General features: G+C 54.0%; 52 protein-coding genes and 3 pseudogenes. 24 read left to right on the forward strand and 31 right to left on the reverse strand.

Features of this window, described 5'->3' with window-relative positions; genetic code table 11:
* Positions 1-130 precede the first annotated feature (130 nt).
* A complete protein-coding gene (mobB, locus tag OGY07_RS01265; protein ID WP_286598212.1) occupies positions 131-670 on the reverse strand; it encodes a molybdopterin-guanine dinucleotide biosynthesis protein MobB in 540 nt (179 codons plus the stop codon).
* Positions 652-1,236 carry a molybdenum cofactor guanylyltransferase MobA gene (mobA, locus tag OGY07_RS01270; protein ID WP_181822245.1) on the reverse strand — a complete coding sequence of 195 codons (585 nt, stop codon included), beginning with the start codon at positions 1,234-1,236 and terminating at the stop codon, positions 652-654. The genes mobB and mobA overlap by 19 nt, the downstream gene beginning before the upstream one ends.
* A 69-nt stretch (positions 1,237-1,305) precedes the next feature.
* Here mobA and OGY07_RS01275 point away from each other — a divergent pair, with 69 nt between their 5' ends.
* The 3 genes from OGY07_RS01275 (at position 1,306) to dsbA (ending at position 3,276) form a co-directional block, all read left to right on the forward strand.
* Positions 1,306-1,575: a YihD family protein gene (locus OGY07_RS01275; RefSeq protein ID WP_012133952.1), complete on the forward strand. Its 270-nt coding sequence runs from the start codon at positions 1,306-1,308 to the stop codon at positions 1,573-1,575.
* Positions 1,576-1,651: 76 nt separating this feature from the next.
* Positions 1,652-2,638, forward strand: coding sequence for a serine/threonine protein kinase (locus OGY07_RS01280; RefSeq protein ID WP_199957744.1), 987 nt, complete (start codon positions 1,652-1,654; stop codon positions 2,636-2,638).
* A 14-nt stretch (positions 2,639-2,652) separates the two neighbouring features.
* The gene (gene dsbA, locus OGY07_RS01285) at positions 2,653-3,276 is read left to right on the forward strand and encodes a thiol:disulfide interchange protein DsbA (protein WP_042292408.1); all 624 of its coding nucleotides are present in this window, start codon (positions 2,653-2,655) and stop codon (positions 3,274-3,276) included.
* A gap of 12 nt (positions 3,277-3,288) precedes the next feature.
* On the opposite strand, the gene yihG is transcribed toward dsbA, so the two are convergent.
* Positions 3,289-4,224: a 1-acylglycerol-3-phosphate O-acyltransferase, YihG family gene (yihG, locus tag OGY07_RS01290; RefSeq protein ID WP_205613100.1), complete on the reverse strand. Its 936-nt coding sequence runs from the start codon at positions 4,222-4,224 to the stop codon at positions 3,289-3,291.
* Between the two features lie 363 nt (positions 4,225-4,587).
* Here yihG and polA point away from each other — a divergent pair, with 363 nt between their 5' ends.
* Together polA and spfP are read left to right on the forward strand one after the other, a co-directional pair.
* On the forward strand, positions 4,588-7,374 hold the full coding sequence (polA, locus tag OGY07_RS01295; protein ID WP_286598223.1) for a DNA polymerase I: 2,787 nt from the start codon (positions 4,588-4,590) through the stop codon (positions 7,372-7,374).
* Positions 7,375-7,540: 166 nt separating this feature from the next.
* The gene (spfP, locus tag OGY07_RS23425) at positions 7,541-7,588 is read left to right on the forward strand and encodes a small protein SpfP (RefSeq protein ID WP_071892919.1); all 48 of its coding nucleotides are present in this window, start codon (positions 7,541-7,543) and stop codon (positions 7,586-7,588) included.
* 119 nt (positions 7,589-7,707) lie between these two features.
* Here spfP and yihA read toward each other — a convergent pair whose 3' ends face one another.
* The gene (yihA, locus tag OGY07_RS01300; RefSeq protein ID WP_042292415.1) at positions 7,708-8,340 is read right to left on the reverse strand and encodes a ribosome biogenesis GTP-binding protein YihA/YsxC; all 633 of its coding nucleotides are present in this window, start codon (positions 8,338-8,340) and stop codon (positions 7,708-7,710) included.
* Positions 8,341-8,552: 212 nt separating this feature from the next.
* Between yihA and OGY07_RS23325 the strand changes: the two are divergent.
* From OGY07_RS23325 to hemN, 3 genes and pseudogenes are all read left to right on the forward strand, one after another.
* Positions 8,553-8,805 (forward strand): annotated as a pseudogene (locus tag OGY07_RS23325) (hypothetical protein).
* 112 nt (positions 8,806-8,917) lie between these two features.
* Entirely contained in the window at positions 8,918-9,427 is a 510-nt protein-coding gene (gene yihI, locus OGY07_RS01305) for a Der GTPase-activating protein YihI (protein ID WP_042292418.1), read from the forward strand.
* Positions 9,428-9,614: 187 nt separating this feature from the next.
* Positions 9,615-10,988: an oxygen-independent coproporphyrinogen III oxidase gene (hemN, locus tag OGY07_RS01310; protein ID WP_200035892.1), complete on the forward strand. Its 1,374-nt coding sequence runs from the start codon at positions 9,615-9,617 to the stop codon at positions 10,986-10,988.
* A 52-nt stretch (positions 10,989-11,040) separates the two neighbouring features.
* Here the strand turns inward: hemN and OGY07_RS01315 are convergent, their stop codons facing one another.
* The 4 genes from OGY07_RS01315 to glnA form a co-directional block, all read right to left on the reverse strand.
* Positions 11,041-11,151 (reverse strand): YshB family small membrane protein, encoded by a 111-nt coding sequence (locus tag OGY07_RS01315; RefSeq protein ID WP_090050632.1) that lies wholly within the window; start codon positions 11,149-11,151, stop codon positions 11,041-11,043.
* A gap of 112 nt (positions 11,152-11,263) precedes the next feature.
* Complete coding sequence (gene glnG, locus OGY07_RS01320; RefSeq protein ID WP_042292676.1) at positions 11,264-12,673, reverse strand: nitrogen regulation protein NR(I); 1,410 nt, start codon at positions 12,671-12,673, stop codon at positions 11,264-11,266.
* A 10-nt stretch (positions 12,674-12,683) separates the two neighbouring features.
* Positions 12,684-13,733 (reverse strand): nitrogen regulation protein NR(II), encoded by a 1,050-nt coding sequence (gene glnL, locus OGY07_RS01325; RefSeq protein WP_042292424.1) that lies wholly within the window; start codon positions 13,731-13,733, stop codon positions 12,684-12,686.
* Between the two features lie 213 nt (positions 13,734-13,946).
* On the reverse strand, positions 13,947-15,356 hold the full coding sequence (gene glnA / locus OGY07_RS01330; protein WP_042292427.1) for a glutamate--ammonia ligase: 1,410 nt from the start codon (positions 15,354-15,356) through the stop codon (positions 13,947-13,949).
* Positions 15,357-15,733: 377 nt separating this feature from the next.
* Here glnA and typA point away from each other — a divergent pair, with 377 nt between their 5' ends.
* A complete protein-coding gene (gene typA / locus OGY07_RS01335) occupies positions 15,734-17,557 on the forward strand; it encodes a ribosome-dependent GTPase TypA (RefSeq protein WP_042292429.1) in 1,824 nt (607 codons plus the stop codon).
* Positions 17,558-17,673: 116 nt separating this feature from the next.
* Here typA and ompL read toward each other — a convergent pair whose 3' ends face one another.
* The 9 genes from ompL to yihU all read right to left on the reverse strand — a co-directional run bounded on the left by ompL (position 17,674) and on the right by yihU (position 28,434).
* Complete coding sequence (ompL, locus tag OGY07_RS01340) at positions 17,674-18,366, reverse strand: porin OmpL (protein ID WP_060570969.1); 693 nt, start codon at positions 18,364-18,366, stop codon at positions 17,674-17,676.
* A 66-nt stretch (positions 18,367-18,432) separates the two neighbouring features.
* Positions 18,433-19,851: an MFS transporter gene (locus tag OGY07_RS01345; protein ID WP_060570970.1), complete on the reverse strand. Its 1,419-nt coding sequence runs from the start codon at positions 19,849-19,851 to the stop codon at positions 18,433-18,435.
* Positions 19,852-19,893: 42 nt separating this feature from the next.
* On the reverse strand, positions 19,894-21,279 hold the full coding sequence (locus tag OGY07_RS01350) for an MFS transporter (protein WP_286598233.1): 1,386 nt from the start codon (positions 21,277-21,279) through the stop codon (positions 19,894-19,896).
* A gap of 46 nt (positions 21,280-21,325) precedes the next feature.
* Positions 21,326-23,362, reverse strand: coding sequence for an alpha-glucosidase (locus OGY07_RS01355; protein WP_286598235.1), 2,037 nt, complete (start codon positions 23,360-23,362; stop codon positions 21,326-21,328).
* A 95-nt stretch (positions 23,363-23,457) separates the two neighbouring features.
* Complete coding sequence (locus OGY07_RS01360; protein ID WP_060570973.1) at positions 23,458-24,333, reverse strand: sulfite exporter TauE/SafE family protein; 876 nt, start codon at positions 24,331-24,333, stop codon at positions 23,458-23,460.
* 82 nt (positions 24,334-24,415) lie between these two features.
* Positions 24,416-25,333, reverse strand: a complete 918-nt coding sequence (locus OGY07_RS01365) for an aldose-1-epimerase (protein WP_286598238.1) — start codon at positions 25,331-25,333, stop codon at positions 24,416-24,418.
* 57 nt (positions 25,334-25,390) lie between these two features.
* Positions 25,391-26,632: a sulfoquinovose isomerase gene (gene yihS / locus OGY07_RS01370; RefSeq protein WP_060570975.1), complete on the reverse strand. Its 1,242-nt coding sequence runs from the start codon at positions 26,630-26,632 to the stop codon at positions 25,391-25,393.
* A 13-nt stretch (positions 26,633-26,645) separates the two neighbouring features.
* Positions 26,646-27,524: a sulfofructosephosphate aldolase gene (gene yihT, locus OGY07_RS01375; RefSeq protein WP_060570976.1), complete on the reverse strand. Its 879-nt coding sequence runs from the start codon at positions 27,522-27,524 to the stop codon at positions 26,646-26,648.
* A gap of 28 nt (positions 27,525-27,552) precedes the next feature.
* Positions 27,553-28,434: a sulfolactaldehyde 3-reductase gene (gene yihU / locus OGY07_RS01380; RefSeq protein ID WP_286598242.1), complete on the reverse strand. Its 882-nt coding sequence runs from the start codon at positions 28,432-28,434 to the stop codon at positions 27,553-27,555.
* A 166-nt stretch (positions 28,435-28,600) separates the two neighbouring features.
* Here yihU and OGY07_RS01385 point away from each other — a divergent pair, with 166 nt between their 5' ends.
* The 7 genes from OGY07_RS01385 (at position 28,601) to fabY (ending at position 36,603) form a co-directional block, all read left to right on the forward strand.
* Positions 28,601-29,497, forward strand: coding sequence for a sugar kinase (locus OGY07_RS01385; RefSeq protein WP_286598244.1), 897 nt, complete (start codon positions 28,601-28,603; stop codon positions 29,495-29,497).
* A 33-nt stretch (positions 29,498-29,530) separates the two neighbouring features.
* Positions 29,531-30,334: a DeoR/GlpR family DNA-binding transcription regulator gene (locus OGY07_RS01390; protein WP_200035884.1), complete on the forward strand. Its 804-nt coding sequence runs from the start codon at positions 29,531-29,533 to the stop codon at positions 30,332-30,334.
* 454 nt (positions 30,335-30,788) lie between these two features.
* Entirely contained in the window at positions 30,789-33,533 is a 2,745-nt protein-coding gene (locus tag OGY07_RS01395; RefSeq protein ID WP_286598247.1) for an autotransporter outer membrane beta-barrel domain-containing protein, read from the forward strand.
* Positions 33,534-33,717: 184 nt separating this feature from the next.
* Entirely contained in the window at positions 33,718-34,317 is a 600-nt protein-coding gene (yihX, locus tag OGY07_RS01400) for a glucose-1-phosphatase (RefSeq protein WP_042292451.1), read from the forward strand.
* Positions 34,311-35,183, forward strand: a complete 873-nt coding sequence (locus OGY07_RS01405; protein WP_042292454.1) for a virulence factor BrkB family protein — start codon at positions 34,311-34,313, stop codon at positions 35,181-35,183. Before yihX ends, OGY07_RS01405 begins: the two co-directional genes overlap by 7 nt.
* On the forward strand, positions 35,180-35,617 hold the full coding sequence (dtd, locus tag OGY07_RS01410; protein WP_042292457.1) for a D-aminoacyl-tRNA deacylase: 438 nt from the start codon (positions 35,180-35,182) through the stop codon (positions 35,615-35,617). The genes OGY07_RS01405 and dtd overlap by 4 nt, the downstream gene beginning before the upstream one ends.
* Positions 35,618-35,661: 44 nt before the next feature.
* Entirely contained in the window at positions 35,662-36,603 is a 942-nt protein-coding gene (gene fabY / locus OGY07_RS01415; protein WP_042292459.1) for a fatty acid biosynthesis protein FabY, read from the forward strand.
* Here the strand turns inward: fabY and OGY07_RS01420 are convergent.
* A complete protein-coding gene (locus OGY07_RS01420) occupies positions 36,573-37,520 on the reverse strand; it encodes an alpha/beta hydrolase (protein WP_060570981.1) in 948 nt (315 codons plus the stop codon). The genes fabY and OGY07_RS01420 overlap by 31 nt on opposite strands.
* A gap of 199 nt (positions 37,521-37,719) precedes the next feature.
* Between OGY07_RS01420 and OGY07_RS01425 the strand changes: the two genes are divergently transcribed.
* Both OGY07_RS01425 and OGY07_RS01430 read left to right on the forward strand, forming a co-directional pair.
* Entirely contained in the window at positions 37,720-37,968 is a 249-nt protein-coding gene (locus tag OGY07_RS01425; protein WP_286598252.1) for a ribbon-helix-helix domain-containing protein, read from the forward strand.
* Positions 37,968-38,337: pseudogene (locus OGY07_RS01430) on the forward strand (type II toxin-antitoxin system VapC family toxin). Before OGY07_RS01425 ends, OGY07_RS01430 begins: the two are co-directional and overlap by 1 nt.
* A 35-nt stretch (positions 38,338-38,372) precedes the next feature.
* Here OGY07_RS01430 and fdhE read toward each other — a convergent pair.
* From fdhE to fdnG, 4 genes are all read right to left on the reverse strand, one after another.
* The gene (fdhE, locus tag OGY07_RS01435; RefSeq protein ID WP_286598254.1) at positions 38,373-39,302 is read right to left on the reverse strand and encodes a formate dehydrogenase accessory protein FdhE; all 930 of its coding nucleotides are present in this window, start codon (positions 39,300-39,302) and stop codon (positions 38,373-38,375) included.
* Between the two features lie 266 nt (positions 39,303-39,568).
* Complete coding sequence (gene fdoI, locus OGY07_RS01440; RefSeq protein WP_286598256.1) at positions 39,569-40,204, reverse strand: formate dehydrogenase cytochrome b556 subunit; 636 nt, start codon at positions 40,202-40,204, stop codon at positions 39,569-39,571.
* Positions 40,201-41,103: a formate dehydrogenase subunit beta gene (gene fdxH / locus OGY07_RS01445; protein ID WP_060570983.1), complete on the reverse strand. Its 903-nt coding sequence runs from the start codon at positions 41,101-41,103 to the stop codon at positions 40,201-40,203. The genes fdoI and fdxH overlap by 4 nt, the downstream gene beginning before the upstream one ends.
* A 12-nt stretch (positions 41,104-41,115) precedes the next feature.
* Entirely contained in the window at positions 41,116-44,166 is a 3,051-nt protein-coding gene (fdnG, locus tag OGY07_RS01450; protein ID WP_082636871.1) for a formate dehydrogenase-N subunit alpha, read from the reverse strand.
* Between the two features lie 191 nt (positions 44,167-44,357).
* On the opposite strand from fdnG, the gene fdhD reads away from it, so the two are divergent.
* Together fdhD and OGY07_RS01460 are read left to right on the forward strand one after the other, a co-directional pair.
* Positions 44,358-45,194 carry a formate dehydrogenase accessory sulfurtransferase FdhD gene (fdhD, locus tag OGY07_RS01455; protein WP_042292478.1) on the forward strand — a complete coding sequence of 279 codons (837 nt, stop codon included), beginning with the start codon at positions 44,358-44,360 and terminating at the stop codon, positions 45,192-45,194.
* Positions 45,195-45,320: 126 nt separating this feature from the next.
* A complete protein-coding gene (locus OGY07_RS01460) occupies positions 45,321-45,533 on the forward strand; it encodes a YdgH/BhsA/McbA family protein (protein ID WP_042292481.1) in 213 nt (70 codons plus the stop codon).
* Between the two features lie 40 nt (positions 45,534-45,573).
* On the opposite strand, the gene OGY07_RS01465 is transcribed toward OGY07_RS01460, so the two are convergent.
* Both OGY07_RS01465 and OGY07_RS01470 read right to left on the reverse strand, forming a co-directional pair.
* Positions 45,574-45,897: an AzlD domain-containing protein gene (locus OGY07_RS01465; RefSeq protein ID WP_042292504.1), complete on the reverse strand. Its 324-nt coding sequence runs from the start codon at positions 45,895-45,897 to the stop codon at positions 45,574-45,576.
* A complete protein-coding gene (locus OGY07_RS01470; protein WP_060570987.1) occupies positions 45,897-46,556 on the reverse strand; it encodes an AzlC family ABC transporter permease in 660 nt (219 codons plus the stop codon). The genes OGY07_RS01465 and OGY07_RS01470 overlap by 1 nt, the downstream gene beginning before the upstream one ends.
* Positions 46,557-46,656: 100 nt before the next feature.
* Here OGY07_RS01470 and OGY07_RS01475 point away from each other — a divergent pair, with 100 nt between their 5' ends.
* Both OGY07_RS01475 and OGY07_RS01480 read left to right on the forward strand, forming a co-directional pair.
* Positions 46,657-47,205: a helix-turn-helix domain-containing protein gene (locus tag OGY07_RS01475; RefSeq protein ID WP_042292509.1), complete on the forward strand. Its 549-nt coding sequence runs from the start codon at positions 46,657-46,659 to the stop codon at positions 47,203-47,205.
* A 346-nt stretch (positions 47,206-47,551) separates the two neighbouring features.
* Complete coding sequence (locus OGY07_RS01480) at positions 47,552-48,943, forward strand: carbohydrate porin (RefSeq protein WP_060570988.1); 1,392 nt, start codon at positions 47,552-47,554, stop codon at positions 48,941-48,943.
* 43 nt (positions 48,944-48,986) lie between these two features.
* Here the strand turns inward: OGY07_RS01480 and rhaM are convergent, their stop codons facing one another.
* The 6 genes and pseudogenes from rhaM to rhaB form a co-directional block, all read right to left on the reverse strand.
* Positions 48,987-49,301, reverse strand: coding sequence for an L-rhamnose mutarotase (rhaM, locus tag OGY07_RS01485; RefSeq protein ID WP_042292513.1), 315 nt, complete (start codon positions 49,299-49,301; stop codon positions 48,987-48,989).
* Entirely contained in the window at positions 49,298-50,446 is a 1,149-nt protein-coding gene (gene fucO / locus OGY07_RS01490) for a lactaldehyde reductase (protein WP_060570989.1), read from the reverse strand. Before fucO ends, rhaM begins: the two co-directional genes overlap by 4 nt.
* 55 nt (positions 50,447-50,501) lie before the next feature.
* A pseudogene (locus OGY07_RS01495) lies at positions 50,502-50,621 on the reverse strand (ABC transporter permease); the annotation flags it as partial.
* A gap of 51 nt (positions 50,622-50,672) precedes the next feature.
* Positions 50,673-51,500, reverse strand: coding sequence for a rhamnulose-1-phosphate aldolase (gene rhaD / locus OGY07_RS01500; protein WP_205613116.1), 828 nt, complete (start codon positions 51,498-51,500; stop codon positions 50,673-50,675).
* Positions 51,501-51,564: 64 nt separating this feature from the next.
* The gene (gene rhaA / locus OGY07_RS01505) at positions 51,565-52,824 is read right to left on the reverse strand and encodes an L-rhamnose isomerase (RefSeq protein WP_199957756.1); all 1,260 of its coding nucleotides are present in this window, start codon (positions 52,822-52,824) and stop codon (positions 51,565-51,567) included.
* Entirely contained in the window at positions 52,821-54,290 is a 1,470-nt protein-coding gene (gene rhaB, locus OGY07_RS01510; protein WP_042292526.1) for a rhamnulokinase, read from the reverse strand. Before rhaB ends, rhaA begins: the two co-directional genes overlap by 4 nt.
* A 302-nt stretch (positions 54,291-54,592) precedes the next feature.
* On the opposite strand from rhaB, the gene rhaS reads away from it, so the two are divergent.
* A complete protein-coding gene (gene rhaS / locus OGY07_RS01515) occupies positions 54,593-55,429 on the forward strand; it encodes an HTH-type transcriptional activator RhaS (protein WP_269677595.1) in 837 nt (278 codons plus the stop codon).
* A 155-nt stretch (positions 55,430-55,584) separates the two neighbouring features.
* On the forward strand, positions 55,585-56,433 hold the full coding sequence (gene rhaR / locus OGY07_RS01520; protein ID WP_286598268.1) for an HTH-type transcriptional activator RhaR: 849 nt from the start codon (positions 55,585-55,587) through the stop codon (positions 56,431-56,433).
* Here rhaR and rhaT read toward each other — a convergent pair.
* The gene (gene rhaT, locus OGY07_RS01525; protein WP_181822231.1) at positions 56,430-57,464 is read right to left on the reverse strand and encodes an L-rhamnose/proton symporter RhaT; all 1,035 of its coding nucleotides are present in this window, start codon (positions 57,462-57,464) and stop codon (positions 56,430-56,432) included. The two genes, rhaR and rhaT, sit on opposite strands and share 4 nt — an antisense overlap.
* Between the last annotated feature and the right edge of the window lie 207 nt (positions 57,465-57,671).

Raw genomic sequence — 57,671 nt, forward strand, 5'->3', positions numbered from 1 at the left:
CCCCATGCGAGAGTAGGGAACTGCCAGGCATCAAACAAGTGAAAAGCCCATCCTGACGGATGGGCTTTTTGCGTTTCTGGTACAGGCCATCTCAGCGCAGCGCCATCCGGCACGGGATGGCGGCTTTGCCTTATTCGGGCGACGGCGAGGAATACCCCTTCAGCCAGTCCAAAACAAAGGTGGCGATCTGCGGTATATCATTTATATCCAGAACGGGTACGCTCACGTCAAGCGGCACATCACTGGCAATCGCAATGACATGCTCGTCTACAGCCAGTTCATCCACCCCGTGACCGCATTCCTGGCGGAATAATAGGATCTTCGCCACTGTTTCATGCTTGAACCCTTCTACCAGCACCAGGTCCAGCTTAGAAGCATCCATCTGATTTGCCAGATACGCTAAATCCAACTCTGTTTCTTCTGGCGTTTCAGTCATCAGAGCCCAACGCTGCTGGCTGGCGACCAGGGTTTGCATGGCTCCTGCTTTACGCAGTTCATAACTGTCTTTGCCTGGCTTATCCACGTCCATATTATGATGGGTATGCTTGATCAAACCCGGACGGACGCCGCTGGCGCAAAGCGCTGGAATCAGCTTTTTTAACAGCGTGGTTTTTCCGGTTCCACTCCATGCAGCTATCGCCAGTAAAGGGATTATGGTTTGTCCTGCCATCTGGCAAGTTCCTCAAGTGTATTCACGTTTACGAAAGCTTCTTTGCAATCGCTGAAATCAACGGCATGTCCGCCTGCCTGGCGCATAAAAACCATTACCCGGCGCTCACCAGAGCACAAATACTGCTGCAAAAATGGCTGAACCGAGCGGTTTACCAGCGCGATGGTAGGATGATCCCGCTCGCCATCGTGAACCCATACCACTGGCGCATTGTGTCGCTGATGTCGCAAGCGAGCGACCAAATCATCAGGAATAAACGGCGTGTCGCACGGGCAAAACAGAAACCAGTCGCCTTCCGCCTGCTGAAAAACGGAAAGCATACCGGCGAGCGGACCAGGGTAATCCTCCAGTGAATCGGTGATAACCTTCAGCCCACCGGCGCGATAGCGATCAAGATGGCGGTTTGCGTTCACCATCACACTATCCAGTTGCGATAAGAGCGTATCGGCAACGTGTTTCCACAGCGGCTTCCCTTGCAGTTCAAGTAACCCCTTATCTATTCCGCCCATTCGCCTGGCTTTTCCGCCCGCCAGCACAACCCCTGTTATTGCACTATCCTCATTCACTGATATCGCCTCTTTTATTGTGGGATTGACCCTGCTAACGTGTCTGTCTCAAGAGTAAGGAGCACTACCATGAAATGTAAACGTCTGAATGAAGTTATTGAACTCCTCCAGCCTGCCTGGCAAAAGGAGCCAGACCTGAACCTGCTGCAATTTTTGCAGAAACTGGCCAAAGAGTCAGGTTTTGACGGCGAGCTGGCGGATTTAACTGACGACATTCTGATCTATCACCTGAAAATGCGCGACTCTGCCAAAGACGCCGTTATTCCCGGGATTCAGAAAGACTACGAGGAAGATTTCAAAACGGCGCTGCTGCGCGCACGCGGCGTAATTAAAGAGTAAAAGCTTGTAAGCGGCGCAACCGAAACCGTCATGAAATGATATCCTGAATCATTCAAAGCATTTTCCGGATGATGGGATGAACGATAACGCTTTTACTTTCCAGACATTACACCCGGATACCATCATGGATGCGCTGTTTGAACAGGGGATCCGGGTGGATTCCGGACTGACCCCGCTGAACAGCTACGAAAACCGCGTCTATCAGTTTCAGGATGAAGATCGCCAGCGTTTTGTTGTGAAATTCTATCGCCCTGAGCGCTGGTCCGTTGAACAGATCCTGGAAGAGCATCATTTTGCGCAGGAACTGGTGAATGATGATGTCCCGGTGGCCGCACCGCTGGCCTTTGATGGCCAGACGCTGTTGCATCATCAGGGATTCCACTTCGCCATCTTCCCGAGCGTAGGCGGCCGACAGTTTGAAGCGGATAATATCGATCAGATGGAGTCAGTTGGCCGCTATCTTGGGCGTATGCACCGTACCGGACGACGTCAGCCTTTTACGTTCCGCCCCACCATCGGTCTGGAAGAATACCTCACTGAACCGCGCAAACTGTTTGAGCATGCCGTACTTATTCCCTCCGGACAGAAAGCGGCCTTCCTGAAAGCGACCGATGCGCTGATCGCAGCGGTGACGGATCGCTGGCATACATCGTTTGACATGCTGCGACTGCATGGCGACTGTCATGCCGGGAACATTCTCTGGCGCGATGGGCCTCTGTTTGTGGATTTAGATGATTCCCGTAATGGTCCGGCTATACAGGATCTCTGGATGCTTCTGAATGGAGACAAAGCGGAACAGCGCATGCAGCTGGAAGCGATTATCGAAGCGTATGAAGAATTTAGTGAATTTAATCCGGCTGAAATCGGGCTAATAGAGCCTTTACGCGCGATGCGTTTAGTTTATTATCTGGCCTGGCTGATGCGTCGTTGGGACGATCCTGCCTTTCCTAAGAATTTCCCGTGGTTAACCGGGGAAGATTACTGGCAGCGTCAGACCGCGACGTTCATCGAGCAGACTAAAATCCTGCACGAACCCCCATTACAATTAACACCTATGTATTAATCGGAGACGCAATCATGAAAAAGATTTGGCTGGCGCTGGCTGGTATGGTTTTAGCTTTTAGCGCATCGGCAGCGCAATTCCAGGATGGCAAGCAGTACTCCACACTGGAAAAGCCCGTTGCCGGTGAACCGCAGGTGCTGGAATTCTTCTCTTTTTATTGCCCACACTGCTACCAGTTCGAAGAAGTGCTTCATGTTTCTGATAACGTGAAGAAAAAACTGCCGGAAGGCGTCAAAATGACCAAATACCACGTCGAATTCCTCGGCCCGTTGGGTAAAGATCTGACCCAGGCGTGGGCCGTAGCGATGGCGCTGGGTGTGGAAGATAAAGTAACCGTGCCGATGTTCGAAGCGGTACAGAAAAACCAGACAGTACAAAGCGTAGCGGATATTCGTAAAGTGTTCGTTGATGCTGGCGTTAAGGGTGAAGACTACGACGCGGCGTGGAACAGCTTTGTGGTGAAATCACTGGTCGCACAGCAGGAAAAAGCGGCGGCCGACCTGGAACTGAGTGGCGTTCCGGCGATGTTTGTTAACGGCAAATATCAGGTGAATCCGCAGGGGATGGACACCAGCAGCATGGATATCTTTGTACAGCAGTACGCAGATACCGTGAAATATCTGGTCAGCAAAAAATAATAATAAAGCCGGTCACTGACCGGCTTTATTATTTTCAGCTTTTATTGCCTCTATTTGGGCGTCTTTTTCACTCCACAGCGTATTCAGCCAGCGCTGGAAATGGCGCTTAAAGTCTTTATCGTTAACGTAGTCCCCGTGCAGTTGCCGGGTAACGGGCTGCATATCCACGCGAACCACAATGCGCGTCAGCTTACCTCTCAACATGTCGTAGAAGGGCGTCTGGTCATTCTCCGGGTAGCACAATGTGACATTAAGCAATTTGTCGAACTGGGCGCCCAGCACGTTTAGCGCCATTGCGATCCCCGCGGCTTTAGGCGCCAGCAGATTCTTATACGGTGAACGGGTTTGCTGGCGCTTTTCTTCAGTAAAGCGGGAACCTTCGACAAAATTTACGATGGTTGTCGGATGCGCACGAAATTTCTCGCACGAGCGGCGGGTCGTTTCCACGTCTTTACCGCGCCGCTCCGGGTGGCGCAGCAAATAAGCGCGCGAATAACGCTTCATAAACGGCATATCCAGCGCCCAGCAGGCGAGGCCAATAAAAGGTACCCATGCTAACTGCTGCTTGAGAAAGTACTTATTCATGGGAATGTGTTTACGAAAGAGTACGCAAAGTACCACGATATCTGCCCAGCTATGGTGATTACAAACCAGCAGATACCAGTTTTTCTTGCTCAGCCCTTCCAGACCTTCCACATCCCATTTCAGCCAGGGATTCAGATGTAGCAGCAGCGCCAGCCCTTCGCACCAGCAGTACATCATAAAATTACAAAACAGGGAGACCCTGCGCCAAACGCTGGGGACGGGGAGCAGAAGCTTTACGATTCCAGCAACGATGATCGGCACAGAGCAGATAATAGTGACTAAAATGGTCAGTACGATGCTCAGCAATAACGTCAGCGAAGCGAGCAATCTCGTCATCAATAATGTATTCAAAGGATTAGCCATAAACAGTGCGCTTAAATGCGCAAGGTGGCTGATTTTATCAGAAAACGATCCAAATGACGGTTCTTCGCTGATTCAAAAAAGACGGCTTATCTATCCACATTTCATATTTCACTGAAAAGGTGAGGAAAATTCCTGGATAAATTTATAACCTATTGAAAGTAATATGTAAAATGAGTTATCGCAAAAATATGCATTTGAAATTAAATCGAAGAAAACTAATTATGCACAAAGTTATCCACAGATAATGTTGCGAGCGATCCCGAAGATCGACAAAAGAATTCCTACAAATGCGGCGAAAAACTGATGTTTTCATCCCGTCTGTGGCATCCTTTACCCATAATCTGATAAACAGGCACGGACATTATGGTTCAGATCCCAGAAAACCCACTTATCCTTGTAGATGGCTCCTCTTATCTTTATCGCGCATACCATGCGTTCCCGCCGCTGACCAACAGCGCGGGGGAGCCGACAGGCGCGATGTATGGCGTCCTCAACATGCTGCGCAGCCTGATCCTGCAGTATCAGCCAACGCATGCCGCAGTGGTGTTTGATGCTAAAGGCAAAACCTTCCGTGACGAGTTATTCGAGCATTACAAATCGCATCGCCCACCGATGCCGGATGACCTGCGTGCGCAAATCGAGCCGCTGCACGCGATGGTGAAAGCGATGGGCCTGCCATTATTGGCTGTATCGGGCGTGGAAGCGGACGATGTGATCGGCACCCTCGCGCGCGAGGCCGAGAAGGTGGGCCGTCCGGTGCTGATCAGCACCGGTGATAAAGATATGGCGCAGCTGGTTACGCCCAATATTACGCTGATCAACACCATGACCAACACGATTCTGGGCCCGGAGGAAGTGGTCAATAAATATGGCGTACCGCCAGAGCTTATCATCGACTTTCTGGCGCTGATGGGCGATTCCTCGGACAACATACCGGGCGTACCGGGGGTCGGCGAGAAGACCGCCCAGGCGCTGCTCCAGGGGCTGGGAGGACTTGATACTCTCTATGCCGAGCCGGAGAAAATCGCCGGACTGACCTTTCGCGGGGCGAAAACGATGGCGGGTAAACTTGAGCAAAATAAAGAAGTTGCTTATCTCTCTTACCAGCTGGCAACCATTAAAACCGACGTCGAACTGGAACTGACCTGTGAACAACTGGCTGTACAGCAGCCGATTGCCGATGAGCTGCTGGGCCTGTTCCGCAAATACGAGTTCAAACGCTGGACCGCCGATGTCGAGGCTGGAAAATGGCTGCAAGCGAAGGGCGCGAAGCCTGCGGCTAAACCGCAAGAGACGATTGTGATTGATGAAGCCGCTGACGTGCCTGCCGCCGCGCTCTCTTATGACAACTACGTCACCATCCTTGATGAAGCGACGCTGAAAACGTGGATCGCGAAGTTGAAAAAAGCGCCTGTGTTCGCTTTTGATACTGAAACGGACAGCCTTGATAACCTCACCGCCAACCTGGTGGGACTGTCGTTTGCTATTGAACCCGGCGTGGCGGCGTATGTTCCGGTTGCGCATGATTATCTGGATGCGCCGGATCAGATCGCCCGTGACCGCGCGCTGGAACTGCTCAAGCCGCTGCTGGAAGACGAAAATGTCCGCAAGGTTGGGCAAAACCTGAAATACGATCGCGGCATTCTGGCGAACTATGGCATCGAACTGCGCGGCATTGCCTTTGATACCATGCTGGAGTCCTACATCCTGAACAGCGTGGCCGGACGTCACGATATGGACAGCCTCTCCGATCGCTGGCTGAAACACAAAACCATCACCTTCGAAGAGATTGCTGGCAAAGGCAAAAATCAGCTGACCTTTAACCAGATTGCCCTGGAAGAGGCGGGGCGCTACGCGGCAGAAGATGCGGACGTCACGTTACAACTGCATCTGAAAATGTGGCCAGAACTTCAGCAGCATAAAGGACCGCTGAACGTTTTTGAAAACATCGAAATGCCGCTGGTGCCGGTGCTTTCCCGCGTTGAGCGCAACGGTGTGATGATCGACCCGGCGGTTCTGCACAAGCATTCAGAAGAGATTACGCTGCGTCTGGCGGAGCTGGAGCAGAAAGCGCACGACATCGCAGGAGAAGCGTTTAATCTTTCTTCAACCAAACAACTGCAAACCATCCTGTTTGAAAAACAGGGGATCAAGCCGTTGAAGAAAACCCCAGGAGGCGCGCCGTCAACGTCGGAAGAAGTGCTGGAAGAGCTGGCGCTGGATTACCCACTGCCGAAGGTGATACTGGAGTATCGTGGCCTGGCGAAGCTGAAATCGACCTACACTGACAAACTGCCGTTAATGATTAACCCGAAAACCGGGCGCGTACATACGTCGTATCATCAGGCCGTCACCGCAACCGGGCGTTTATCGTCCACCGACCCGAACCTGCAAAATATTCCGGTACGTAACGAAGAAGGACGTCGTATCCGTCAGGCGTTCATCCCGCCGAAGGACTACGTTATTGTGTCTGCCGACTATTCGCAGATTGAACTGCGCATTATGGCGCATCTGTCGCGTGACAAAGGGCTGCTGACCGCGTTTGCGGAAGGCAAAGATATCCACCGCGCCACCGCGGCGGAAGTGTTTGGCCTGCCGCTGGACACCGTGACGAATGAACAGCGTCGCAGCGCGAAAGCGATCAACTTTGGCCTGATCTACGGCATGAGCGCCTTTGGTCTGGCGCGCCAGCTCAACATTCCGCGCAAGGAAGCGCAGAAGTATATGGATCTCTACTTCGAGCGTTATCCTGGCGTTCTGGAGTATATGGAGCGTACGCGTGCCCAGGCGAAAGAGCAGGGCTACGTTGAAACGCTGGAGGGCCGCCGTCTCTATCTGCCGGATATTAAGTCCAGCAACGGCGCGCGCCGCGCAGGTGCTGAGCGTGCGGCGATCAACGCCCCGATGCAGGGCACCGCCGCCGATATCATCAAGCGTGCGATGATTGCCGTTGATGCCTGGCTGGAAAGCGAGCAGCCGCGCGTTCGCATGATCATGCAGGTGCACGATGAACTGGTGTTCGAAGTGCATAAAGACGACCTGGATGCTGTGTCGAAGCAGATCCACCAATTGATGGAAAACTGTACGCGCATTGACGTACCGTTGCTGGTGGAAGTCGGTAGCGGTGAAAACTGGGATCAGGCGCACTAAGAGGACGCGGAATAACTCACCTTTTTCGTAAGTAAGCAACATAAGCGGAAGCATTTTGTGATGAGTATTGGAATTCCTTATGTAAAGAATGAAAAAAAATTACAAAAAGTGCTTTCTGAGCTGCTTAAAAAAGAGTAAAGTTATTCGCGTAGGGTACAGAGGTAAGATGTTCTATCTTTCAGACCTTTTACTTCACGTAATCGGATTTGGCTGAATATTTTAGCCGCCCCAGTCAGTTTCTGACTGGGGCGTTTTTTATTGCGTTCTTTCTGCTATAAAGATGAGTCCGTAGGCCGGATAAGGCATTCACGCCGCTATCCGGCATGACGAAACTTACGCTTCGTCCTGTACGTCTTCTACCGGCGCCAAATCGCTAAACCAACTGTCCAGTTTCTGCCGCAACTTATCCACGCCCTGTTTCTTCAGCGACGAAAACGCTTCAACCTGTACATCGCCATTAAAAGCCAGCACTGCTTCGCGTACTTTATTTAACTGCGCCTTACGCGCGCCGCTTGCCAGTTTGTCCGCTTTGGTCAGCAGAACCAGTACCTGGATATTGCTTTCAACCGCCCATTGAATCATTTGCTGATCGAGATCTTTCAGCGGATGGCGAATGTCCATTAGCACAACCAGACCCTGCAGGCTCTGACGTTTTTCAAGATACTCACCCAGCGCGCGCTGCCATTTACGCTTCATTTCCTCTGGTACTTCGGCGTAGCCATAGCCAGGCAGGTCAACGAGGCGTTTACCGTCGACCACTTCAAACAGGTTAATAAGCTGGGTACGGCCAGGCGTTTTTGATGTCCGCGCCAGGCTTTTTTGATTGGTCAGCGTATTCAGCGCACTGGATTTGCCTGCGTTAGAACGGCCAGCAAAAGCCACTTCAATTCCGGTGTCGGAAGGTAAATGGCGAATATCAGGCGCACTCATCACAAAATGCGTCTGTTGATAATTCAAGTTAATCAAAGCGGTCGTCTCCGTCAGTCAAAGCTTTGCGGCGATTATACCTGAACGGCAGCAAAAGACGGATTTTTCGGCGCGCGACGTCTGTAAGCAAAAACCCTGTGCTTTGTGAGACATTGCCGACAATTCTTATACGAAATTTAGGCATAATTGCAGGGCTGAAAATCAATTAAATTAGCTAAATCAATCTATTAACGTTGTGTAATAATCTGAAAATGTCTGTATTACACGCCCGATGGCTTGTCTGTTTTCGTCAAAAGAGTAGAGTATTACTTATAGCGAGGACGCTGGAAGGATAAACGACTCAGGATGAGGGTCAGGAGCGCCAGGAGGCGAAGACACAGGATTGTCAGGAAGACAGACGTCCGGAGACGTTGAGATTACGGAAATGGAAAAGACACGGAACGTTCCAGGCTGAAGGAAAAACAGGGTGCGTTGAGAGCCGACACGGAATGTAGAACCCGTTAAGGGTTGTGAGTCAGGTTAAAAGGCGACAGAGCAATCTGTCGCCTTTTTTCTTTATTTCTGCTAGATTCCGGCGCAAATGTATACTGAATAAAACAGCCAAAGACGAATCACTATGAAATCCACATCTACACCACGCGGCAAAGGGCCTGCAAAGGCGCGCCGTAAAACCCGCGAAGAGCTGAATCAGGAAGCTCGCGACCGCAAGCGCCAGAAAAAACACCGTGGTCACGCGGCGGGTAGTCGTGCGACGGGTGGCGACGCGGCGACGGGCGCAAAAAACCAGAAAAAAGCAAAAGATCCACGTATTGGCAGTAAAACCCCCATTCCATTGGGCGTGACGGAAAAAGTCACCAAACAGCACAAACCGAAGAGCGAGAAACCTATGCTTTCACCGCAGGCTGAGTTGGATTTACTGGAAACGGATGAGCGCCTGGATGCGCTGTTAGAACGTCTGGAAGCTGGCGAAACCCTGAGCGCCGAAGATCAGAGCTGGGTGGATGCCAAACTGGATCGCATCGACGAACTGATGCAGAAGCTGGGCCTCTCCTACGATGATGACGAAGAAGAGGAAGAAGACGAGCAGCAGGAAGATATGATGCGCCTGCTTCGCGGGGGTAACTGACGGTTTACACCGTGGGCCTTCCCGTCCTGCTTATAACCCTTCCGGTTATATGTTATCTGGTGTGGTTATTCGTTAAACTACAACGGTTGTCGCGGCGACAAAAGTGGCTGCGCAACCGGCTTATCACTCGCAATGGAGTGAGGCCGGTACGCCGTACCCGCCAGAGACGCCATCGGAAGGAGTGAGCATGTCTGAACAACAAATAGACTGGGATCTGGCCCTGATCCAGAAATATAACTATTCCGGGCCACGATATACCTCGTACCCGACCGCGCTCGAGTTTTCTGAAGCGTTTGATGAGCAGGCATTCTTGCAGGCCGTTGCGCGTTATCCTGAGCGTCCGCTCTCGCTGTACGTCCACATTCCGTTTTGCCACAAACTCTGTTACTTCTGCGGTTGCAATAAGATTGTCACCCGCCAGCAGCACAAAGCCGATCAGTATCTGGATGCCCTGGAACAGGAAATTCTGCACCGCGCGCCCTTGTTTGCTGGTCGGCAGGTTAGCCAACTGCACTGGGGCGGCGGTACGCCAACCTATCTGAATAAAGCGCAAATCAGCCGCTTAATGACTCTGCTGCGCGATAATTTCCATTTCAACGCCGATGCGGAAATCTCGATCGAAGTTGATCCGCGCGAAATTGAACTGGATGTGCTCGATCATTTACGTGCGGAAGGCTTTAACCGTCTGAGCATGGGGGTGCAGGACTTCAATAAAGAGGTGCAGCGTCTGGTCAACCGCGAACAGGACGAAGAGTTTATCTTTGCGCTGCTTCACCATGCCCGTGAAATCGGTTTTACCTCCACCAATATTGACCTGATTTATGGTTTGCCGAAACAAACGCCGGAAAGCTTCGCTTTTACTCTGAAGCGGGTGGCGGAACTGAATCCGGATCGGCTGAGCGTCTTTAACTACGCGCATCTGCCGACGCTGTTTGCCGCCCAGCGTAAGATTAAAGACGCGGATCTGCCGAGTGCTCAGCAGAAGCTGGATATTCTCCAGCAGACCATCGCCTCGCTGACAGAGAGCGGCTATCAGTTCATTGGCATGGATCACTTTGCCCGTCCGGACGATGAGCTGGCGATTGCCCAGCGTGAAGGCGTTTTGCATCGTAATTTCCAGGGCTACACCACCCAGGGCGATACTGACCTGTTGGGGATGGGCGTTTCCGCCATCAGTATGATTGGCGACTGCTATGCGCAGAACCAGAAAGAGCTTAAGCACTATTATCAGCACGTGGATGAACAGGGAAATGCGCTGTGGCGCGGCATAGCCCTGACGCGTGACGACTGTATTCGTCGTGATGTCATCAAGTCGCTGATTTGCAATTTCCGTCTCGACTATTCTGCCGTTGAACAGCAATGGGATCTCAATGTCGCCGACTACTTCGCGGAAGATCTGAAACTGCTGGCGCCGTTGGCGAAAGATGGGTTGGTGGATGTGAATGCGAAAGGGATTAAGGTGACGGCGAAAGGCCGTTTGCTGATTCGCAACATTTGCATGTGCTTCGATGCTTATCTACGTCAGAAAGCGCGGATGCAGCAATTCTCGCGGGTGATTTAAGCCGAACAGTAAAGAGTTAGCCGGATAAGCGTAAGCGTTATCCGGCACTCCGTTAGCTGAACAGCCCAACCAGCGCCGCGCACAGTACTGCGGCGACCGCAGTTTGTGGCGTATGGCTGTCGACCGCTCCGCTTGATAGCAGATTTATAATCGATTCCAGCATAATGTGTCCCCCGTTTGCCGGGCACGATCATACTCAACTCATCGGAACAGTAAAGCGCAAAATAACGGCAATTTGCGCTCAATTATTAATCTTTACACGCGCGCGCCGACGCTTACTCCATTCCCAGCTCTTTTAACTTCCGCGTCAGGGTATTTCGACCCCAGCCGAGCAGTCGCGCGGCTTCCTGCTTATGCCCCTGGGTGTGGCGTAACGCAGTTGTCAGCAGGGTGCGCTCCATTTCCGGCTGCGCTTCAGACAGCAGGTTTTGATGACCGGAACGCAGCGCCCGATCCGCCCACTGCGCCAGCAGGGTCGCCCAACTGTCTGGCTGCAAGTGGGAAGGGCTGTCTGGCACTGTCGCTTCAAACAGCTCGCCTGGCAGGTCCTGGATCAACACCTCCTGACCTGCCGCCATCACCGTTAACCAACGGCAGGTATTTTCCAGTTGTCGAACGTTGCCCGGCCACGCCAGACGCGTCAGCGCGGCTTCGGTTTCCGGGTGCAGCAGTTTAGCTTCAACGCCAAGTTCACGCGCCGCGACCTGAAGGAAGTGGCGGGCGAGTCGTGGAATGTCCTCCCGCCGTTCGCGCAGCGGCGGCAGATGAACGCGTATCACGTTCAAACGGTGGAACAGGTCTTCACGAAATTTACCTTCCTGTACCCGCTGTTCGAGGTTCTGGTGCGTGGCGGCGATGATTCGCACATCCACCTTCACCGGCGCATAGCCGCCTACGCGGTAAAACTGACCGTCAGCCAGCACGCGCAGCAAGCGTGTCTGCACATCCAGCGGCATATCGCCGATCTCATCAAGAAATAGCGTACCGCCATCGGCCTGCTCAAAGCGACCCTGACGAATGGTGTTCGCGCCGGTAAACGCCCCTTTTTCATGACCAAACAGCTCGGATTCAATCAGGTCCTTTGGGATCGCCGCCATGTTCAGCGCGATAAACGGCGCTTTCGCCCGTGGGCTATGGCGATGCAGCGCGTGGGCGACCAGTTCTTTACCGGTTCCGGACTCACCATTAATCAGCACGCTGATAGAAGAACGGGACAGCCGCCCGATAATGCGGAACACGTCCTGCATGGCGGGCGCTTCGCCGATGATATCGGTGGTGGGGCCGTTGATCTGAATATTGCGCGGCTGCTGCTGTTCCTGATAATGGCTGATGGCGCGCTCAACCAGCGCGACGGCCTCGTCGATATCAAACGGTTTTGGCAGGTAATCAAACGCGCCCTGCTGATAGGCGCTGACGGCGGCATCCAGATCAGAATGCGCAGTCATTATGATGACCGGAAGCATTGGATGGCGCTGCTTGATCTGCTTTAACAACGCCAGCCCGTCCATGCCAGGCATCCGAATGTCGGACAACAATACATCCGGCGTTTTACTCGCCAGTGCGTTCAGTACATCGTTACCGTTTTCAAATGTGGTGCAACTCAGACCCGCCCCAGCGAGAGCACGTTCAAGCACCCAACGGATGGAACTATCGTCATCGACTACCCAGACTATTCCTCGTTGCATAAACGTCACCTTATTTCCTGATAGGCAGATAAACCGAAAACTCGGTGTGCCCTGGCCAACTGGTAAATTCAATTTTGCCGGAATGTTGATCGATCAAATTGCGGGCGATGGATAAGCCCAGCCCGGTGCCGCCTTCGCGACCGCTGACCATCGGATAAAACAACGTGTCCTGTAAATGGGAAGGGATCCCCGGCCCGTTGTCTTCCACGTCAATACGCGCCGCAAGACGGTAGCGCTCGCCGTGCAGCGTAAGCTGGAAGGCGGTACGGGTGCGCAGCACGATCTCTCCGCCCTCCGGTCCCAGCGCCTGTAATGCGTTGCGAACAATATTCAACAGCACCTGTTCGATCTGCTCCGGGTCGTGCGGCAACTCCGGCAGGCTGGGGTCGTAATCGCGGATCAGCGTGACGTTATCCGGTAGCTCCATCGACACCAGCGCTACCACACGCTCCGCCACCTTATGAATACTCTCCGTGACATGGGTGCCTGGCATCTGCGGACCTAACAACCGGTCGACCAGGTTACGCAGCCTGTCGGCCTGCTCAATGATCACTTTGGTGTATTCCAGCAGCGCCGGGTCAGGCAGGGCTTTACTCAACAGTTGCGCCGCGCCGCGTAAGCCGCCGAGCGGGTTTTTTATCTCATGGGCCAGCCCACGTACCAGATCGCGTGCGGCGACCTGCTGAGCGTGCTGAAGCTGCTCCTGGCTCAGACGGCGCTGATTATCCATCGGCGCCATCTCCAGTAAAATCTGGCCGTCCGGCATACGCTGCGCGGTGACGGAAAGAATATGCGAACGCCCGTCAATCACCAGCGTCACTTCGTTATCCGTAAAACCTTGTCCCGCCTCTAAACTCTCGCGCATGAGTTCAAGATTTAAGGAGAAATAGCTCAGGAGTTCAGGAAGCGGCGTACCAAACAGTTTGCGTGAGCTTTGAGCGAGCAACTGTTGAGCAGCCGGGTTGGCGTAGTGTACCGCCAGCTCATCGTCGACCAGCAAGATGCTGTTGATAAGCGAATTGAGGATCTGCCCAGCATCGGGCGGCGTGCCTGTTGCCATACAGCAGTCTCCTGACAGTCTGCACCATTTTAGTGCATTATAGCTTTTACGCAGAAAAAGCGCGAAGGATCAGGTTGTTGGCGGAGAAAAAAGCCCATCAGATGATGGGCTACAGATTGCTGACAACCTTCACGCCGAATGGCGGCGATGAGGGTCGACATCAGTCTTAAACCTGCCGGAGCAGGCAAAAGTTTCCACGGCAACTTAAAACGATTAAACGCTGTAGTACAGCTCAAACTCTACCGGGTGCGGCGTCATGCGTACGCGGTCGTTTTCTTCGCGGCGCAGGGCGATGTAGGCATCGATAGCTTCATCGGTAAAGACGCCACCCGCTTTCAGGAACTCGCGGTCCAGATCCAGCTCGTTGAGGGCTTCTTCCAGAGAACCAGCAACCTGCGGGATCTCTTTCGCTTCTTCCGGCGGCAGGTCGTACAGGTTTTTGTCCATCGCTTCGCCTGGGTGGATCTTGTTCTTGATACCGTCAAGACCCGCCATCAGCAGGGCGGCAAAGCACAGGTACGGGTTCGCCGCCGGGTCCGGGAAACGCACTTCGATACGACGCGCTTTCGGAGAAGCCACTACCGGGATACGGATAGATGCGGAACGGTTACGCGCGGAGTAGGCCAGCATGACTGGCGCTTCGTAGCCCGGAACCAGACGCTTGTAGGAGTTGGTGGTCGGGTTCGCCAGGGCGTTGATCGCTTTCGCGTGTTTGATCACGCCGCCGATGTAGTACAGCGCCTGCTCGGACAGACCGGCATACTTGTCGCCAGAGAACAGGTTGGTGCCGTTTTTCGACAGCGACATGTGGCAGTGCATCCCGGAACCGTTATCACCGAACATCGGTTTTGGCATAAAGGTCGCGGTTTTACCGAAGCGGTGCGCAACGTTGTGAACCACATATTTGTAAATCTGAATTTCGTCCGCTTTTTTGGTCATGGTATTGAAGCGGGTTGCCACTTCGTTCTGGCCTGCGGTTGCCACTTCATGGTGGTGCGCTTCAACGACCAGACCCATCTGCTCCATCACCAGGCACATTTCAGAACGGATATCCTGAGCGGAGTCTACTGGCGGAACCGGGAAGTAACCGCCTTTCACTGCCGGACGGTGGCCTTTGTTGCCGCCTTCATACTGGGTGGCAGAGTTCCAGGCGCCTTCGATATCGTCAATAGCGACATGGGAACCGGAGATAGAGCTGCCGAAACGGATGTCGTCAAACAGGAAGAATTCCGGTTCTGGCCCGAACAGCACCGTGTCGGCGATGCCGGTAGAACGCAGGTAGTCTTCCGCGCGCTTGGCGATAGAACGCGGATCGCGGTCATAGCCCTGCAGCGTACCCGGTTCCAGGATGTCACAACGAATGATCAAGGTAGAGTCTGCGAAGAACGGGTCGATAACCGCAGTAGAGGCGTCCGGCATCAGCACCATGTCAGATTCGTTGATACCTTTCCAGCCACCAATCGAGGAGCCGTCAAACATTTTGCCTTCTTCAAAGAATTCGGCATTCACCTGATGAGCAGGGATTGTGACGTGCTGTTCTTTACCTTTGGTATCAGTGAAGCGCAGATCGACAAACTTCACTTCGTGCTCATTCAGCATCGTCAAAACGTGTTCAGCGGACATACTTAACTCTCCAGATTGGTCATGGTCGTCGTGGTAACGAGGTGTTCAATTCTTTCATCATTTGGCCGTGTCGCCGTAAAAATGATAAAGCGAAATCTGTGCCAACTTTTAAATTGCCCCTAAAAGGCGTTATCATGCGCACCATCGTGCAAAAGGGCTGCACCATACTGCGTATGTTGCACCAAAATAGTGCTTTAATGTGAACATTAAGCACCATGTTGGTGCAATGCACAATGAATAACCCTTTTAACGCTCCGTGAAAGCGATCACAAAGAAACTCTGCAATACTTGTTTGCGGAGGATGTTTGTGATCCTGTTTTGTAGTGCGATTAATCCGTGTACAATAACGCGCTATTTCTAATGCCTGAGGCAAAGTTGTGATCGAAAATTTGCGTAACATCGCCATCATCGCGCACGTTGACCATGGTAAAACTACCCTGGTTGATAAGCTGCTGCAGCAATCCGGTACGTTCGACTCTCGTGCCGAAACTCAAGAGCGTGTGATGGACTCCAACGATTTGGAGAAAGAGCGTGGGATTACTATCCTCGCGAAAAACACCGCTATTAAATGGAATGATTACCGTATCAACATCGTTGATACCCCTGGGCACGCAGACTTCGGTGGTGAAGTTGAGCGTGTCATGTCCATGGTCGACTCCGTGCTGCTGGTGGTTGACGCATTTGACGGCCCGATGCCGCAGACGCGCTTCGTGACCAAAAAAGCCTTTGCTCATGGCCTGAAGCCTATCGTGGTTATCAACAAAGTTGACCGTCCTGGCGCGCGTCCGGACTGGGTTGTCGATCAGGTATTCGACCTGTTTGTAAACCTTGACGCGACCGACGAACAGCTGGACTTCCCGATCATTTACGCATCCGCCCTGAACGGTATCGCTGGTCTGGATCACGAAGATATGGCGGAAGACATGACTCCGCTGTACCAGGCGATCGTTGACCACGTACCTGCGCCGGACGTTGACCTTGACGGTCCGTTCCAGATGCAGATCTCCCAGCTCGACTACAACAACTACGTTGGCGTTATCGGCATTGGCCGTATCAAACGCGGCAAAGTGAAGCCGAACCAGCAGATCACTATCATTGATAGCGAAGGTAAAACCCGTAACGGTAAAGTCGGTAAGGTACTGACTCACCTGGGTCTGGAGCGTATCGACAGCGATCTGGCGGAAGCAGGCGACATCATTGCCATCACCGGTCTGGGTGAGCTGAACATCTCTGACACCATTTGCGATCCGCAGAATGTGGAAGCGCTGCCTGCGCTGTCTGTTGACGAACCGACTGTCACCATGTTCTTCAACGTCAACACCTCGCCATTCTGTGGTAAAGAAGGTAAATACGTTACCTCTCGTCAGATCCTTGACCGTCTGAACAAAGAACTGGTACACAACGTTGCGCTGCGCGTTGAAGAAACCGAAGATGCGGACGCGTTCCGTGTATCCGGTCGCGGTGAACTTCACCTGTCTGTTCTTATCGAAAACATGCGTCGTGAAGGTTTCGAAATGGCGGTTTCCCGTCCGAAAGTTATCTTCCGTGAAATCGATGGCCGTAAACAAGAGCCGTTCGAGAACGTGACGCTGGACGTTGAAGAACAGCACCAGGGTTCCGTGATGCAGGCGCTGGGCGAGCGTAAAGGCGACCTGAAAAACATGAATCCGGATGGCAAAGGCCGCGTGCGTCTCGACTACGTGATCCCAAGCCGTGGCCTGATCGGCTTCCGTTCCGAATTCATGACCATGACGTCCGGTACCGGTCTGCTGTACTCCACCTTCAGCCACTACGACGACGTGCGTCCGGGTGAAGTGGGCCAGCGTAACAACGGCGTACTGATCTCCAACGGTCAGGGTAAGGCGGTGGCGTTTGCGCTGTTCGGTCTGCAGGATCGCGGTAAGCTGTTCCTGGGACACGGTGCGGAAGTTTATGAAGGCCAAATCATCGGTATTCACAGCCGTTCCAACGACCTGACGGTAAACTGCCTGACCGGTAAGAAACTGACCAACATGCGTGCGTCCGGTACGGACGAAGCAACGGTTCTGGTTCCGCCGGTTAAGATGACCCTGGAGCAGGCGCTGGAATTCATCGATGATGACGAACTGGTAGAAGTGACGCCACAGTCTATCCGTATTCGTAAGCGTCATCTGACGGAAAACGATCGCCGTCGCGCGATGCGCGGTCCGAAAGAAGAGTAATCCCGACTGAATCCCGATGGCGCTTCGCTAATCGGGTTATAACGGGTTGGCTGGATTAGGCGTTTACGTTACTCTCCAGCAAACAAAAAAGCCGCTGAATTTCAGCGGCTTTTTTATCAGAAGAAATACTTCGCGCCAATACGTATCTGGTTTTGTTCCCGGTGATAGGGCTCGACGTTACGGTCCAGCCAGCGTAACTCTAAGTACGGCAACCAGTGCGCGTTGATACGATAGCGGAAGGTATTGGTTATTTCCCAATGATGGTCTTTACCGTTGCTGCTGTTGAAATCATTCACCCGTATAAAATAGTGTGGCTCGAAGGTATAAGAGAATTTGTCGGTAATCATAAAATTCCAGTAATTACCGATCTCATAGGTATCATTATTATCCAGCTCGCCGTTTAAATCGGCGGAGCTGTAATTGTTGTGGTTATAGCGGTTGCGTACTGTCAGGTTAAACCAGGGGGTAAATTTATAATTCACATCCAAATAAACAGCACCGCTGGAACCAATACTTTTATCGGTAATCAATCCACCGGGCTGGATAGTGAGTTTATCCGTTGGCTTAAACAGCGGATACCAGCCTTCAATCTCGTTATAGCCATGCTTGAGTTCATCGGTGCGTTGCAGGGTATAAGTGTTGGTGAGCATAATACCTGCGCCCGTATCGGAGTTATAGCCCACGCGCAGCATGAACTCCATCTGATCGGAAGCTAGGTTGTACGCCTCACGATTTTCGACATAGGCGCCAGCAAAAACAGAGGTGGATATCACCGAAGACAACAGCATCATTGTGTTTAGTGTTTTCATCATAAATCCATTTTATAAGCGTAGGGAAGCCGCCATCCCTAAAATGGAAATAGCGGCGGGCTCTGATTAAATATCTACAGTAGCGATGTCTTTATTATTATGTGAAAGGCTTTCAGGATGTTTGGTTTTTTTCCGTTGATTAATTTCCTCAATAATAAAAGCGAAACGCGCTTCGTTCAGTTTATAGAAGAACCCCATGGTTAATGCGGCAATAATTGCCAGCCCGCAAGGCCAGAGAAATATCAACTGGCGTAAACCCAACAGCGTGGCATCGCTTTGCGCGATATTGGGGATATAGCCAATCTGAGTGAGCATGATCCCTGGTAAGAATCCTGCCAGCGCCGCGGAGATCTTGCGCGAAAAGGTATAACCGGTGTACACCGAACCTTCCGCGCGAATGCCTGTTTTCCACTCACCGTAGTCCACCGTATCCGGGACTAGCGCCCAGTTCAGGCTGTTTACAAAGGCAGTACCGAAAAAGGCGATGCAGGAGAAAATAATAAAGGTCAGCGAGGTACTGCCCCAGAAATAATTAAGGATATCACCTAGTGCCCACAGCACCATCCCGCCCAGATAGACTTGCTTTTTGCCAAAACATTTTACAGTCCAGGGGACGAGAATAACGCCCACTAAAACGCATCCCATGCTAAAGAATCCCATCCACGATAACAGATGGATATCGTTCAGTACGTATTGCGCGTAATAAACCTGAATCGCTAACTTAATGTTGAAGGCGGCCAGTGTGCATAGATTCGCCAGGCAGAGCACAAATAAAGGGGGATTGCGGAATATGGCGTAAAACGATTTAAAGATGCTGATTTTATGTTCTGTTGACGGCCGCTCGATGTAATGTTCTTTAACGCCTTTGAAGCACAGCAGCATAAATCCAAAACCGCAAACGGAAAAAATTAACGCCGCGCAGACGTAGCCCAACGAGGTCGACGAAAATAATGCCTGTAAAGGCATAAACGCCACGGTGCAGACGAGTAAACCCAGCGTTGCGCCTCCCTGACGAAAGGCAGCCAGTTGAGCCCGTTCATGTGAGTTTTTGGTTATCGCGGGAATCATCGCGCCATATGCACAATTCATCAGGCTGTAAAACAGGCCAAACAACATAAACAGACCGGTGGCAATCGCCGTTTTCACTGGCAAACTAAATGTCGTGGCAATGAACTGTACCGTCGTAATAATAGTGGTCGGAATCGCCGCATATAAGATAAATGGCCTGAATTTTCCCATTGGACCAATATTTTTCCGCGAATCTAACAGAATACCGGTTAGCATATCGGTGAAGGCGGTAAAGAATTTCGCCACCAGGAAAATAATCCCGCCGTACCATGCAGGCATTGCCAGTTCATCGGTGTAAAATTTCAACAGATATAGCGTGCCGATGCTTAACATCAGATTGGAACCAATATCGCCCAGTCCGTAGGCGATTTTTTCCCGTAGGCTTAGTTTACGTGTTAGCGGATCGTGATCAGACATAATAAATCCCCGTAGCGCCCCGCAGGGCGCCATTCATTATCATTATGCGGTTGCGCGTTTACGGGCTTCGATTTCATCAACGATGCGGATGTACATTTTTTCATTGAGGTTATAGAAACAGCCCATCGCGATGATAGTGACAACCGCCAGCGCGCACGGATAAATAAAGATCAGCTGGCGTAACCCTTCGACCGTCCCTGCAGACTGCACCACGTTCGGCACATAGCCGATTTGCGTCAGCATCCAGCCGGGGAAAAAGCCCGCCAGCGCCTGCGAAACTTTACGGAAGAAGGTGAATCCGGTGTACACCGTCCCTTCTGAACGCACGCCGGTGCGCCATTCGCCGTATTCCACCGTGTCGGACACCAGCGCCCAGTTCAGGCTGTTGACGAAAGCGGAGCCAAAGAATGCCAGGCACGAGAAGGCGACAAAACTGACCGAACCGCCGCCGAAGAAATAGTTCAGTAAATCTCCGGCGACCCAAATCAGCAGGCCGCCGATGTAGACCTTTTTCTTGCCAAAGCGGCGTACCATTCCCGGCATCAAAAACACACCAATGAAGATACAGCCCATGCTGAAGAAGCCCATCCACGAGAGCAGAATCGGATCGTTCAGCACGTACTGGGTGTAATAGACCTGGATCGCCAGCTTGACGTTGAACGCGCCCAAGGTGCACAGGTTGGCGATACAGAGAATAAACAGCGGACGGTTACCGGCGATGGCGCGGAAAGACTGCAACAGCCCCGGTTTTTGCGTCGCGTCAGCCGGTTTCACCTCGACATAACGCTCTTTGACGCCAGCATAGCACCACCACATAAAGAACAGACCAAACAGCGAAAACAGGGTGGCGGCAAAGATATAACTTAACTGCGCGTTGCCTTCGATCAGGTTCATCACTGGCACAAACCCGACCGTACAAAGCAGCAGGCCCAACGTAGCGCCGCCCTGGCGCCAGGCGGCAAGCGAGGCGCGTTCGTCCGGGTTTTTGGTAATCGCAGGCACCATTGCGCCGTAAGAGCAGTTCATCATGCTGAAGAACAGTCCATACAGCATAAACAGTACCGTCGCCATCACCGTTTTCCCGGTAATTTCAAAGGGCGTGCTGACAAAGTTGGCGATAGCCAGCAGCGTCACCGGAAACGCGGCATACAGCACGAAAGGACGGAATTTACCCTTTGGACCGATTTTACGCCGCGAATCGAGCATAATCCCGGTTCCCATATCGGTAAATGCGGTAAAAAATTTTGCGATAAGGAAAATGATCCCGCCGTACGTCCCCGGTAAACCTAAGACATCGGTATAAAACTTAAGTAAATAAAGCGTACCGATATCCAACAGGATATTAGACCCTAAATCACCTATTCCATAGGCGACTTTTTCTTTAAATGGCAAACGTAATGTTGCTGGGTTGGCTGTATTTTGACTCATGATTATCCCTCATTCGCCCGCGGGGTACTCCCACGGGCGAGCCTGATCAGATTTGGCGTAACGACGCGAACAGCGACGCCCACTCACTGCTGGCGCGATAAAAAACCGGTGGTTTGCCGACAGGCGCATCCACGGTAATCTCTCCGCCTTGATGAGCTTCACCGGTCCAGACGTTGATCCAATTGTCCTCTGGCAGATACAGCGTCCAGTCGCAGCGTCCCTGCTCATGAACGGGCGCAACCAGCAGGTCCTGGCCCAGCAGGTACTGGTATTTCAGGGTGTAGGTGGTCGCGTCGTCTTCGTAATGCAGGAACAGCGGACGCATCACCGGCAGGCCTGTCGCCGCGTTTTGCGCGACGGCGTCTTTGAGATACGGTTTCAGGGTTGTGAAGACGGTGGTCATACGGGCAAAGTGGGCAAGGGTTTCCGCATCGCCGTCAAACTGCCAGTTATCGCCCGGGCGGTTGCCTTCGTGGGTACGCATCATTGGCGTAAAGGCGCTAAAGTCGCACCAGCGCAGTAGCAACTCCTTCGTGCGTTTCATCTCAAACAGCGTGGTGTAACCGCCAATGTCGCTATGGTGCAAGCCGTGACCGGTCATCGCCAGAGAAAGCGCGGCAGGAACAACCGACGCCAGACCATCATCGAGACTCCAGTCAACGTTCTGATCGCCTGCCCACATCATGGTGGAGTATTTCTGGCTGCCGGTATAACCCGCGCGCATAAAGAACAGGATTTCGCCGAGCTTGCCGGTCTCTTCCAGCGCTTCGTAGTTACACTTCGCCCACAGCGCAGGCCAGGCGTTATGCATAATTTCGGCGCTGACGCCGTTATGCAGATACGTATCCGTCGGCAGATACTCGCCAAAGTCCGCCATCCAGCCGCCACAGCCGAGCGCGATCATGTTCTTTTTGATCACATCTTTGAACCAGTTGTAGGCTTCCGGATTGGTCAGATCGACCACGCCGCCATAGAACTCGCCAAATTCAACCAGATAGTCGCCACCTGTGGCATCTTTCGCCAGATAGCCGCGTTTTGCCGCTTCGGCACAAAGATCTTTGTCGCTGGCGACATACGGGTTGATGTAGGAGAGGAACTGCACCCCTTCGGCGTTCCATTGTTTTATCCGGCTGTCCAACCCGGGGTAGTTGTCGCTGTTCCACTTCCAGTTCCACATCACGCGCTTGCCGAAGGAGGTCATGCGGATCCCGGACCAGTCCTGTGCCCAGATACCGTTTACCTTCACCCCCGCGTTACGCATGGTGTCCAGCTTCTGCTGGCAGATCTCGGTACCGCCCTGAATACCGAGCGTAACGCCGTCATAGACCCAGTCCGGCAACTCGGGCTGGCGGCCCAGCAGCGCCGTCAGTTTTTCGAGCAGAGAAATGTAAGTGTCCGCGCATTCGAAGCGCAGAGTCGTGTTATCTTCCCAGAACGCCAGCTCGTGATAGTCCGGCGCGCTGAAGTCGAAATTCATATAGCAACTGTTATCGACGTGGCAGTAATACTTCTGGGTGCTGACGAAAGTGGGCTGCGGGAAGAAAGTCCAGTAATAGTCGCCGCCCGCGTTCTCTTTGCAGTCGGCCTGCCAGGTGACATAGCTCTGTTTGTTACGTCCCACGCCCTGTTCGCTGGTCCACAGCGGGAACGGTTTGCCGCGCAGATCGAAGTAAGAGAACTGCTCGCCGCAACCATAGATATGGTCTTCCGGCTTCGCGGCCAGCCGCAGCCAGATACGGTTATGGCTGCGTTCGCCGTTTTGCAGGTTCAGCGTCAGGCGGCCTTTGTCGTCGGCACAGACGTTCAGGGTGGCATTGACCGCGTCGCCGCGGCTGAACAGGATCCGCCAGCCGTCCGGGGACTCACTGACGGTCGCCTCGGTCAGGGCGATTTTTTCGTTCAACTTGTCTTTAATACTGAAGTTGCCGCGGAACATGTCGATATCGGCCACGCCTGCGCCAATCCACAGGCACGGGGATGCCGTGCTGTGGTGAAGGAGAGGGCGTTGTTGGTAGAATAAAGTAAAACCGTTCTCACTTTTCTCTAACCGGATATTCAGTAAAAACTCATCTTTCAGACTCATATCAATATCTCCATTCATTGAGGAGCGTGGGACGGGTAATGTATTTATGTTTTTTAGATTTTTAATAAGTGCTAAAACATAACGATCAGCATGTTTTATTTCGCCTCATCAGCTTTGCGAATCTCGGCGATTTTTTTACCAAACAACAGCTGTAACAGCGCCAGTAATAGAAATGGCGGTAACAGGGCAACAATCGCAGGAATTCCCATTGCGCCTTTGATTAACATCGCGCCAGAGGCAATCAGTAATAAAAAGACCAGCACACGAAATACCTTCACTGAGATACGTTTATGAACGTATTGACCTACCAGCGATCCCAGAATCATCGTCGGAATACAGAAAATCACCAGCTTGAAGGTCGAAATAGTCAATATTCCGCTGGTTGCCAGGCCGCCGACCACGGCAATATTATTTGCAGTAAAGAAGGCATTCAGCGTCCCACGAAAAGCCGCCGGTCCTAAATTACGTAACATGCCATACATCACCACCGGCGGACCATTGGTGGAGAACGCGGCACCCAGCGCACCGGCGACTGCGCCAAGCGGCGCGGCGATCCATCTGCGGTCATAAACGGGCAGGCGGGGAATGAACATGCTGTAAAACGAGTACAGGATCAGAAACGCGCCAAGCCCTATTTTCATCATATGATCGGGCAGAAACGTCAGCGCATATAAGCCGACCGGAATGCCGAGAAATGAAAAACCAATTAACACCGCAGCGGAGCGCCAGTCCGTTTCTTTTCGCGAAAGCCAGGTTGCATAGATAGCGGTTGCGGTGCCGACAATAACCGATAAGGGCGTAGCCATTTTTACCGGCAACATTAGGGTGATAAGCGGCATCGTCGTCAGCCCGCCGCCAAAGCCAGCGCAAATTCCCACAAAGGTATAAAGGAACATTAATGCAATGACGATTAATACCACGTTGGTATCTAACATGACGCCATCAGGCGTGAATAAATTAAAAAAATCCATGGTAATTCCTTATAGTTAATCCAGACCTAAACCTGGCGACGCAAATGACGCGCTGAAGCCTTTAATTGTTATTCGGTTACTTTTATTGAACTCCGGGCTCCTGGCGTTCGCCTTTAATAGATAAAAAGAGACGATGATGTTTCCCTGGTTGCAGGTAGATGAGATCGATTGCCGAATTAAAAGCATTCGGTGGACAACTCATAGGTTCAACCGCCAGTCCCTGACGATTTAACTTTTCACCGCTGTATATCTGTAACCACGGCTGATCGGCGTACAGAGTTACAGAAAGTCCTTGCGCTGGGTCGGTAATATTGACTTCCCACGTGCGGGAATCGGTTTTAAATGTGTGATCGATTTTCCGTGTGCCAATAGTCCGTGGAAGGGAAAAGTCCAGGTCCAGTTCTTGCGCCGGATGTAGCGATGTGGGATTTGAACGACTATCTACCGCAAAAACCTGTTTTGCCGGAATTTGCACCCGGTAGTTATCGACAGGCGAGAGGTTACAGGTGAGATAAGGGTGAATGCCCGCGCCATAGGGGGCCGGAAGTTGTCCGGCATTTTCACTGATTATCTCTACGGACAGGCCTTTTTCCCGATCCAGCGAATAAATCACCGTTGTAAATAAAGAGAAAGGATAACCATAGCTGGGAGGTAAAAATGCCGTCAGAGTGACGTTATCCGGTGCCGCATCAGCGACCTGCCAGTCGCGCCAGGCCAGAAAACCATGAATGGCGGCGCGTGAAGCGTGCTCATTCACCGGCAACTGAAATTCCTGCCCCTGATACCGATAACAGCCATTCGCAATACGGTTAGGCCAGGGAACAAGCACTTTCCCCAGATGTGCGGGCGGCATTTCTTCCGGGTTATGCGGTATCACCAGGTGGCAGCCCTGATATGTTAATTCCGCAAGTCCGGCGCCAACGGTCACAATTTTTGCGCGGTAATCGCCTGCTGTAAGGGAAAGGGTTTTCCCCCCGCTATGCAAACGTATTTGCTGCATACTTATCCCCTGACGGCATATCAACGCAGAATGTTGATATGCCGTATTACGTTGGTTTTACTTAGCGTTTATGTCCAGTAACCCGGCGGCGACGGCGGGCGCCAGGCCCGGCGCTAACGGGATGCGTGGAATCACCAGACAGTGAAGCAGGTGGTAAATATCCTGTTTACCGTCCCAGACTTTGGTGGTGACCTTGTTGTCAGGATCAAGCTCCTGCCACCAGGAACCATTTTCGTAGTCCATCAGGTATTTAATGCAGTAGTCCCACCATTTCTGATACCAGTTTTCATACTGGCGATCGCCTGTCACGGTATAGAGCGCATATGCCGTTCCCATCGCTTCCACGATCGGCCAGCGTACACGTTCCCGCACGATGGGTTTACCTTCCCAGTCTACGGTGTAAACGATGCCGTCAGCGCCATCCGGCGCCCAGGCGTCGCGGATAGTGGCGTGGAACAGCCCTTTGGCGTCTTCCAGCAGCCAGGCGGGAGGTTGCTCGCATCTGGCTTCAAACGCGGCGTGGATATGCAGCATCAAGCGGCCCCATTCAATCCAATGGCCGGGCGTGCCGCCGTAGGCGCGGAAGCGGTGAGCCGGATTGTCTTTGTTGTAATCGCGGATGGGATTCCAGTTGACGTCGAAGTGCTCATTGACGCGATACTCGCCTTTACGCGCGACGTCGTGAATAATCACCGACGCGATACGCACCGCACGGTCAAGCCATTTACGGTCATGTGTGACGTCATAGACGATCAGGAAGGCTTCGACGGCATGCATATTGGCGTTACCGCCGCGGTAATCTTCGGTTTTGCTGAAGGCTTCGTCCCAGGATTCAAGGCACATCTGCTCTTCTTCGCTCCAGAAGTATTTTTCAATGGTTTCAATGGCATCATCGAGTAACTTTCTGGCTTCCGGATGGCCAGTGGTGACCGCGCTGGCGGCACCGAGCAGGACAAAGAAATGCTGGTAACCCTGTTTGGAAGCATCCATCACTCCCTGATCATTAACGCAGGCGTACCAGCCGCCATATTTTTTATCCCGCAGTGCGCCATTGAGGGCTTTAATCCCATGCTCAACGAGATCGTAAGCCCCCGGTCTGCCCATCGCGGCGGCGACAGAATAAACGTGCAGCATACGAGCGGTGATCCACAAATGGGTCCCCATCTCTTCTTTTACCTGGCCTTTATTACCCAGCCAGCCGAAGCCGGTTGGCACCGCTGCATTTTTACCAAAATCAAAGATGCGATCCGTTTCTTGCTCCAGCCAGCGGTTGTGGCTTAAGGTGTTAAACCATTTCATGTGCATTCCTCGTTTAATTACGTTTAGCCATCATTTCGTCGACGATTTCGCCTAATCGCTGCAGTTTCGGTACAGAGATGTCGCGTAACATCATGGTGGTATCCGGCAGCCCAATCACTGACGACCAGACCGCGCGGCCAGCCAGGAAGCCGGATGCGCCAGCACGCATCGCCACACTGACCGCCCGCGGGAATAACTTTTCATCCACGCCGGAGGAGAGAATCACCCACGGCATCGCGATATGCTCATTCAACCGCTGGGAGGCCGACAGCAGTTCCTGCTGTGAACCTTTGCCGTACAGCGGCATTTCGACTTTGTAGAGGTCGGCGCCGCTGTCGCCCAGCTCTTTCGCGGCGTCGATGATGGCCTGCTCGCGATCGAATTTATCGCCGCGACGCGGTGGGCGAACCACGGGTTCGATAATGCTCAACAGGCCGTTGCTGTGGCATAGCGTGTTGAATTCTTTCACCATATCCAGACGTTGCTGTGCGTCTTCATCACTGCGCCACAGCACCAGCAGCTTCAGCGCTTTTGCGCCATCCTGCTTCACGGCCTGAGGGTTAATACTTTTGTCGATTGTCACGCTGTCGACGGGAATGCCGTTACCCGGAATAAACGCATCGGCGGCGACGATCATCGCGCAGCTTTTGGCGACCGCGTTTTGTTCCACCACCTGGCGGTAACAGAACTGCTCATCCAGCAGAATCGCCGAGGCATACGGCGACAGTATTTTTGCCGCGTTGACTTTGAAGTCGGTCAGATGCTGATCCGTCACCGGCGTCGGCGCGCCTGCGGCGGCAAACATCAGGCGCATTGCTTCGCGCTGATCAACCGCCAGCATGGCAAAACCGCCGGAAGGTCGGGTGATATCTTTCAGGGTGTACGTCGTCATTCTTCAGTCCTTTTGCGTATCAAAATGGTTATTTCAGTCCGGCAGAAGTGCGAACCTGTTCGAGAATCGCTGTCCAGTCTTCGCGGCCGCGGCCAGCCGCCCGCGCCTGGTTATAAACCTCACGGGAGGCGGCGCCGAGCGGCATCGGGACGTGCAGGTGGTTGGCGACATCCAGCGCGATGCCCAGATCCTTATGTGCCAGATCGATCATGAAGGCCGGGGAAAGATCCCCTTTCAGCACCTTGTTCGGCCAGGAGGTTGTGAAATGGCCTTTCCCGGCGGGGGTCCCGCTCATGACTTTCAGGGCCACCTCAAAAGAGAGACCGAGTGCTTCACAGAGCACAGCGGCTTCGGCGGACAGGGCGTTGAGCGCAATGCTCATGTAGTTGTTGATGAGCTTCACGCGGATACCCATGCCCGGCCCTCCGGCATTAATCAGCTCGTCACCCATTGCCATCAGCAACGGCATGGCCCGTTCTATCTGTTCCGCGGTGCCGCCCGCCAGCAGAAGCAGCGTGCCGGCCACGGCGTGATCGGAGGTACGGCCAACGGGCACGTCCATCATTTCGAACCCTCTGGCGCGCATGTCGGCAATCAGGCTATCGGTCTGTAAGGGATGAATGGTCGACATATCAATCACCAGCGCCTGCGGCGACAGGGCTTCGCAAACGCCCTGTGCGCCAAACAGCACGCTGCGCACCAGATCGCCATTCGGCAGCATGGTGATAACAAACTCAGCGCCTTCCACGGCCTGCGCCGGACTGCTGGCTGGCTGAGCGCCTTTTTCCACCAGGCGCTGTACGGCGTCCGGATTGACGTCGAAGACGCTGAGTTGGTGACCCTGCTTCAACAGGTTGCTCGCCATCGGCGAACCCATTTGCCCTAATCCGATAAATGCTACTGCTGCCATAACGTCCTCCTGAGACGTGGATGTCATTTTTTGTCATTCATTGCCGCTTGTTTTGTCTGTTTTTGATCGTATTTGTAATTTATGGTCAAAAAATTGACAGCCGTCACTTTTTAAACATTTTGTGAAATTAAAATAAATCCCATCCCGAACTGCTTAAGGAACGACCATGATTCGCATTGCTTGTGTAGGAATTACCGTGATGGATCGCATCTATTACGTAGAAGCGTTACCGACAGAAGGAGGTAAATATGTGGCAAATCGCTATACGGAAGTGGGCGGCGGGCCTGCTGCGACTGCCGCAGTGGCTGCGGCGAGGCTGGGCGCGCAGGTGGACTTTATTGGCCGTGTGGGCGATGACGCCACCGGAAACACCCTGCTGGCGGAACTGGAGTCCCTGGGGGTGAACACGCGCTATACCCGGCGCTACGCGGGGGCGAAGTCATCCCAGTCGGCGATTACCGTCGACGCCAAAGGGGAGCGGATTATTGTCAACTTTCCCAGTCCGGATTTACCGCCAGACGCCGACTGGCTCAGGGAAATCGACTTTTCGCAGTGGGACGTGGTACTGGCCGACGTTCGCTGGCATGAAGGCGCAAGACAGGCCTTCACGCTGGCGCGCGAGGCGGGCGTCATAACGGTACTGGATGGCGATGTCACGCCGCAAGACATTCGCGAGCTGGTGGCAATGTGCGATCACGCAGCGTTCTCTGAACCGGGACTGACGCGTTTAGCGGGGACAGAAAATGTCATTGATGCGCTAAGATACGCACAAACGATCACAAATGGTCATGTGTATGTGACTCGCGGTAGCGAGGGATGCAGTTGGCTCGACAAGGACCTACTACGGCATCAGCCCGGCTTCGCCGTTGAGGTTGTCGATACCACTGGCGCGGGCGACGTTTTTCACGGCGCGCTGGCGTTTAGCCTGGCTTGCGGTGAGGCGCAGCCAGAGGCGGTCAGATTCGCCAGTGGCGTGGCGGCGCTGAAGTGTACCCGACCCGGTGGACGCGCTGGGATCCCCGACTGTGATCAAACCCGCTCTTTTCTGTCACTTTTTGTATAAAATTGCAGGGCAATGGTTTTTCGAGGAAATTTCATGAGTCTTACTGAACTGACCGGCAATCCCCGTCACGATCAACTGCTCGCGCTCATTGGGGAGCGCGGGTATATGAACATTGATGAGCTGGCGGATTTGCTGGAGGTCTCAACCCAGACGGTGCGTCGCGATATCCGAAAATTAAGCGAGCAGGGGCTGATCACTCGTCATCACGGCGGTGCGGGGCGCGCATCCAGCGTCGTCAATACGGCATTCGAGCAGCGTGAGGTCTCGTGGACGCAGGAGAAAAAAGCCATTGCGGAAGCGGTCGCTGACTATATCCCGGACGGTTCCACCGTGTTTATCACCATTGGCACCACCGTCGAGCAGGTCGCACGGGCGTTGTTGAACCACAACCATCTGCGCATTATCACGAACAGTCTGCGCGTCGCCCATATTCTCTACAACAATCCGCGATTTGAAGTGATGGTGCCCGGCGGAACGCTGCGTCCGCACAACAGCGGGATTATCGGACCTTCCGCGACAGCCTTTGTCGCCGGATTTCGCGCCGACTATCTGGTCACCAGCGTCGGGGCGATAGAGGGTGATGGCGCGTTGCTGGAGTTTGATGTCAACGAGGCCAGCGTGGTGAAAACCATGATGGCGCACTCACGGCACATTCTCCTCGCCGCCGACCATACCAAATACCATGCTTCTGCCGCGGTAGAAATTGGTAATGTTTCGCAGGTAACAGCCTTGTTTACCGATGAACTGCCCGGACCCGCCCTGCATAATTTGCTTACCTCCCAGCAGATCGAAATCGTTCAAGTGAGCCCCGGTCAGGACGATGCCGTGAATGCCTGACAGCACTTTTCATATCAACCGCCGATGCTGGCGGTTTTTTTATCACAAAAATAAAAAATAGATAAACATCCTAATATTCAGCGCACTATTCTTAAAATCCTCTCCTTTAAGCAAAAAATGCTTTTTTTACCATTTGATTTTTTTATGAATTTGCGTTTTGGCACGCCGTTTTTTTTTCAGCAAAAAAAGTGCCCAGGAATAATGCAAATAATTATATAAAAATCTTCTTGGTTATATATTTCTGCGTTTTAGCACCCATTGACAGCCCGATTAATTAAAGATATTTATGCCGTAAAAGGTAAGGTACATAAATTTTTAAGTTCGGCGTCGCTTTAATTTAAAGAGCGCGGTCCTTTTACCTTTGGTTTTTTCAAGCAGTTATTTTCATTAGAAAACGGAGTCCTGATTCCTGACGAGTACGTGTAAAAACAAACGTTAAGGAAAAGGTGGAAATATGAAAACCATGAATAAAGATCTGAAAAAGAGCGCGCTTTTTAATAAGACGGCATTAAGCATTGCCGTTGCGCTTATTGCTGTAGGCGGCCATGTTCCGATAGCAGACGCGGAGCTGACGCTGGACCATAACAACGTACTTTATTATTACGCAGGTGCTACCCCCCTTGGTGATTACGATCTGATTAACGTCACAACCACCGGGACAGGCGCTACATCCCCGCTCGGGGGCTTTGGTGTTTATCTACAGACGAACGGCATGAATGCGCCAAGTCTGAAAGACATTACTATTAAAACGTCCGGTTCTGCTGCCGATGCGATTAGGGGCAACAGCGAAGCGGTCTTTTTTAAAGCCAGAAATTTAACCATTGAAACCACGGGGTCGTCGGCTGACGGCATTAATGCGGCGTCCGATTTTAATAATAACTACGACTCTCTGGTTTATGTCTCTGAATCTGCGAATATTGCGGTAAAAGATGGCGTTGCCGTCCGGGCGAATAACTTCCAGAACGCGGGAGCAAACAGCATTATTGTCCTGGCCGGAAAAAACGTGTTGAAAGTCACAGGCACGGGTACTGCGGCGAATGTGGCAGACAGTAAAGGCTACGCTGTTTACGCCGGTAACCGGGACAGAGATACCAACGGCATGGGGATTGTGGATATTCTGCAAGGGAAAAGCCATAACACCAAAGGTAATGCGTATGTCTTTATCGGCGATGACTCTGAAATTTCTACCACCACCAAAGCGGGGCATGCTGTTTACGCCAATAAGGGCGGCCTTATCCAGCTAGGTGACGGGGTGGATATTTCAACCACGGGAACCAACGCATTCGCTATTTACGCCTCTACGGAACAGCAAGGTACCTACACGGATAATATCCGTCCGGGTACGGTGTATCTGGCGGGAGGCGCGAAGCTGAGAGTGGCTGACAGCGCCGATGTGATTCAGGCCAACGGCGTTGATTCAATCATTGCCAGCCAGGCGCTGGCAGTGCCGGAGATTGCCGATACGTATCTCAGGACCGACCGGTTAAACATCGACAGAACGGCGCTGACCGACAGCGAAGGCGTGTTTGATATTGAAGGCAATATCAACGCCATCAATGGCGGTACCGTGGCGCTGAATATGGCAGATACTTCCCTGTTCGTCGGCTCGTCCAGCGTAGACGCCACGTCAAAAGTTAACCTGAACATGAAAGGCGGCGACAGCCTGTGGACGATGACCAAAGACTCCACGCTGACTAACCTGACGCTGGATCAGGCGACGCTGCGCTACAGCCCTGACGGCGTATCCCGCGACGATCAGTCCACCTTCAAGACCCTGACCGTGATGGGTAACTATATTGGTACTAACGCGTTGCTGGTACTGAACACGGTTCTGGAAGGCGACAGTTCATTTACCGATAAGCTGATTGTACAGGGCGATACCTCCGGCAATACCAACGTCGGCATTAACAACATTGGCGGCATGGGCGAGCTGACCGTTGACGGTATCAAAATCGTTGAGGTCGCAGGGAACTCTGACGGTACCTTCACCAAAGCCGGACGTATTGTCGCGGGCGCGTATGACTACGATGTGGTGAAGAAAGCCAGCGACTGGTATCTGACCAGCGAACTGACGCCTGTGGATCCGCCGGAAGAACCGGATCCCGATCCGGTCGATCCGCCAGAGCCTCCGACACCGCCAGACCCGGTCGATCCGGTTGACCCTCCTGAGCCGCCGGAACCTCCAACCCCACCGACGCCGCCTGCGCCTGAACCCACGCCGGTTGAGCACCAGTATCGTCCGGAATTTGGCAGCTATCTGGCGAACAATTACGCAGCCAACACGATGTTTATCACCCGTCTGCACGACCGTCTGGGTGAGACGCAGTACACCGACGTGCTGACCGGAGAAGAAAAAGTCACCAGTATGTGGATGCGCAACGAGGGCGGTCATACTCGCTTCGACGACGCCAGCGGGCAGTTGAAAACCACGGCAAACCGCTACGTCCTGCAAATTGGCGGCGACCTGGCGCAATGGAGCAGTGACGGCCTTGACCGCTGGCATCTCGGCGCGATGGCGGGCTATGCCAACCAGAAAAGCAAAACCCGTAATAGCCAGACAGGCTATGCCTCTCGCGGTTCCGTAGACGGTTATAGCGTTGGCCTGTACGCCACCTGGTATGCGAACGAAGCCGATAAAACCGGCACCTACCTGGACAGCTGGGTATTGTACAACTGGTTCGATAACACCGTTCGCGGTGACCATCTGGCCAGCGAAAGCTACAAATCCGACGGTATCACGGCGTCTGTGGAAGGCGGTTACAGCTTCCTGGTCGGTGAAAGTGAGAACGCAACTTACTGGATCCAGCCGAAAGCCCAGGTTATCTGGATGGATGTGCAGGCTGATACCCACCGTGAAAATAACGGAACGGTTGTCAAAGATAAAACTGACGGCAATCTGATGACCCGTCTTGGCGTTCGCGCTTACCTGAAAGGGCACGCGGAAAAAGACGCCGGTAAAGGTCGTGAGTTCCAGCCGTTCGTAGAGGCAAACTGGATCCACAATACCAATAACCAGGCCGTGCAGATGGGCTCCATCACGGATGAAATCAGCGGCACGCGCAATATTGGCGAACTAAAAGTGGGTGTGGAAGGGCAGGTGACGCCACGGCTGCAGGTCTGGGGTAACGTTGCGCAGCAGGTGGGCGACAACAGCTACAGCGATACCTCCGCGATGCTTGGCGTGAAGTACACTTTCTGATACGACAGGCTGCCATAAATCGTTGTAAAGATTGAAGCCACAGGCCCGATAATCGGGTGATGTCACCAGAGGCGATGCTGAAAATGCATCGCCTTTTTTTTCGCTGATCTTCCCGGTCAGACGGATAGTCAAACTTCGCCTTTCCCGCTACAGTTATTCATCCACGGCGAGTAAGGAGATGAACATGCTCTATATCTTTGATTTAGGTAATGTGATTGTCGATATCGACTTCAACCGCGTGTTAGGGGCATGGAGTGATTTGAGCCGTGTACCGCTGGCGTCATTAAAGCAAAGTTTTACGATGGGAGACGTCTTCCACCAGCATGAGCGCGGAGAAATCACTGACGAAGCGTTTGCCGAAGCGCTGTGTCAGGAGATGGAACTGTCGCTGAGCTATGAGCAATTTTCTCACGGCTGGCAAGCGGTGTTTGTCGCGCTGCGGCCTGAGGTGATCGACATCATGCATAAACTGCGTGAGCAGGGACATCGCGTGGTTGTTCTGTCGAACACTAACCGTCTGCATACCACGTTCTGGCCGGAAGAGTACCCTGAGATTCGCCAGGCGGCGGATCATATCTATCTTTCTCAGGATCTCGGTATGCGCAAGCCGGAAACGCGTATCTATCAGCACGTTCTCCAGCAGGAAGGATTTTCCGCGAGCGATGCGGTCTTTTTTGACGATAACGCCGATAATATAGAAGGGGCTAACCAGGTTGGGATGACCAGCATTCTGGTGACCGATAAATCCACCATTCCTGATTATTTCGCGACGCTGTTATGCTAAAAACCGCGCATCAAAAAGCCAGGCACCATACGCGTCCGATCCGGGCCTGGCTAAAGCTGCTCTGGCGGCGCATTGATGAAGACAATATGACGACGCTGGCAGGAAATCTCGCCTACGTCTCGTTGCTCTCTTTAGTGCCGTTGATCGCGGTTGTTTTTGCGCTGTTTGCCGCCTTTCCGATGTTTTCCGAAGTCAGCGTTCAGCTCCGGCACTTTGTTTTTGCTAACTTTATCCCCGCTACAGGCGATGTGATTCAGCGCTATATCGAACAGTTTGTGGCGAATTCCAACAAAATGACCGCCGTCGGGGCGTGTGGGCTGATCGTTACCGCGCTGCTGCTGATGTACGCCATCGACAGCGCCCTCAATACCATCTGGCGCAGCAAGCGTACGCGGCCAAAGGTCTATTCTTTTGCCGTGTACTGGATGATCCTGACGCTCGGGCCGCTACTGGCCGGGGCGAGTCTTGCCATCAGCTCATATTTACTTTCATTGCGCTGGGCAAGCGATCTCAATTCGGTGATTGATGATGTCCTGCGCATTTTCCCGCTGATCCTTTCCTGGCTCTCTTTCTGGTTGCTTTACAGTATTGTGCCGACTACGCGCGTACCCAATCGTGATGCCGTTGTCGGCGCATTTGTCGCTGCGGTGCTGTTCGAAGCAGGAAAGAAAGGTTTCGCGCTTTATATCACCATGTTTCCGTCTTATCAGCTCATTTATGGCGTGCTGGCGGTGATCCCGATTTTATTTGTCTGGGTATACTGGACCTGGTGTATCGTCTTGCTTGGCGCGGAAATAACTGTCACTCTCGGGGAATACCGCAAACTCAAACAAGCCGCAGAACAAGAAGAAGCAGACCAACCATGATTGCACTCATTCAGCGCGTAACCCGTGCCAGCGTCACCGTGGAGGGAGAGGTGACGGGTGAAATTGGCAACGGACTTTTAATCTTATTAGGTGTCGAAAAGGATGACGACGAGCAGAAAGCGAATCGCTTATGCGAGCGCGTACTGGGCTACCGTATTTTTAGCGATGCTGACGGCAAGATGAACTTAAACGTGCAGCAGGCGGGCGGAAGCGTGCTGGTGGTATCGCAGTTTACGCTGGCGGCCGATACGGAACGCGGCATGCGTCCCGGGTTCTCCAAAGGGGCAACGCCGGAACGTGCTGAGGCGCTGTACGATTATTTCGTCGGGCGCTGCCGCCAGCAGGAAATGAACACGCAAACCGGACGCTTCGCTGCGGATATGCAGGTTGCGCTGGTCAACGATGGTCCCGTGACGTTCTGGCTTCAGGTATGAATCAGCTTCCGGCGTGGCCGCGGGTAACAAGAGAGAGTACAGCTATGTATCACCTTCGTGTACCGCAAACAGAAGAAGAATTAGAGCGTTACTATCAGTTTCGCTGGGAAATGCTGCGTAAACCGCTGCATCAGCCAAAAGGTTCCGAACGTGACGCCTGGGACGCGATGGCGCATCACCAGATGGTCGTGGATGAAGACGGTAACCTGGTTGCCGTGGGACGGTTGTACATTAATGCCGATAACGAAGCCTCTATCCGCTTTATGGCCGTTGATCCCGCAGTACAGGAAAAAGGACTGGGGACGCTGATGGCGATGACGCTGGAGTCGGTGGCGCGTCAGGAGGGCGTTAAGCGAGTGACCTGTAGCGCTCGCGAGGACGCGGTCGACTTCTTCGCCAAGCTGGGCTTTGTGAATCAGGGCGAAATTACCACGCCGCAAACCACGCCGGTACGCCATTTTTTGATGATTAAGCCTGTCGCTTCGCTCGACGACATATTGCATCGCGGCGACTGGTGCGGACAGCTACAGCAGGCCTGGTATGAACATATCCCGCTAAGCGAGAAAATGGGCGTACGTATTCAGCAGTACACCGGGCAAAAATTCATTACTACCATGCCGGAGACGGGCAATCAAAACCCGCACCACACGCTGTTCGCCGGAAGTCTGTTTTCGCTGGCGACACTCACCGGTTGGGGGCTTATCTGGCTAATGCTGCGTGAGCGCCACCTCGGCGGCACCATTATTCTTGCCGACGCCCATATTCGCTACAGCAAGCCCATCAGCGGCAGACCCAGCGCGGTAGCCGATCTCGGCTCACTGAGCGGCGATCTTGACCGACTGGCGCGAGGTAAAAAAGCGCGCGTCCAGCTGCAGGTCGAACTGTTGGGCGATGAAACAACCGGCGCGATATTTGAAGGCATTTATATCGTCCTGCCCGCAAAGCCCTTCGGTCCCTATGAAGAAGGTGGGAACGAGGAGGAGTAGGCTGCCTTCTGCTGTCCAATGCGCCAGGCGATATCCTGCATTGCGCTGCGCGCGGCCTGGCTTACTCCGCCAAGCTGGAAGAATCCATGAATAACGCCGAGGTAACGCTGGCAGGTGCAATCTACGCCCTGTGCCGTAAGGCGGTCATACAGCGCTTCGTCTTCATCGCACAGTGGATCGTACTCTGCGCTAATAATGTGAGTGGGCGGCAGGCCATTGAAATCCTCTCTCCACAAAGGGCTGGCTTCGGGGTGCTGGCGGTCGGTGTGTGATAAATACATCTCATAGCCGGTAAGTAATGTGTCACGCGTGATGAGGTAATCCAGCCCATTGCGGGTATAGCTTTCAAAATGCGCCGTGGCGTCGAGCATAGGGTAAATGAGTAACAACTGCGCAGGCAGCCAGCGTTTCGCCGCTTTCAGGCGCATCGCGGTTACCAGCGCCAACTGCCCACCCGCGCTGTCTCCGGCAAGCGTAATGCGCTGTCGGTCGATGCCAAATCGCTCGTGGTAGGTCCAGACAAGATTTGCCCCTTTTTCGGCATCGTCATGCGCCGCCGGGAAAGTATGCTCTGGCGCGAGACGGTACTGGACGGCGATTACCCGGCAGTTGCTGCGGTAAGCCAACTGGCGTAGTTGCTTATCGTGGGTGGCAAATCCTCCGCTGACAAAACAGCCGCCGTGATAATAGATCACACAGGGCAGCGCGCCTGATGCGTGACGGGGAGAAACCACCCGAAACGTTATTTCTTCGAGTACACACACTTCCACTTCGACACGACTTTCCGTGTCGCCAGCGAGCACCGTACTGGCGACATAGCCCGCCCTCCTGTCATCAATACGCTGACCGCGAACAGAGGGGCGTCCCGCGGCGATAAAGTCTCCAACCAACTTTGCAATGCCCTTTTCCAGCGCCATATTTCTCACCCTTTATCTGTATGAATACACAGTGTTATAGCCTGGATAGCGGCGAAATAAAATGACGAATTTTACCGTGATAGCGATTCTGGAAAGCGCCTCGCAAAAGTGAAAGTCACGTCTGAAAGCGCTTTTTTCCCTGCCGCCACGGCTGTATGTTGTGCGAAAAATAGCTGCAAACGATATGCCGGAGAGATATATGAGTATGATGGTTGGAATGGTTATGGGCAGGGTTTTACTCGACCTGCCAGACGATGTGATCAAGCGTCTTGATGATCTCAAAAAGCAGCGCAACCTACCGCGTGCTGAGCTATTACGCGAAGCAGTAGAACAAAACCTTGAAAGACAAGGTCTGGCAGAAAATACCCTTTCTAACGCGTCAGGACTGTGGCAGGGCTGCGAAGAAGACGGTATCGAATACGAAAGGAAATTGCGCGAGGAATGGTGATGCCGCAAGGGGCTGTATTATTTGATACCCATAGATCGATTTGTTTAGCGGTCGTCGTGAGGCGAAACAGGCGCTTGAAACGTATCCCCCACAAAATGCGATTAGCCTTATCACATGGATGGAAGTAATAATCGGTGCGAAGAAATATCATCAGGAAAACCGCACGCGTATAGCTTTAAGCGTCTTCAACGTGATTGGCGTTACACAGGATATCGCAGAACGCAGCGTCAGCCTGATGCAGGAGTATGGTATGAAACTGCCGAATGCGATCATCCTGGCAACCGCCCAAATCCATCGCTGTCAGCTTGTGACGCGTAATACAAAAGACTTTGCCGGGATACGGGGGTGATCACGCCATATCACTTGTAGACCGGACGACGGGGGCCATCCGGTCCAGGTAAGCTTTACTCCCCTTCACCCGGGAACAGGAACGGGTTGATAGAACTACGGGCAAAGCCCTCCTGCTCCATTTTGGCGTCCAGAATCAACGAGGCAAGATCGTCAGCCACCGCTTCGACTTTCGGGTCTTTTTCCTGATAGAGAATCTTCAGGTAGGTTCCGCAGTCGCCGCAGCTTTCGGCTTTGATTGCCGCCTGCTCATTTTCCAGCGACCAGTAGTGCAAATCGCGGCTCTGCTCGCAGTTGCTGCATTTCACGCGCACCACGTGCCATTCGGTTTCACACAGGTTGCAGTGCAGATAGCGCAGCCCCTGTGTGGTGCCAATTTGCACAATGCTGGAGACCGGCATTGAGCCGCACACCGGGCAATACTGGCGCTGTTCGCCGTATTCGGCGCGGGCTTTGCCCGGGATCAGGTTAGCCATCTGTGCCCAGTAAAGCGACAACGCAGCCCAGATAAACGGCGCTTTGTCGCTGCTTACAGAGGCAAAATCCGCAGCGAACAGCGCGCTCGCCATCTGTTCCAGCTCTTGTTCGGAGGCTTTTTCCAGGTTTTCGATCACCGCCAGCGCCGGGCCGCTCATTTCGGGCTTCAGCTCCGCAATCAGCGAATGCAGCAGCGTTTGCCAGTGTTTATCGCGCGGCAGAACGTGAATATCCAGCGGTGGTTTGCCCTGTTCGTTCGCTTCTTTAATGCGTGCGGTCAGGTCTATCTGAAGCGGGTGATCGTACAGCACCACTTCCTGCGCGTGGGCGATCAGCGCAGCAAAGCGCAGGTAATCGCCCAGCGGGTTGTTCTCTGCCAGTTCGCGCAGGCGTTCGGCGCGACGGTTATATAAATTTTTGAGCCGGGGAAATAATAACGGTGGGATCATATCCGTCGCGCGCTTCTCGCTTTTTTCCAGCTCATCTTGCGGGATGATACGAATGCTCATTGAGTGCTTCCTGGTTGGGCGGATCGGTGGTCTGTCATCCGCTCTTGATTTGGCGCCTGCCACGCGCCCGCTCTGGTGAATATCAGTAATGATAACCGCAATCGGTCTGCGGGATATACCGGTGACATCGCAATGTGTGCGGTACGATACCCGATCTTAACGGAGCAGACTATTCACCGTTCGGATTAGCTGGCGGAGCCTGACACGAAATAGCGCCGGAAACAATGTTCCCGGCGCCAGAGTCATTGGGATGGATAATCAGCGGGTCAGGACGATGTTTTGTCCTGCTTTTCACGCACTTCGCGGTACCAGCGTGGGTGATGTTTCTTCGCCCACGAGCGGGTAACCCAGCCTTCAACCATAGCCGTAATCGTGCCTTTCACCCACAGCGCAGCGTAAATATGCACCATAATCACCACGATCAGCGCGACGGCGGCAAAGGAGTGCAACATCAGCGCAAAGCGGATCACCGGAATGGAAAACGCCGGGGCAAAGTACGGACGCCAGATGATCACGCCGCTCACCAGCAGCAGCACCAGGAAGATAATCGCCGCCCAGAACACGCATTTCTGGCCGAAGTTATACCGTCCGGTGTCGCCAACCTCGTCGTTGACGATAATCTTGCGGATGTTCTTCGCCCAGAAAATATCGTCCCGATTGATCAGGTTGTGATGCCAGTAACGGAAGAACATGATGATGAACGAGGCGAACATGATCACGCCCACGAACGGGTGCAGAATGCGCGCCAGCTGCGGCGTGCCGAGAATCTGCATCAGCCAGTTGAAGGACGGGAAGAAAAAGCCCAGTCCACTCACCGCCGCCAGCACGAAGCAGAAGGCGGTGACCCAGTGGTTGATGCGTTCCGGCGCGGTGTAGCGCACGATGGTGTCACGACGTTTCATTTGCGCACCTCGTCTTTCTCTTCATGCAGGTTGTCATCTTCTTCCTCCGCACGGTTCGGACCGACCCCGACGTAGTGGAAGACGCTGGCCGCAAAGGTCGCCGCAAAGCCGACCGCTGCAAGAGGTTTCCAGATCCCTTTCCAGAACTTCACGGTGGCGCTGATTTCCGGGTTTTCCGGCAGGCCGTGGTACAGATTCGGCTTGTCGGCATGGTGCAGCACGTACATCACGTGCGTACCGCCGACGCCTGCCGGATCGTACAGGCCTGCGTTGTCGTAACCGCGAGTTTTCAGCTCGGCGACGCGCTCGCCCGCCAGCGTTTTCATATCCTCTTTTGAGCCAAAGTGGATAGCGCCGGTTGGGCAAGTTTTCACGCAGGCCGGTTCCTGGCCGACGTTGACGCGGTCGACGCACAGCGTACATTTATACACGCGGTTGTCTTCCGGATTCAGACGCGGCACGTCGAACGGGCATCCGGCGATGCAGTAGCCGCATCCGATGCACTGTTCAGACTGGAAGTCGACAATGCCGTTAGCATACTGAATGATCGCCCCTTCCGCCGGGCACGCCTTCAGGCAGCCCGGATCGGCACAGTGCATGCAGCCGTCCTTGCGGATCAGCCATTCCAGTTTGTCGTTCTGTTCCACTTCCGAGAAGCGCATCACCGTCCATGATTTGGCGGTCAAATCCGCCGGGTTATCGTAAACCCCGACGTTGCTGCCGATTTCATCACGAATGTCATTCCACTCCGAACAGGCCACCTGGCAGGCTTTACAGCCGATACAGGTGGTTACGTCGATAAGCTTCGCCACTTCTTGCTGGTGATCCCGCGCCTGGGGCGCGGGGGTGAAACCGTTAGTCGCGGAACGACGAATGATGTCTTGCGATTGATAAGCCATAAGTCGTCTCCGTTATACCTTTTCCACATTCACCAGGAAGGACTTAAACTCCGGCGTCTGCGTGTTCGCATCACCAACGAATGGCGTTAACGTATTGGCGATAAACCCTTTTTTCGCCACACCCTCGTAGCCCCAGTGAATCGGAATACCGATGGTATCGATATCCTTGCCGTCAGCTTTCAACGTGCGGATACGCTTGGTCACTACCGCCTTAGCCTTAATGTAACCGCGGTTAGAGGAGACTTTCACCGTATCGCCGTGGGCAATGCCCAGCTTGTTCGCCAGCTTCTCGCCAATTTCCACAAACTGTTCCGGCTGGGCGATAGCGTTAAGCAACGCGTGCTTAGTCCAGTAGTGGAAGTGCTCGGTCAGACGGTAAGTGGTGCCGACATACGGGAACTTATCGGCTTTACCCAGCGCTTCGGCGTCGCTCTTAAAGATGCGAGCGGCAGGGTTAGAGATCACGTTCGGGTGCAGCGGGTTGGTGCCCAGCGGTGTTTCAAACGGCTCATAGTGTTCCGGGAACGGACCTTCCGCCATCTTATCGACAGCAAACAGGCGCCCCATCCCTTCGGGCTGCATGATAAACGGTCCGACATCGCTACCCGGTGCGGCGGCGCTGTAGTCCGGAATATCCATCCCGCTCCATTTCGTCCCATCCCATTTCAGGATTTGACGTTTCGGATCCCACGGGTTGCCTTGTGGATCAGCGGAGGCGCGGTTATACAAAATACGACGGTTAAGCGGCCATGCCCACGCCCAGCCCAGCGTATTGCCGAGGCCTGACGGATCGGCGTTATCGCGACGCGCCATCATGTTACCTTCCGGTGTCCAGCTACCGGCAAAAATCCAACAGCCGCTGGCGGTGGTACCATCGTCACGTAACTGGGCGAACGAACTGAGCTGCTGGCCTTTCTTGACGATCACCGCGCCCGTTGCCGGGTCGACGATATCCGCCAGCGCTTTACCGTTACTTTCCTGCGCCACTTCTTCCGAATCTGGCTCATCCGGTTTGGTGTAGTTCCAGGTCATGTTCAGCACCTGTTCCGGGTTGGCGCCGCCCTGTTCGGCGTACATCTTGCGCATACGCAAGAAAATACCCGCCAGAATTTCACCGTCGGTACGGGCTATTCCCGGTGCGTCGGCACCTTTCCAGTGCCACTGCAACCAGCGACCGGAGTTAACGATAGACCCGTTTTCTTCCGCAAAGCAGGTGGACGGCAAGCGGAACACTTCGGTCTGAATTGTCGACGGATCGACATCGTTCGACTCGCCGTGGTTCTGCCAGAAGGTTGAGGTCTCGGTGTTGAGCGGATCAATGGTCACCAGGAACTTCAGTTTCGACAGGGACGCGATCACTTTGTTTTTGTTCGGGAATGACGCCACCGGGTTAAAGCCCTGGCAGATATAGCCATTGACCTTGCCCTCGTTCATCATCTCGAAGTACTGCAGCACGTCGTACCCTTTGTCCCACTTCGGCAGCCAGTCAAAGCCCCAGCTGTTTTCCGCCGTTGCTTTGTCGCCAAAGAAGGACTTCATCAGCGAGACAAAGAATTTCGGATAATTGCCCCAGTAGTTGACCTGGCCTTCCAGCAACGGCTTCGGCGTATTGGCGGTAAGGTAGGTTTGCAGGTCGGTCTGCTTCTCGTTCGGCAGGGTCAGGTAACCCGGCAGGCTTTGCGACAGCAGGCCCAGGTCGGTCAGCCCCTGAATGTTAGAGTGACCGCGCAGGGCGTTAACGCCGCCGCCCGCCATCCCCATGTTGCCGAGCAGCAGCTGGATCATCGCCATGGTGCGGATGTTTTGCGCGCCGATGGAATGCTGCGTCCAGCCGAGGGCATACAGGAACGACGCGGTTTTGTCTTTCGCACTGGTTTCCGCGATGTACTCACACACCTTCAGGAAGTCGGCTTTCGGTGTGCCGCAGATATTTTCGACAACGTCCGGCGTATAGCGGGAAACGTGCTGTTTCAGCAGGTTCCAGACGCAGCGCGGGTGCTGCAGGGTGGTGTCGCGTTTCGCAAAGCCGTTTTCGTCCAGCTCGTAGTTCCAGCTGGTTTTGTCGTATTTACGTTGCTCCGCGTCGTAGCCGGTGAACAGGCCATCGTCGAAGCCAAAGTCTTCACGCACGATCAGGCTGGCGTTGGTGTAAGCTTCGGTGTATTCGCGGTTGTATTTTTCGTTTGTCAGCAGGTACAGCATCACGCCTGACAGGAAAGCAATGTCAGTACCGGAACGAATCGGCGCATAGAAGTCGGCCACCGACGCGGTACGCGTAAAGCGCGGATCGATCACAATCAGCTTCGCGCCGTTGCGAATTTTCGCTTCCATCGCCCAGCGGAACCCGACCGGGTGCGCTTCAGCGGCGTTACCGCCCATTACCACGACGAGGTTGGCGTTCTTAATGTCGACCCAGTGGTTGGTCATCGCACCGCGACCAAATGTTGGAGCAAGACTTGCTACCGTTGGTCCGTGTCAGACACGCGCCTGGTTGTCGACCGCGAGCATACCCAGCGCGCGGGAGAATTTTTGCGTTAAATAGCCGGTTTCGTTACTGGAGGCTGAAGCACACAGCATGCCGGTCGACAGCCAGCGGTTGACGGTCACGCCTTCAGCGTTCTGCGCAACGTAGTTGGCGTCGCGGTCTTCTTTCATCAGCTTCGCGATGCGGTCAAACGCCTCGTCCCAACTGATCTTCTGCCATTTATCGGAGCCTGGCGCGCGGTATTCCGGGTACTTCAGGCGGCTTTCGGAGTGGATGAAGTCCACAAGACCGGCCCCTTTCGGGCAGAGTGCGCCGCGGTTTACCGGATGGTCCGGATCGCCTTCAATATGGAAGATAGATGCTTTGGCGTTTTTCGCCCCGTCGCCGAGGCTGTACATTAACAGCCCGCAGCCAACGGAACAGTAAGTGCAGGTATTACGGGTTTCGCGGGTGCGCAGCAGTTTGTATTGCCGTGTTTCCGCTAGCGCTACGCCGGGCGCGAAGCCCAGTGCCGCCGCCGTGGTGCCTGCCATACCGCCAGCGCAGATCTTAAAGAACTGCCTTCTGCTGACCTGCATGGTTTGCTCCTTGTTTCGACATTGTCACTTCTCATTCACATTCAGTCTGAATGCTCAGGGAGTGGTTGTTATTTTTCTTTGCGGAGAGGACCGCAAAGGTCCAGAATTGGGTCAATTTCCCCTTGTCCCGGTGGGGTTTGTGACAGAATACCACAATGTTGGTACGTCTGTTCTTATACGGTTAAAAGAAAGTGAATAAGATACATCCAGAAGAAGTCGAATATGTGACAAATGTCACGGGTTATCGCGAGGTTAGCCTCTGGACGCGCGAGGATTTGCAACATCCTCAGCGGGATGAGGTCGCGGAAGAAGTCCCGGTTGCGCTGGTCTATAACGGCATTTCGCACGTTGTGATGATGGCGTCGCCGAAAGATCTTACGCATTTCGCCGTTGGCTTTTCCCTTTCTGAGGGAATCATCGCCAGCCCGCGGGATATTTTTGGTATGGATGTCGTGCCGTCCTGTAACGGGCTTGAGGTGCGGATTGAGCTTTCCAGCCGCCGCTTTATGGGGTTGAAAGAACGTCGCCGCGCGCTGGCTGGACGGACTGGCTGTGGCGTCTGCGGCGTGGAACAGCTTAACGACATTGGTAAACCGGTGCAGCCGCTGCCATTCACCCAGACGTTTCATCTCGCCAGTCTCGACCCGGCTTTACAGCATCTGAAGGACTTTCAGCCCATCGGAAAACTGACCGGATGTACCCATGCCGCAGCCTGGGTTATGCCTTGTGGCGAACTGGCGGGCGGTCATGAAGATGTGGGACGTCATGTGGCGCTGGATAAACTGCTCGGGCGTCGTGCCGGGGAAGGAAAAGCCTGGGAACAGGGGGCGGCGCTGGTATCCAGTCGCGCCAGCTATGAGATGGTGCAGAAATCGGCGATGTGCGGCGTTGAAATCTTATTTGCGCTCTCTGCCGCCACTACATTAGCGGTGGAAGTAGCCGAGCGCTGCAACCTGACGCTGGTGGGCTTCTGTAAGCCGGGCAGGGCGACCGTTTATACGCACCCGCAGCGGCTAATTGCCGGATAACACATTCAGTTTATTTGAATTAGATTGGCAAATCCTTCCGCTTTCAGTTGTCTGAGTAACGGCCTATTATTTATCACATCAAGGCACAGTGCCTTACTCAAACAACCAAGTGAAAGGGTTTATATCATGAAAAGCATCAAAACTTTTGTCGCAGTTATCGCTCTCGCTACGTCCTTCGGGACTTTCGCCGCGCAGTCCGTGACCGCAACCGGCTCGACACTGGAAAGCGCGGAAGCGAAAATCGCCGCTCAGGCTGAACAAGCTGGCGCCAGCGCCTACAAAATTACCCAGGCTTATACTGGTAACCGTGTGCACATGACTGCTGAATTGCTGAAATAAGCCTTGCCGGACGGCGCAGTTCAACTGCGCCATCCGGTAATTAGTGCACTCCCGCCATTCTCAAGAGCGCCGTCACCACCGCCGCAGCGATAATCACCACAATCAGCGGCATTTTCCGCCAGGCGAGAAATACCGCGAAAGCCACGCCCAATACGCGCGCCATACCCGCAAAGTGCTCGCCTTCGTAGAAGGTGGTCGCCAGCGCAACGGAAAACAGCAATACCGTCGCGGCATCGGAAAGCAGCGCCTGCGAACGCTCGGAAAGCGCCAGACGACTCCCCAGCTTTGCGCCGCCGAGGCGCATCAGGTAAGTACCCGCCGATAAAATTGCGATGCCGAGGATAAACAGTGTCATGTTGCCCATTATTTTTTCCTCGTCAGTAAGCCAAGCAGGGAAAGCAGCACCGGCAGCCCGACCGGCGCAAAAGGCACGGCAGCAAGCGACACGGCGGCGCCGCTCAGGCTGCGAATTAAAGTAGTACGGTTTTTGAAAGCAGGTACCACAAGCGCGAGCAGGATCGCCGGGAACACGGCGTCGAGACCGATGGTTTCCGGCGCGGGCAGCAACTGTCCCACCACCGTACCCAGCAGGGTACCTACCGGCCAGAGAATGGCAACGCCCAGACCGCAAAGCCAGTAAGCGGCTTTACGCTGCTCCGGCGTTTTCTGCGACAGGCCAAACACCACGCTCTCATCGTTCATAATGTGGCAGCCCAAAAAGCTGGCGGCGCGGGTGCCGACCAGATCGCGCACCGTCACGCCGAAAGGTACGTGGCGGGCATTAACCAGTAAACCGGCTGCCGCTGCCGCTAACGGGTTTCCGCCGCTGGCGACAATGCCGATGAACATGAATTCTGACGCGCCGGCCAGAACAAAAATCGAGAGCACAAACGGTACCCAGACCGGGAAACCGTAGGCCATCGCCAGCGAGCCGTAGGACATGCCCACTACGCCGACGGCCAGGCATACCAGAAATATCGCTTTTATCGTGTCTGCTTTCAGACTGGAAAAGAGGTGTTTCATCCATTTTAGCCATATCGAACGAGTTTCCATTATAATGAACGGAACATGATCGATTTACAAGACGAACGAATCGTTCGTTATAAAAAACGCGGAGACGTGAATGACACAGCCCATCAGCGTGATTGCTAAAAGTCTGGTACGCGAACGTCAGCGGACAGGACTGTCGCTGGCGGAAATCGCCCGCCGGGCAGGCATCGCCAAATCCACACTTTCACAGCTGGAAGCGGGAAACGGTAATCCTAGCCTGGAAACGCTCTGGTCGCTCTGCGTGGCGCTGGATATCCCCTTTGCGCGGCTGCTGGAACCGCAGGTGCAAAAAACGCAGGTGATTCGGCGGGGCGAAGGGACAAAAGTGGTGGCGGAGCAGGCGCACTATCAGGCCATTTTGCTGGCTGCGTGCCCCCCTGGCGCACGTCGCGATATCTATTTACTGCTGACCCAGCCGGGTGCCGACCGCGTTTCACAGCCCCATCCGCCTGGGTCGATAGAGCATATCATCGTGACGCAGGGAAAAGCGCTGGTTGGTCTGACCGACGCGCCGGAAGAATTAGGTGTGGGTGACTATATTTGTTACCCCGCCGATCGGGAACATATATTTAAGGCGCTGGCACCGGATACGCAGGCAATTCTGGTCGCCGAACAAAATTAAGATTATTTCGATTAATTCGAGCGTGGTGTAATAACGTCACGCTCAATGATTAATCAAAATTATATTTTCATTAAATCTATATTTATAACTTTTTACGATATTTCGTTTATTTCCCCGCTTTTGTTAGATTCCTCACGAACTGTGTATTTGCTGCATTTACACCAATAAATCAGAATGCTAATAATTATTAGCCTGTGAAAGCACCCGCAATCGCTGTTTAATCATTCATGGGTTCAATTGCTGGTGTCAATATATATAAAAATAAAATTGTTCTTATCTCATTATTCACCACGCGTATTCCTACAGGAAAACGCTGATCATTCTTTATTTCAAGGAAAGCGAATAAATGAAGAAATCGACGTTATCTTTAGCAATCGGATTATTATTAGTGGCAAATACCGGTTTTGCTAAAACAGCGCAATTGACTCTGGAACAACGGCTTGAGCAATTAGAGGCCCGACTGGCGGCGGCGGAAAACCGGGCGGCCCAGGCGGAAAGCCAGGTACAACAATTACAGGTCCAGCAGGCTGCGGAGATCCGCGAAATCAAAGCCGCTCAGGGCAACACTCCGGTTAACGGACAGACACCGACGGAAGAAACGCAGAAAAACGCCGCGACGCCAAATCTGCAGCTCTCCGGCTACGGTGATTTGAAGATCTACGGCGATGTGGAATTTAACATGGATGCCGAAAGCAAACATGGCCTGCTGGCGATGACCAATGCCAATATGGATCCTGACACAACGAATGAACAATGGGATCTGAATGGCCGTATCCTGCTGGGTTTTGACGGGATGCGGAAGCTGGATAACGGCTATTTCGCTGGCTTCTCGGCGCAGCCGTTAGGAGACATGTCCGGCACGGTGGACATTGATGACGCGGTCTTCTTCTTCGGCAAGGAAAACGACTGGAAGGTGAAAGTCGGGCGTTTCGAAGCCTACGATATGTTCCCGCTGAATCAGGATACGTTTGTCGAACATTCCGGCAATACCGCTAACGATCTGTACGACGACGGCAGCGGCTATATCTACATGATGAAAGAAGGGCGCGGACGTTCCGACGCGGGCGGTAACTTCCTTGTCAGCAAGCAAATCGATAACTGGTATTTCGAACTCAACACCCTGCTGGAAGACGGTACCGCGCTGTTTAATGAGGGTGACTACCATGGTCGTGAGATGGATCAACAGAAAAACGTTGCCTATCTGCGCCCGGTTATCGCGTGGTCAAAAGATGAGTTCTCGGTGGCCGCGGCGATGGAATCGAACGTGGTCAATAACGCCTACGGCTACACCGACGCACAGGGCGACTTTGTCGATCAGTCCGACCGCACCGGCTATGGCTTAACCATGACCTGGGACGGCTTAAAGACCGATCCGGACAACGGTGTGGTGCTTAACGTCAACACCGCGTATCTGGATGCCAGCAGTGAAAAAGACTTTACCGCCGGGGTGAACGCCCTGTGGAAGCGCTTTGAGCTGGGGTATATTTACGCGCATAACAAGATTGATGAATATTCAGGTGTCGTCTGCGACGATGATTGCTGGATTAACGATGAAGGCACCTATGACATTCATACTATTCATGCGTCCTATCAGTTCGCCAACGTGATGGATATGGAGAACTTCAATATCTATCTCGGTACCTATTATTCCATCATGAACAGCGACGGCGATGACGTTCACGGCGACGATTCCGACGACCGCTACGGCGCCCGCGTTCGCTTCAAATATTACTTCTGATGCAAAAAGGCCCGGTATTCACCGGGCCTGGACTCACTGGCGCTTACGCCAGATAAAACACTTCCTTCAGTTCCGCGCTGACCGGGCTGTTGTCCGGGTTTGCGGGCATCACGTCGCGCATATGTTTCCACCAGCGCTGACACACGTCAGTATTCGCGACCGCGTTCCAGCGCTCTTCGGACTCAATCTCCACGGTGGCGAACAGCAGGTTGCGCGCTTCGTCGAGATAGATCGCATAGTGATGCGCGCCGTGCGCTTTTAGCACCGCTTCCAGCTCCGGCCAGATGGGGTTATGGCGGCGCTGATACTCTTCGTGCGCGTCGCCGTTAACCTGCATCACGAATGCTTTACGGATCATAACGCCTCCAGGTATAGCTCGCGGACTTCATCGCGGCTGGCAGTGCGCGGGTTGCATGGCGCGCACGGGTCAGCCAGCGCTTTATCCAGCCAGCCTTCGATGTCCTCTTTGGTTACGCCGAGTGCGCTGAACCCTTCCGGAATACCCACGCGTTTGCTCAGGGCGCGGATCGCATTAATCGCTTCCATACTTGCCGCTTCATCGCTCATGCCGCGGGTATCCACCCCCATCGCTCCGGCGATGCGGGCAAAACGCGCGACGGCGTTCGGGCGGTTAAAGTTTTCAATGATCGGCAGCAGGATGGCGTTGCAAACGCCGTGCGGCAGGTTGTGAGTCGCGCCCGGCTGATGCGCCAGCGCATGAACCAGCCCCAGGCCGGCGCTGTTGAATGCCATCCCCGCCAGATACTGACCGAACGCCATCTGCTCACGGGCTTCCATGTTGTGGCCATCATCCACGGCTTTCGGCAGCCACAGGTTGATCAGACGGATAGCTTCCAGCGCGTTAGCGTCGGTTAGCGGGTGCGCGCCAACGGAAACGTAGGCTTCCACCGCGTGGGTCAGGGCATCCATACCGGTCGCCGCGGTGACGGACGCCGGAATATCCAGCATCACGCTGGCATCGTCTACCGCAATATCCGGAATGATATTCGGGTCGATGATCACTTCTTTTACCTGACGTTCGGCGTCAATAATCACCGCGTTGCTGGTCATCTCAGCCGCTGTCCCGGCGGTGGTGTTGATCGCGACCAGCGGTACGCCCGGGTTCTTCACTTTGCCCACGCCGGAATAGGACGTGGATGGCGCCGGGTTAGCGGTAAGGATTTTCACCGCTTTGGCGGTATCGATTGGGCTGCCGCCGCCAAATGCGATGATGTAGTCGCAGTTCGCCTCCTGATACGCCGCGTAACCCTTTTGCACCAGCGCTTCGGTTGGATTCGGGAACACCTCGTCAAACAGATGATACGACATCTGGTGCGCATCCAGCGCGGTGAACAGGCTATCGAGTAGCCCAAGCTTCACCAATTGACCGTCGGTGACGATCAGCGCTTTTCCCCACTGCTTGTTCGCAACCAGATTCACCATATCGCCAATCGCCCCTGCGCCGTGCAGGCTGATTTTGGGAAGTGCCAGCATAAAGCTCATGTTATTCTCCTTAATTACGATGAAATTATGTCCGGCGGCGCTGCGCTTGCATGGCGCCGGAACCGCCAGGGATAGGGATGCCGCTCAGTACCCCACAGGCTGCCACGGCCTGCCACTCAAAACCGTTAGCCACATCGACATATGCAACAGCGAAACGGGAGATCCACATATTGCCGCTCTGGTAAGGTTTCAGCGCGGCAACGGTGAGCGGGGCGCGATGTTGCGATTAATACAGTTCTAATGCGCTGGCGAGCGGGGTGACGCCGAAACGTTTACCCAGCGCGATCAGTTCTTCACGGCTGATGGTTTGCTTCATACCGCCCATCGACAACACTTTGACTAACACTTCGGCGGACTTCTCTGCGGTGTCGATCAGGCCGAACGCTTCATCCAGCGTCGGGCCGCTGCCAAACACGCCGTGGAACGGCCACAGGACCAGCGAATGTTTTTGCATTTCCTGTGCGGTGGCCTGGCCGATGTCGTCGGTGCCCGGCACCATCCACGGCAGAATGCCGACGCCGTCCGGGAACACCACCAGACACTCTGTACTGCCTTCCCACAACTTGCGGGTGATGAGATCGGTGCTGTTTTCCAGCACGTAGGTCAGGGCGATCAGGTTGGTCGCGTGGCAGTGCATGATCACACGGTCTTTGCCATGGGTCGCGTTGATGCGCTCGCAGTGGGAGAGGAAGTGCGCCGGCAGTTCAGAGGTCGGCACCGCCTCGTGGGTCAGTCCCCATAAAATGTGATAGCCCGCGCCGTCGCTATCGACTTTCACCACGCCTAAATTGGCTGCCGGGTCGAGCTGCACATTGCGGAAAAATTTACCGGAACCGGTCACGATAAACGGCGTGTTCGCCAACAGCGGCATTGGCTGGCTCAGGGCGATGTAACGTGGCGTGGCGTGGAAGTCTGCGCTGAACGGCGCGATATCCGCCTCGTCGAGACGCAGCGTCAGGTTGCCGCCGTTGCGCTCGTCCCAGCCTTTCAGCCAGGCATCGGAGGTGGCTTTGATCATCCCCTGAACAAACCAGGAATCGGTAATGTTTTGCATAATATAGTGTACCTGTCTCATTATTTGCCCGATGGCGCTGGGCCGATCGGGCCTACGATTTGTCTTAACGACGTTGACTGAGGATCGCTTTCTCGTATGCGCGTACGTTTTCCAGCCACTGGCTACCGGCTGGCGTATCGTGACGCTGGCAGTACATTTCCCAAACCGCCTGCCACGGCAGTGATTTTTGTTCTTCCAGCAGCGCCAGACGCGCGGTGTAATCGCCGCTGGCTTCCAGCTGGCGCAGTTGTTCTGTTGGCTCCAGCAACGCGCGCAGCAGCGCTTTTTTCATGTTGCGGGTGCCAATAACCCATGCCGCGATGCGGTTGATGGAGGCGTCGAAGAAATCGAGACCGATGTGGACGCGGTCGAACAGATTGTGGCGTACGATCTCGCTGGCGATCGCCTGGGTCTCGTCGTCCAGCAGCACCACGTGGTCGCTGTCCCAACGGACCGGGCGGCTGACGTGCAGCAGCAGGCGCGGCACGTAAAGCATCGCGGCAGAGATCTTGTCGGAAATCACTTCAGTTGGATGGAAGTGGCCTGCGTCCAGGCACAGCGCGGTCTGGCGGCTGGTGGCATAGCCCATATAAAATTCGTTGGAGCCGACGGTGTAGCTTTCCGCGCCGATGCCAAACAGTTTGCTTTCCACGGCGTCGATGTGATGCGCCGGATCGAGTTTCTCGCTGATCACCTCGTCCAGTGCGTCCAGCAGACGCTGGCGCGGCGCTAAGCGGTCAACGGTAATGTCTTTCATGCCGTCCGGGATCCAGATATTCATCACCGACGGCGTGCCCAGTTGTTCGCCAAAGTAAGCGGAAACGCGGCGGCTGGCCTTGCAGTGATCGATCCAGAACTGACGGGTTTTGTCGTCGGCATGGGAAAGGGTGAAGCCGTCCGCGCTCAGCGGATGCGAGAAGCAGGATGGGTTAAAGTCCAGCCCGAGCTGGTTCGCTTTTGCCCATTCCACCCAGTTTTTAAAGTGTTCCGGTTTTATTTGGTCGCGGGAAACCGGGGTCTCCGACTCCAGATAAATGGCGTGCAGGTTCAGGCGCTTCGGCCCTGGGATCAGGCTCAGCGCTTGCTCAAGGTCGGCGCGAAGCTCCGTGGCGTTACGTGCTTTACCCGGGTAGTTGCCGGTGGCCTGAATGCCGCCGGTAAGCGATCCTTCCGGATTTTCAAAACCGGCTACGTCATCGCCCTGCCAGCAGTGCATGGATACCGGCAGACGATCGAGCTGGCGCAGCGCCTCCTCGACATCAATACCTACAGCGGCGAAGCGTTGTTTCGCCAGTTCCCAGGCTTGTTCCAGTTGAGTGGTCATGCGCAAAGCTCCTTTGTCTGTCGTTTTGCGTGAAATTGCGCGACATAGCGGGCAATTTCACTGTCAGGATGAGGGGTAAAAGTCGTCAGGTTATAGTTGGCGGTGACCACCTGGCGGAAGTCATCGACGTTGCTCAGTTCATCTAAGGTCATCAGTTGAATGCCGATATTACCGAGCGTAGAGGCTTCGATCGGACCGGCCATCACGCGGATGCCGCAGGCGTCGGCGCAGAGCTGGTTAAGCAGGGCGTTCTGGCAGCCGCCGCCGACGATGTGTAACTGGGTGAAGGCCTCGCCGCGCAGGGCCGCCAGTTCCTCAAGCACATCGGCGTACAGCAGCGCCAGGCTGTCGAAAATGCAGCGCGCCAGCTCCGCGTCGCTGACCGGTACCGGCTGTCCGGATTCGCGGCAGGCCGCCTGTATTTCCGCGCACATGTCGTCCGGGTTGATAAAGCGATCGTCGTTAGGGTTGATCAGGAAGCGGCAGGCTTTTAACGTCTGCGTTTCGGCGATCAGCGCAGGGAGATCGCCGATCTGGCGTTCTTTCAGCACGCGCTGGAGCAGCCACAGCCCCATGATATTTTTCAGTACCCGGTAACGGCCTTCCGCGCCGCCTTCGTTGGTGATATTGGCCGCCAACGCCGCGTCGTTGGTGTACGGCGTACGGCTTTCAAAGCCCATTAACGACCAGGTTCCCGACGAGAGGTAGGCGCTATGGGTATCGGCCAGCGGAGAGGCGATCACCGCGCTGGCGGTGTCATGACTGGCGACGGCAACCACCGGAATTGCGTTCTTCTGCGGACAAATCCAGTAGCCAATGACATTGCCGGGATGCGTAGGGCGGCCAAACCAGGTTTTCTCCGCACCGGTCCAGGCCAGCAGGGTCTCATCCCAGTCGTCGCTGTTGATATTGACCAGTTGGGTGGTGGTGGCGTTGGTGTATTCCCAGTTCATTTCGCCGGTAAGACGATAGCTGAAGTAGTCAGGGATCAGCAGCGCGTGAGCCACCTGCGACACCAGTTCTGGCTGCTGTTCGACCAGCGCGCGCAGTTGGTAAAGCGTATTGAACGGCAGAAACTGGATCCCGCTACGCTGATAAATATCGCCTTTACCGATCTGCGCCTGCGCCAGCGGCATAATGCCGGTGGTGCGGCTGTCGCGGTAGGAGACCGGTAGCCCGACCCGCTGGCCCTGCTTATCCAGCAGGACATAGTCCACACCCCAGGTGTCGATGCCGATGCTGTCAATGCGGATGCCTTCATCGCAAACTTTCTCCAGCCCGAGGCGAATGGCGTCTTCAAGACTGTCGACGTCCCACGTATCAAAACCGTCCTGTTTTTGCAGGCAGTTTACGAAGCGGTGGATTTCACGCAGCGTCAGGGTGCGATGTTCACTGTCATAGCGCGCCAGCATTACGCGTCCGCTGGATGCGCCGAGATCGACAGCGACACAATGGCGAAAAGTCATAGCGAGGTCCTTCTGAGTTTCATTGCGCTCAGTCTAAAAAACCTCGTCATGGCTCACCTTCTTGTTACTGACAGCCATAATTAGCCGCTGGCAAGAAAGCAAAGATGAACGTGATAGCGTTCACAGTTTCCAGTTATACCGCCCCGTTTTCCTGATGTGATGTCGACCGCATTTCCGGATCTTTCCCGCCTTTTCTTGAAAAATTGACGCTGTTTGCTCAGTTTCGTGTCGAAAATTTAAGGTGAGGTTGATAACCCTTAATTACTATTTTGCCATGTTCATTTCATCCGGAAGGGATCATCATGACCGTACTGCACAGCGTGGATTTTTTCCCATCAGGTAAAGCGCCTGTCGCCATTGAGCCCCGGCTGCCACAGTCTGCCTTTCCGGAGCATCACCATGATTTTCATGAAATTGTGATTGTGGAACACGGCACAGGCATCCATGTGTTTAACGGACAGCCGTATACCATTAGCGGCGGCACCGTCTGTTTTGTTCGCGATCACGATCGGCACTTATATGAACACACCGATAACCTTTGCCTGACCAATGTGCTCTACCGTTCGCCCGATGCGTTCCAGTTTTTGTCCGGGCTGGATCAACTGCTGCCCCAGGAACAGGATGGGGCGTACCCTTCGCACTGGCGGGTGAACCAAAGCGTGCTTCAACAGGTGCGCCACCTGGTGGCGCAGATGGAACAACGCGATGAAGAAATGGATCTCCCCGCGCTGGCGAACCGCGAAATTGTGTTTATGCAACTGCTGGTATTACTGCGCAGAAGCAGTCTGATGGAAGGGGCGGAAAATAACGACGCGCGACTGAATCAACTGATGGCGTGGCTGGAAGACCATTTCGCCGAAGAAATATGCTGGGAGGCGCTGGCTGACCGGTTCTCGCTGTCGCTGCGTACTCTGCATCGTCAGCTCAAGCAGCACACCGGGCTGACGCCCCAGCGCTATCTTAATCGTCTGCGTCTTATCAAAGCCCGCCACCTCCTGCGACACAGTGATGAAAGCGTAACGGACATCGCCTATCACTGCGGTTTCGGCGACAGTAACCACTTTTCGACGCTATTTCGTCGCGAGTTTAATTGGTCGCCACGCGATATCCGTCAGGGGCGCGATGCGTTACTTCAGTAACGCGAATGCAGTCACCGTTTTTTGCTGCGAGATTTGTTAGTAATGATGCAATGATGAGGCCGGATAGCGACGCGTTAGCGTTCTATCCGGCCTGCGTGTCACGCTTTTTGTAGGCCGGGTAAGGCGATAACCGTCATCCGGCAGGGAAGACTTTGGTGGCGAATCAGTTAGTCCTGTTAAAAAAAGACTTTTTTGCCGGTGATGAACAGGCTGTCGCCGTCGCCGATCGCTATCCGCAGAGCGTGTTTGCTGCACATACCCATGAATTCTGTGAACTGGTAATGGTGTGGCGTGGTAACGGGCTGCACGTGCTCAATGATCGTCCGTACCGGATTACGCGTGGCGATCTGTTTTACATTCGCGCGGAAGACAAGCACTCCTACACCTCGGTTAATGACCTCGTGCTGCAGAATATTATCTATTGCCCGGAGCGGCTTAAGCTGAACCTTGCCTGGGAGAGCGCCATTCCCGGTTTCAACGGTACGCCAAGACAGCCGCACTGGCGATTGGGCAGCGCCGGAATGACCCAGGCGCGCCAGGTGATTAACCAGCTTGAGCATGAAAGTCATCAGCACGATCCGCTGGTTAATGACATGGCGGAACTGTTATTCGGGCAACTGGTGATGACGTTGAAGCGTCACCGCTACGCTACCGACAACCTGCCAGCCACTTCCAGCGAAACCTTGCTTGATAAACTGATCACCGCGCTGGCGGGAAGCCTTGAGCGACCGTTCGCGCTGGATGCATTTTGCGATCGGGAAGGGTGTAGCGAGCGCGTGCTGCGCCAGCAGTTCCGCAATCAGACCGGTATGACCATCAACCAGTATCAGCGCCAGGTGCGCGTCTGCCATGCGCAATATTTGCTTCAGCACAGCCGCCTGATGATCAGTGAAATTTCGATGCAGTGCGGGTTTGAGGACAGTAACTATTTTTCGGTGGTGTTCACCCGGGAAACCGGGATGACGCCCAGTCAGTGGCGTCATCTCAGTACTCAAACCGATTAACTGGCCATTCCCAGACCAACGATATTGGCGGCAATAATGATGACCACACAGCCCAGACTCAGTACGCCGACAGGACGACGTCCGGCGTTGTTCCACTCTTTCAGTACCAGTCCGACGATCCCGCCGCAGAGTACGTAGAAGCTCATGTGCAGCATCCAGCTAATGTAGTCGTACTGCGCCGGAATACGCGCGTGGCCCCAGGCGTAAAAGAAGAACTGTAAGTACCACATCAGACCGCCCAGCGCGGAGAGCAGTATGTTGGAGACGATCAGCGGTTTTGCCAGCGAGAAGTCGGCTTTTATCGACAGATCTTTTACTTTTGCCAGACGAATAAAGCAGAAGCCAAGGTTAACCAGCGCGCCGCCGCCCATAATCACCACATAGCTTGGCAGAGCGACATACAGCGGGTCGACACCCAGCGCGGCAGCCGCTTCGTGCATCGGTTTTGCAGCGTTCATCGCAAAGGACATCCCGGCAGAGAAGATGCCGCACATCACTGCCAGCAACAGGCCTTTTTTCAGATTGAAATCCTCGGCCTTGATGCCCATTTTACGCTCTTTAAGCTGACCGGCGCGGGTGACGATCGCGACGCCAATCAGGGCCACCAACACGCCCAGCAGCGTCATCCGCCCGCCTTCGGTGTTGATCAGCACATCAAAATTGCCGTTGATGATAGGCGTCATCAGCGTACCGACAATCAGCGTGATGCCAATCGCGATACCAATGCCCATCGACATGCCGAGATAGCGCATTGTCAGGCCATAGTTGATGTTGCCGATACCCCACATGGCGCCGAACAGGAACACGGGCAGCAGAGTAGAAAGATTGAAGGAGCTGAAATAGGCCCAGAAGTCAGGCAACAACATGGCGCTGATGGTCCAGGGCAGGATCAGCCAGGAGACAATGCCTCCCACCGACCACATGGTTTCCCATGACCACTGTTTAACTTGTTTGAACGGGGCATAGAAACAGGCTGCACTGGCCGCACCTATCAAATGCCAAAAGATACCCATCGTAATCGCGTTACTCATCACGTCATCCTCATTGTTTTTATCGTCGGTTTTACCCATCCGACGTCATGAGTTTAAAAAGTGCGCAGATACATAACCTTTTAACGGTTGCCGCAGTCACGGCGTTGATGGCAATCAGGACGTTAACTGAGTGATTTGGCTCACATATCAGGTAAAGTGAGAAAAAAAAGATATCCCTACAAAAACTACGGCATTGATAATCATTTT

It is taken from the genome of Citrobacter sp. Cs237, from assembly GCF_030332325.1.
Classification (GTDB): domain Bacteria; phylum Pseudomonadota; class Gammaproteobacteria; order Enterobacterales; family Enterobacteriaceae; genus Citrobacter_A; species Citrobacter_A sedlakii.

Excerpts from the sequence above, each read along its gene's own strand:
- mobB (WP_286598212.1), bottom strand. The coding sequence starts at position 670 with ATGGCAGGACAAACCATAATCCCTTTACTGGCGATAGCTGCATGGAGT.
- OGY07_RS01275 (WP_012133952.1), top strand. The coding sequence starts at position 1,306 with ATGAAATGTAAACGTCTGAATGAAGTTATTGAACTCCTCCAGCCTGCC.
- OGY07_RS01280 (WP_199957744.1), top strand. The coding sequence starts at position 1,652 with ATGAACGATAACGCTTTTACTTTCCAGACATTACACCCGGATACCATC.
- dsbA (WP_042292408.1), top strand. The coding sequence starts at position 2,653 with ATGAAAAAGATTTGGCTGGCGCTGGCTGGTATGGTTTTAGCTTTTAGC.
- yihG (WP_205613100.1), bottom strand. The coding sequence starts at position 4,224 with ATGGCTAATCCTTTGAATACATTATTGATGACGAGATTGCTCGCTTCG.
- polA (WP_286598223.1), top strand. The coding sequence starts at position 4,588 with ATGGTTCAGATCCCAGAAAACCCACTTATCCTTGTAGATGGCTCCTCT.
- yihI (WP_042292418.1), top strand. The coding sequence starts at position 8,918 with ATGAAATCCACATCTACACCACGCGGCAAAGGGCCTGCAAAGGCGCGC.
- hemN (WP_200035892.1), top strand. The coding sequence starts at position 9,615 with ATGTCTGAACAACAAATAGACTGGGATCTGGCCCTGATCCAGAAATAT.
- OGY07_RS01315 (WP_090050632.1), bottom strand. The coding sequence starts at position 11,151 with ATGCTGGAATCGATTATAAATCTGCTATCAAGCGGAGCGGTCGACAGC.
- glnG (WP_042292676.1), bottom strand. The coding sequence starts at position 12,673 with ATGCAACGAGGAATAGTCTGGGTAGTCGATGACGATAGTTCCATCCGT.
- glnL (WP_042292424.1), bottom strand. The coding sequence starts at position 13,733 with ATGGCAACAGGCACGCCGCCCGATGCTGGGCAGATCCTCAATTCGCTT.
- glnA (WP_042292427.1), bottom strand. The coding sequence starts at position 15,356 with ATGTCCGCTGAACACGTTTTGACGATGCTGAATGAGCACGAAGTGAAG.
- ompL (WP_060570969.1), bottom strand. The coding sequence starts at position 18,366 with ATGAAAACACTAAACACAATGATGCTGTTGTCTTCGGTGATATCCACC.
- OGY07_RS01345 (WP_060570970.1), bottom strand. The coding sequence starts at position 19,851 with ATGTCTGATCACGATCCGCTAACACGTAAACTAAGCCTACGGGAAAAA.
- OGY07_RS01350 (WP_286598233.1), bottom strand. The coding sequence starts at position 21,279 with ATGAGTCAAAATACAGCCAACCCAGCAACATTACGTTTGCCATTTAAA.
- OGY07_RS01355 (WP_286598235.1), bottom strand. The coding sequence starts at position 23,362 with ATGAGTCTGAAAGATGAGTTTTTACTGAATATCCGGTTAGAGAAAAGT.
- OGY07_RS01360 (WP_060570973.1), bottom strand. The coding sequence starts at position 24,333 with ATGGATTTTTTTAATTTATTCACGCCTGATGGCGTCATGTTAGATACC.
- OGY07_RS01365 (WP_286598238.1), bottom strand. The coding sequence starts at position 25,333 with ATGCAGCAAATACGTTTGCATAGCGGGGGGAAAACCCTTTCCCTTACA.
- yihS (WP_060570975.1), bottom strand. The coding sequence starts at position 26,632 with ATGAAATGGTTTAACACCTTAAGCCACAACCGCTGGCTGGAGCAAGAA.
- yihT (WP_060570976.1), bottom strand. The coding sequence starts at position 27,524 with ATGACGACGTACACCCTGAAAGATATCACCCGACCTTCCGGCGGTTTT.
- yihU (WP_286598242.1), bottom strand. The coding sequence starts at position 28,434 with ATGGCAGCAGTAGCATTTATCGGATTAGGGCAAATGGGTTCGCCGATG.
- OGY07_RS01385 (WP_286598244.1), top strand. The coding sequence starts at position 28,601 with ATGATTCGCATTGCTTGTGTAGGAATTACCGTGATGGATCGCATCTAT.
- OGY07_RS01390 (WP_200035884.1), top strand. The coding sequence starts at position 29,531 with ATGAGTCTTACTGAACTGACCGGCAATCCCCGTCACGATCAACTGCTC.
- OGY07_RS01395 (WP_286598247.1), top strand. The coding sequence starts at position 30,789 with ATGAAAACCATGAATAAAGATCTGAAAAAGAGCGCGCTTTTTAATAAG.
- yihX (WP_042292451.1), top strand. The coding sequence starts at position 33,718 with ATGCTCTATATCTTTGATTTAGGTAATGTGATTGTCGATATCGACTTC.
- OGY07_RS01405 (WP_042292454.1), top strand. The coding sequence starts at position 34,311 with ATGCTAAAAACCGCGCATCAAAAAGCCAGGCACCATACGCGTCCGATC.
- dtd (WP_042292457.1), top strand. The coding sequence starts at position 35,180 with ATGATTGCACTCATTCAGCGCGTAACCCGTGCCAGCGTCACCGTGGAG.
- fabY (WP_042292459.1), top strand. The coding sequence starts at position 35,662 with ATGTATCACCTTCGTGTACCGCAAACAGAAGAAGAATTAGAGCGTTAC.
- OGY07_RS01420 (WP_060570981.1), bottom strand. The coding sequence starts at position 37,520 with ATGGCGCTGGAAAAGGGCATTGCAAAGTTGGTTGGAGACTTTATCGCC.
- OGY07_RS01425 (WP_286598252.1), top strand. The coding sequence starts at position 37,720 with ATGAGTATGATGGTTGGAATGGTTATGGGCAGGGTTTTACTCGACCTG.
- fdhE (WP_286598254.1), bottom strand. The coding sequence starts at position 39,302 with ATGAGCATTCGTATCATCCCGCAAGATGAGCTGGAAAAAAGCGAGAAG.
- fdoI (WP_286598256.1), bottom strand. The coding sequence starts at position 40,204 with ATGAAACGTCGTGACACCATCGTGCGCTACACCGCGCCGGAACGCATC.
- fdxH (WP_060570983.1), bottom strand. The coding sequence starts at position 41,103 with ATGGCTTATCAATCGCAAGACATCATTCGTCGTTCCGCGACTAACGGT.
- OGY07_RS01460 (WP_042292481.1), top strand. The coding sequence starts at position 45,321 with ATGAAAAGCATCAAAACTTTTGTCGCAGTTATCGCTCTCGCTACGTCC.
- OGY07_RS01465 (WP_042292504.1), bottom strand. The coding sequence starts at position 45,897 with ATGGGCAACATGACACTGTTTATCCTCGGCATCGCAATTTTATCGGCG.
- OGY07_RS01470 (WP_060570987.1), bottom strand. The coding sequence starts at position 46,556 with ATGAAACACCTCTTTTCCAGTCTGAAAGCAGACACGATAAAAGCGATA.
- OGY07_RS01475 (WP_042292509.1), top strand. The coding sequence starts at position 46,657 with ATGACACAGCCCATCAGCGTGATTGCTAAAAGTCTGGTACGCGAACGT.
- OGY07_RS01480 (WP_060570988.1), top strand. The coding sequence starts at position 47,552 with ATGAAGAAATCGACGTTATCTTTAGCAATCGGATTATTATTAGTGGCA.
- rhaM (WP_042292513.1), bottom strand. The coding sequence starts at position 49,301 with ATGATCCGTAAAGCATTCGTGATGCAGGTTAACGGCGACGCGCACGAA.
- fucO (WP_060570989.1), bottom strand. The coding sequence starts at position 50,446 with ATGAGCTTTATGCTGGCACTTCCCAAAATCAGCCTGCACGGCGCAGGG.
- rhaD (WP_205613116.1), bottom strand. The coding sequence starts at position 51,500 with ATGCAAAACATTACCGATTCCTGGTTTGTTCAGGGGATGATCAAAGCC.
- rhaA (WP_199957756.1), bottom strand. The coding sequence starts at position 52,824 with ATGACCACTCAACTGGAACAAGCCTGGGAACTGGCGAAACAACGCTTC.
- rhaB (WP_042292526.1), bottom strand. The coding sequence starts at position 54,290 with ATGACTTTTCGCCATTGTGTCGCTGTCGATCTCGGCGCATCCAGCGGA.
- rhaS (WP_269677595.1), top strand. The coding sequence starts at position 54,593 with ATGACCGTACTGCACAGCGTGGATTTTTTCCCATCAGGTAAAGCGCCT.
- rhaT (WP_181822231.1), bottom strand. The coding sequence starts at position 57,464 with ATGAGTAACGCGATTACGATGGGTATCTTTTGGCATTTGATAGGTGCG.